This is a genomic window from Pseudoduganella sp. jia 9 (genome assembly GCF_055502615.1).
In genome coordinates, this window is record NZ_JBUPWE010000017.1 from 1 (window position 1) to 57,671 (window position 57,671).

39 protein-coding genes, 1 rRNA gene and 1 pseudogene (1 of these 41 running past the window's edge) are annotated in these 57,671 nt (G+C 64.1%); 17 read left to right on the forward strand and 24 right to left on the reverse strand.

Annotated features, from left to right (window positions below):
• Positions 1–115 (reverse strand): 16S ribosomal RNA (locus ACY34H_RS22255); the annotation flags it as partial.
• Between the two features lie 533 nt (positions 116–648).
• Between ACY34H_RS22255 and ACY34H_RS22260 the strand changes: the two genes are divergently transcribed.
• Together ACY34H_RS22260 and ACY34H_RS22265 are read left to right on the forward strand one after the other, a co-directional pair.
• Positions 649–1,362 carry a 4Fe-4S dicluster domain-containing protein gene (locus ACY34H_RS22260; protein WP_464979653.1) on the forward strand — a complete coding sequence of 238 codons (714 nt, stop codon included), beginning with the start codon at positions 649–651 and terminating at the stop codon, positions 1,360–1,362.
• Positions 1,359–4,016 carry a molybdopterin-containing oxidoreductase family protein gene (locus ACY34H_RS22265; RefSeq protein WP_464979654.1) on the forward strand — a complete coding sequence of 886 codons (2,658 nt, stop codon included), beginning with the start codon at positions 1,359–1,361 and terminating at the stop codon, positions 4,014–4,016. The genes ACY34H_RS22260 and ACY34H_RS22265 overlap by 4 nt, the downstream gene beginning before the upstream one ends.
• 71 nt (positions 4,017–4,087) lie before the next feature.
• On the opposite strand, the gene ACY34H_RS22270 is transcribed toward ACY34H_RS22265, so the two are convergent.
• Positions 4,088–4,459, reverse strand: coding sequence for a DsrE family protein (locus ACY34H_RS22270; protein ID WP_464979655.1), 372 nt, complete (start codon positions 4,457–4,459; stop codon positions 4,088–4,090).
• A gap of 122 nt (positions 4,460–4,581) precedes the next feature.
• A complete protein-coding gene (locus tag ACY34H_RS22275) occupies positions 4,582–5,481 on the reverse strand; it encodes a LysR family transcriptional regulator (protein ID WP_464979656.1) in 900 nt (299 codons plus the stop codon).
• A gap of 152 nt (positions 5,482–5,633) precedes the next feature.
• Here ACY34H_RS22275 and ACY34H_RS22280 point away from each other — a divergent pair, with 152 nt between their 5' ends.
• The 4 genes from ACY34H_RS22280 to ACY34H_RS22295 all read left to right on the forward strand — a co-directional run bounded on the left by ACY34H_RS22280 (position 5,634) and on the right by ACY34H_RS22295 (position 11,488).
• Complete coding sequence (locus ACY34H_RS22280) at positions 5,634–6,557, forward strand: pyridoxamine 5'-phosphate oxidase family protein (protein WP_464979657.1); 924 nt, start codon at positions 5,634–5,636, stop codon at positions 6,555–6,557.
• Positions 6,558–6,567: 10 nt separating this feature from the next.
• Positions 6,568–7,515, forward strand: a complete 948-nt coding sequence (locus tag ACY34H_RS22285) for a PDR/VanB family oxidoreductase (protein ID WP_464979658.1) — start codon at positions 6,568–6,570, stop codon at positions 7,513–7,515.
• A 32-nt stretch (positions 7,516–7,547) separates the two neighbouring features.
• Positions 7,548–8,027, forward strand: a complete 480-nt coding sequence (locus ACY34H_RS22290) for a nuclear transport factor 2 family protein (protein WP_464979659.1) — start codon at positions 7,548–7,550, stop codon at positions 8,025–8,027.
• A 503-nt stretch (positions 8,028–8,530) separates the two neighbouring features.
• Positions 8,531–11,488, forward strand: coding sequence for a PAS domain-containing protein (locus ACY34H_RS22295; RefSeq protein ID WP_464979660.1), 2,958 nt, complete (start codon positions 8,531–8,533; stop codon positions 11,486–11,488).
• A gap of 235 nt (positions 11,489–11,723) precedes the next feature.
• On the opposite strand, the gene ACY34H_RS22300 is transcribed toward ACY34H_RS22295, so the two are convergent.
• The gene (locus ACY34H_RS22300) at positions 11,724–12,554 is read right to left on the reverse strand and encodes an alpha/beta fold hydrolase (RefSeq protein ID WP_464979770.1); all 831 of its coding nucleotides are present in this window, start codon (positions 12,552–12,554) and stop codon (positions 11,724–11,726) included.
• 519 nt (positions 12,555–13,073) lie between these two features.
• Between ACY34H_RS22300 and ACY34H_RS22305 the strand changes: the two genes are divergently transcribed.
• Positions 13,074–15,368 (forward strand): TonB-dependent receptor, encoded by a 2,295-nt coding sequence (locus ACY34H_RS22305; RefSeq protein ID WP_464979661.1) that lies wholly within the window; start codon positions 13,074–13,076, stop codon positions 15,366–15,368.
• A 41-nt stretch (positions 15,369–15,409) separates the two neighbouring features.
• Here the strand turns inward: ACY34H_RS22305 and ACY34H_RS22310 are convergent, their stop codons facing one another.
• The 5 genes from ACY34H_RS22310 to tssF all read right to left on the reverse strand — a co-directional run bounded on the left by ACY34H_RS22310 (position 15,410) and on the right by tssF (position 23,993).
• Positions 15,410–15,676: a PAAR domain-containing protein gene (locus ACY34H_RS22310; protein WP_464979662.1), complete on the reverse strand. Its 267-nt coding sequence runs from the start codon at positions 15,674–15,676 to the stop codon at positions 15,410–15,412.
• Positions 15,677–15,683: 7 nt separating this feature from the next.
• On the reverse strand, positions 15,684–17,171 hold the full coding sequence (locus ACY34H_RS22315) for a type VI lipase adapter Tla3 domain-containing protein (RefSeq protein ID WP_464979663.1): 1,488 nt from the start codon (positions 17,169–17,171) through the stop codon (positions 15,684–15,686).
• Between the two features lie 124 nt (positions 17,172–17,295).
• The gene (locus ACY34H_RS22320; protein ID WP_464979664.1) at positions 17,296–19,434 is read right to left on the reverse strand and encodes a T6SS effector phospholipase Tle3 domain-containing protein; all 2,139 of its coding nucleotides are present in this window, start codon (positions 19,432–19,434) and stop codon (positions 17,296–17,298) included.
• Positions 19,431–22,199 carry a type VI secretion system Vgr family protein gene (locus ACY34H_RS22325; protein WP_464979665.1) on the reverse strand — a complete coding sequence of 923 codons (2,769 nt, stop codon included), beginning with the start codon at positions 22,197–22,199 and terminating at the stop codon, positions 19,431–19,433. The genes ACY34H_RS22320 and ACY34H_RS22325 overlap by 4 nt, the downstream gene beginning before the upstream one ends.
• 9 nt (positions 22,200–22,208) lie before the next feature.
• Entirely contained in the window at positions 22,209–23,993 is a 1,785-nt protein-coding gene (gene tssF, locus ACY34H_RS22330) for a type VI secretion system baseplate subunit TssF (protein ID WP_464979666.1), read from the reverse strand.
• Positions 23,994–24,308: 315 nt separating this feature from the next.
• Between tssF and ACY34H_RS22335 the strand changes: the two genes are divergently transcribed.
• Entirely contained in the window at positions 24,309–24,884 is a 576-nt protein-coding gene (locus tag ACY34H_RS22335; RefSeq protein ID WP_464979667.1) for a cupin domain-containing protein, read from the forward strand.
• Here ACY34H_RS22335 and ACY34H_RS22340 read toward each other — a convergent pair.
• Positions 24,826–27,714 (reverse strand): ATP-binding protein, encoded by a 2,889-nt coding sequence (locus ACY34H_RS22340; protein ID WP_464979668.1) that lies wholly within the window; start codon positions 27,712–27,714, stop codon positions 24,826–24,828. The genes ACY34H_RS22335 and ACY34H_RS22340 overlap by 59 nt on opposite strands.
• Before the next feature lie 247 nt (positions 27,715–27,961).
• Here ACY34H_RS22340 and ACY34H_RS22345 point away from each other — a divergent pair, with 247 nt between their 5' ends.
• On the forward strand, positions 27,962–28,918 hold the full coding sequence (locus ACY34H_RS22345) for an alpha/beta fold hydrolase (protein WP_464979669.1): 957 nt from the start codon (positions 27,962–27,964) through the stop codon (positions 28,916–28,918).
• Positions 28,919–28,968: 50 nt separating this feature from the next.
• On the opposite strand, the gene ACY34H_RS22350 is transcribed toward ACY34H_RS22345, so the two are convergent.
• The 5 genes from ACY34H_RS22350 to ACY34H_RS22370 form a co-directional block, all read right to left on the reverse strand.
• Positions 28,969–29,289 (reverse strand): iron transporter, encoded by a 321-nt coding sequence (locus ACY34H_RS22350; protein WP_464979670.1) that lies wholly within the window; start codon positions 29,287–29,289, stop codon positions 28,969–28,971.
• Positions 29,286–30,857 (reverse strand): PepSY-associated TM helix domain-containing protein, encoded by a 1,572-nt coding sequence (locus ACY34H_RS22355; protein ID WP_464979671.1) that lies wholly within the window; start codon positions 30,855–30,857, stop codon positions 29,286–29,288. Before ACY34H_RS22355 ends, ACY34H_RS22350 begins: the two co-directional genes overlap by 4 nt.
• Positions 30,858–30,888: 31 nt before the next feature.
• Positions 30,889–33,408 carry a TonB-dependent siderophore receptor gene (locus ACY34H_RS22360; protein ID WP_464979672.1) on the reverse strand — a complete coding sequence of 840 codons (2,520 nt, stop codon included), beginning with the start codon at positions 33,406–33,408 and terminating at the stop codon, positions 30,889–30,891.
• 67 nt (positions 33,409–33,475) lie between these two features.
• On the reverse strand, positions 33,476–34,483 hold the full coding sequence (locus ACY34H_RS22365) for a FecR domain-containing protein (protein WP_464979673.1): 1,008 nt from the start codon (positions 34,481–34,483) through the stop codon (positions 33,476–33,478).
• Between the two features lies 1 nt (position 34,484).
• Entirely contained in the window at positions 34,485–34,979 is a 495-nt protein-coding gene (locus ACY34H_RS22370; RefSeq protein WP_464979674.1) for a sigma-70 family RNA polymerase sigma factor, read from the reverse strand.
• A gap of 342 nt (positions 34,980–35,321) precedes the next feature.
• Here ACY34H_RS22370 and ACY34H_RS22375 point away from each other — a divergent pair, with 342 nt between their 5' ends.
• Together ACY34H_RS22375 and ACY34H_RS22380 are read left to right on the forward strand one after the other, a co-directional pair.
• A complete protein-coding gene (locus ACY34H_RS22375; protein WP_464979675.1) occupies positions 35,322–37,400 on the forward strand; it encodes a RecQ family ATP-dependent DNA helicase in 2,079 nt (692 codons plus the stop codon).
• A complete protein-coding gene (locus tag ACY34H_RS22380; protein ID WP_464979676.1) occupies positions 37,397–38,815 on the forward strand; it encodes a DNA-processing protein DprA in 1,419 nt (472 codons plus the stop codon). The genes ACY34H_RS22375 and ACY34H_RS22380 overlap by 4 nt, the downstream gene beginning before the upstream one ends.
• A gap of 212 nt (positions 38,816–39,027) precedes the next feature.
• Here the strand turns inward: ACY34H_RS22380 and ACY34H_RS22385 are convergent, their stop codons facing one another.
• Genes ACY34H_RS22385 through ACY34H_RS22395 form a run of 3 tightly spaced genes read right to left on the reverse strand, consistent with a single transcriptional unit; the run spans position 39,028 to position 40,383 of the window.
• Complete coding sequence (locus ACY34H_RS22385) at positions 39,028–39,399, reverse strand: hypothetical protein (protein WP_464979677.1); 372 nt, start codon at positions 39,397–39,399, stop codon at positions 39,028–39,030.
• Complete coding sequence (locus tag ACY34H_RS22390; RefSeq protein ID WP_464979678.1) at positions 39,400–39,882, reverse strand: hypothetical protein; 483 nt, start codon at positions 39,880–39,882, stop codon at positions 39,400–39,402. It lies immediately after the preceding gene.
• 9 nt (positions 39,883–39,891) lie between these two features.
• Positions 39,892–40,383 (reverse strand): Hcp family type VI secretion system effector, encoded by a 492-nt coding sequence (locus tag ACY34H_RS22395; protein ID WP_464979679.1) that lies wholly within the window; start codon positions 40,381–40,383, stop codon positions 39,892–39,894.
• Between the two features lie 118 nt (positions 40,384–40,501).
• Between ACY34H_RS22395 and ACY34H_RS22400 the strand changes: the two genes are divergently transcribed.
• On the forward strand, positions 40,502–40,798 hold the full coding sequence (locus ACY34H_RS22400) for a hypothetical protein (RefSeq protein WP_464979680.1): 297 nt from the start codon (positions 40,502–40,504) through the stop codon (positions 40,796–40,798).
• A gap of 121 nt (positions 40,799–40,919) precedes the next feature.
• Positions 40,920–42,002 (forward strand): zinc-binding metallopeptidase family protein, encoded by a 1,083-nt coding sequence (locus tag ACY34H_RS22405; RefSeq protein ID WP_464979681.1) that lies wholly within the window; start codon positions 40,920–40,922, stop codon positions 42,000–42,002.
• Here ACY34H_RS22405 and ACY34H_RS22410 read toward each other — a convergent pair.
• From ACY34H_RS22410 to ACY34H_RS22420, 3 genes are all read right to left on the reverse strand, one after another.
• Entirely contained in the window at positions 41,985–42,779 is a 795-nt protein-coding gene (locus ACY34H_RS22410) for a transglutaminase domain-containing protein (RefSeq protein ID WP_464979682.1), read from the reverse strand. The genes ACY34H_RS22405 and ACY34H_RS22410 overlap by 18 nt on opposite strands.
• A 129-nt stretch (positions 42,780–42,908) precedes the next feature.
• Positions 42,909–43,868, reverse strand: a complete 960-nt coding sequence (locus ACY34H_RS22415) for an alpha-E domain-containing protein (RefSeq protein WP_464979683.1) — start codon at positions 43,866–43,868, stop codon at positions 42,909–42,911.
• A gap of 1 nt (position 43,869) precedes the next feature.
• The gene (locus ACY34H_RS22420) at positions 43,870–45,282 is read right to left on the reverse strand and encodes a circularly permuted type 2 ATP-grasp protein (RefSeq protein WP_464979684.1); all 1,413 of its coding nucleotides are present in this window, start codon (positions 45,280–45,282) and stop codon (positions 43,870–43,872) included.
• Between the two features lie 383 nt (positions 45,283–45,665).
• On the opposite strand from ACY34H_RS22420, the gene ACY34H_RS22425 reads away from it, so the two are divergent.
• The 3 genes from ACY34H_RS22425 to ACY34H_RS22435 are packed head-to-tail and all read left to right on the forward strand — an operon-like array spanning position 45,666 to position 52,608.
• Complete coding sequence (locus ACY34H_RS22425; RefSeq protein WP_464979685.1) at positions 45,666–49,052, forward strand: transglutaminase family protein; 3,387 nt, start codon at positions 45,666–45,668, stop codon at positions 49,050–49,052.
• Between the two features lie 44 nt (positions 49,053–49,096).
• A complete protein-coding gene (locus ACY34H_RS22430; RefSeq protein WP_464979686.1) occupies positions 49,097–51,685 on the forward strand; it encodes a circularly permuted type 2 ATP-grasp protein in 2,589 nt (862 codons plus the stop codon).
• Positions 51,682–52,608 carry a transglutaminase family protein gene (locus tag ACY34H_RS22435; protein ID WP_464979687.1) on the forward strand — a complete coding sequence of 309 codons (927 nt, stop codon included), beginning with the start codon at positions 51,682–51,684 and terminating at the stop codon, positions 52,606–52,608. Before ACY34H_RS22430 ends, ACY34H_RS22435 begins: the two co-directional genes overlap by 4 nt.
• Positions 52,609–52,774: 166 nt before the next feature.
• Here the strand turns inward: ACY34H_RS22435 and ACY34H_RS22440 are convergent, their stop codons facing one another.
• Together ACY34H_RS22440 and tnpC are read right to left on the reverse strand one after the other, a co-directional pair.
• Positions 52,775–52,975, reverse strand: a complete 201-nt coding sequence (locus ACY34H_RS22440; protein WP_464979688.1) for a hypothetical protein — start codon at positions 52,973–52,975, stop codon at positions 52,775–52,777.
• A 585-nt stretch (positions 52,976–53,560) separates the two neighbouring features.
• Positions 53,561–54,406, reverse strand: a pseudogene (gene tnpC, locus ACY34H_RS22445) (IS66 family transposase); the annotation flags it as partial.
• Positions 54,407–55,388: 982 nt separating this feature from the next.
• Here tnpC and ACY34H_RS22450 point away from each other — a divergent pair.
• Positions 55,389–57,086 carry a DNA cytosine methyltransferase gene (locus tag ACY34H_RS22450; RefSeq protein WP_464979689.1) on the forward strand — a complete coding sequence of 566 codons (1,698 nt, stop codon included), beginning with the start codon at positions 55,389–55,391 and terminating at the stop codon, positions 57,084–57,086.
• Between the two features lie 49 nt (positions 57,087–57,135).
• Here ACY34H_RS22450 and ACY34H_RS22455 read toward each other — a convergent pair whose 3' ends face one another.
• On the reverse strand, positions 57,136–57,671 hold the 3' portion of the coding sequence (locus ACY34H_RS22455; RefSeq protein WP_464979690.1) for a RecB family exonuclease. 616 nt of this gene lie beyond the right edge of the window; the window shows 536 of its 1,152 coding nt (coding positions 617–1,152); its start codon lies beyond the right edge, outside the window — the gene reads right to left on this strand; the stop codon is at positions 57,136–57,138.

Sequence of the window (57,671 nt, forward strand, 5' to 3'; positions counted from 1 at the left end):
ATTACTCACCCGTTCGCCACTCGTCAGCGGAGCAAGCTCCCTGTTACCGTTCGACTTGCATGTGTAAAGCATGCCGCCAGCGTTCAATCTGAGCCAGGATCAAACTCTTCAGTTCAATCTCTGTTGTTCCGATACTGCTATCGGAGGTCACTCACTCAAATAACTGACGAATCATCCGAAGATGATTACGTTTATTACTTGTGTAAGCGTTTGATGCTATATATTTTGAGCTTCCGGACCGAAGTCCGGGGCACATCACATCAAACGCCCACACTTATCGACTGTTGATTGTTAAAGAATTCTGCCCTTGAAGGCTTGCTGCGGATCTTTCAGACCCGGCGACAAATCGTTGTGTTTGTCAGCAGCAGAGAAGCGAGATTATCAGGTGTTTCGTGCATCTCGTCAACCCCTCAGTTTCCAGCGTCGGCTTGCATTACTCCGGGCTTTCAACAGCTCGCTGCGTCGTTGTTCGCTGCGAGGGACAGAACTATAGCAAAGGCGGATCGACTCTGCAATACCCCCGTTTCAATTCCGCCTCCTTGCAATAAATGCATGCCTGATAAGCAAGGCCAGATGGATTCCAGTGCAAGCCGGCGGTGTATCCTCCCGCCTTGTTTTTCCAACTGATATACAGGAGTGTTTCCCCGCATGAGCAGCCAATCCCCTACACCACCCGCCAATACCCGCTGGGGCCTGGCGATCGATACCGAACGCTGTATTGGCTGCCATGCCTGCTCAGTTGCCTGCAAGGTCGAGAACTCCGTTTATCTCGGCGCATTTCGCACCAAGGTGTATTACCACGACTTCCGCGGCAAGGACGCGGCAGGCAAGAGCACGATGAAACGGGCATTTCTTCCCACGCTGTGCATGCAATGCGAAGACGCGCCCTGCCTGACAGCCTGCCCGACCGAATCGATCCGCCGCGATGCCGATGGCGTGGTGCGCATCGATACGTCGACCTGCGACCGCTCGCGCGACTGCATCAGCGCCTGCCCTTATGGCGCGATCCACATCGACCCGGTTTCACAAGTGGCGGACAAATGCGATTTCTGCAGCCACCGACTGGAAGAAGGCATGCAGCCGGCTTGCGTGGAGGCCTGCCCCACCGAAGTGCTGGTCTTCGGCGACGAAAACGATCCGGCCAGCGCCATCAGTCGCTTCCGTTCGCGCCACCAGGCCGGGCTCACGGTGCTCAAGGCCGAGGAAAAGACCCGCCCGGCGGTGCACTACCGCGGCATCGGCAGCGTGGTGCCGCGCGCGATGGAACGCAAGCTGCCGAAGGGCCGCAACCACGATCCGTTCACCTACGAGATCGACACCTGGGCGGAGCTGCGCGCCGATTACAGCAAGGGAGGCAAATGATGGAACGCCGCCAGTTCATCAAGTCCGGCCTGGGCTCGCTCGCCACGCTCGCTGTCGGCGAGACCATCCTGCTCAGTGCCTCGGAGGCATCCGCCGCGGTTTCCGAACCGCTGAACTACGCTCCCGCCGCGGATGGCACGCTGCACAAGGTGCGTCCGGACTACAGCAAGGCAAAATCCGTCAAGAGCGTGTGCCTGAACTGCTCCACGGTATGCGGCATCGAAGGCTTCGTGCAGGATGGCCGCGTGGTCAAGATCCGCGGCAACCCGCTCGACCCGAACCTGGGCAGCTTCATGACGTGTGCCAAGGGCCAGAGCGGCCCCACGATCAACAGCTATCCGGAACGCCTGCTGTATCCGATGAAACGGGTGGGCAAGCGCGGCGAGGGACTGTGGCAGCGCATCACCTGGGACGAGGCGTACGCGGAGATGGCATCGCGCATCCAGCGCTGCATCGACGACGGCCATCCGGAACGGGTGGCTATCCACCAGGGCCGCTCGCGCTATGCGGCGGAAACCTCGCACTTCCTGAACGCGGTCGGCTCGCCCGTGCTGCTGAACCACCGCGCGCTATGTTCATCGAACAAGCGCGCCGCGAACTACGTCAGCCTGGGCGAGACCGACTGGGAATCGATCGACGCGGAACGCTGCCGCTACTTCCTCAACTTCGGCGCCAATTTCTTCGAGGCGCACCAGGGCGGCCTGCATCTCGTGAAGCGGGTCACCAAGGCGCGCTTCGACCATGGCGCCAAGCTGGTCACGTTCGACGTGCGCATGTCCAACACGGCCGGCCGCAGCGACGAGTGGTTCCAGCCCTTCCCCGGCACCGAAGGCGCGATCGCGCTGGCGATGGCGCACGTGATCCTGCGCGACAAGCTGCACGACCGCGAGTTCGTCGCCGATTTCGTGCAGCCCGGCGAACAGCAGCTGCGCGCCTGGCTGGCGGACTACACTCCGGCCTGGGCGCAAAAGCTGTCCGGCGTGCCGGCCAGGGATATCGAACGGCTGGCCACCGAGTTCGCGTCCGCTAAACCGGCGGTGGCCGCGTTCACGAACCGCGGCACCGGTGCCCACTACAACGGCTTCAATGCCGAGCGCGCAGTCGTCATGCTGAACGCGCTGGTCGGCGCCATCGGCGTACCGGGCGGATACTGCTACGGCCTCGATGAAAAGCTGGCGCCGGCGCGCTATCCGGCGCCGCAACCGGCGCCGCCCAAGGTCACCATCCGCACCGACCTGGAAGACCCGCCCGAGTGGCCGCTGGCGAACCGCTGGCAGAAGATGAAAGTGGGCCAGGTGGTCTACGACTTCCTCAAGCAGGGCCGCGCGCGCGTCGACGTCTACATCAGCTACACGATCGTCTCGCCGATGACGTGGCCCGAAGGCCGCGCCACCGCCACCGAAGTGCTGTGCGACGAAAAACTGATTCCCTTCCACGCCTGCTCGGACATCATCTATTCCGAGATGGCGCACTACGCCGACCTGATCCTGCCCGATGCGACGTACCTGGAACGCTGGGGCATGGACATCCGCAACAACCTGGAACTGCAGCACTATGTGATGCTGCGCCAGCCGATGGTGCCGCCGCCGGGTGAGACGGTGTCGTTCCCCGACGTGCTGTTCAACATCGGCAAGCGCCTCGGCCCGGCGCAGGCGAAGTATTTCGCCTTCGGCACGCACGAGGACTACGTGCGCGAGCAGTGTTCGAAACTGCCGACCAGGGGTCCGGACGGCAGGCAGTTCGCCAGCGGCTTCGAGTACATGAAGCACTACGGCGTGCACGTGGACACCAGCCAGCCGAAGACCTACCACGTCTACCGCCGCCAGCTCGATACCGCGCAACTGGCCGGCACGCGCGTGGACGATGCGACCGGCTGCATCATGAAGGCCGACAAGCCCGGCGCGAAGGAAAAAGCGATCGGACTGATGGTGCGCGGCCAGCCGCTGCGCGGTTTCGCCACGCCGTCGCGGCGCTTCGAGATCCACGCGCCGGAAGTGGCGCAGGTGGCCGCCGCCGCCGGCATGAAGGACGACGGCATGCCCAGCTTCCGCCCCGTGCCGGGCCTCGAACAGCTGGCGCGCGACCGCTTCGTGCTCACGTCGTTCAAGTGGAACGTGCACACGCAGGGCCGTACCGCATCGCAGAAGTACCTGGCCGAGATCGTGCATGACAACCCGATGTGGATCCACCCTTCCGCCGCCGCGCGCATCGGCGTGAAGTCCGGCGACCTGGTGGAGCTGACGACCTACCGGCCGCGTTCCGGCAATGCCGGCGACCAGGCATTCAAGGCTGCGGCCGCGGGCAAGGAGGAAATCGTCGGCCGCGCGCGCATCCGCGTGTTCGTGACCGAAGGCATTCACCCGAAGGTGCTGGCGGTATCGAATTCGCTGGGCTGGAAGTTCGGCGGGCGCGCGACGCAAGGGCGCGGCGGCGAACGCGACGAGGTACTGGGGCGATCGGGCCAGGGCGGCGTGCGCCCCGCCCTCGGCGCCGCGCCGGCGACGGACGACCTGCGCAACGGCGTGTGGTGGGACGAGAGCCGCGGCGGGCGGGGCAACGGCGTCAACATCAACGCCATCCTGCCGGTGAACCCGGCGCCGCTGGTGGGGATGCAGGCCTGGTTCGATACGGTGTGCAGCGTGAAGAAGGCGTAACGGCCTGGAACGCTGCCGGCGGCGATGCATGCGCCGGCGGCGCGTTGGACCGGACAGCCCGCCGCCATGCTTCAGAACATGAACACCGTGTACCCATCCGCCGTGATCTGCGCAATGCTCGGCAGCCCCGAGGTGCCCGGCACGCTGTTATCGGTGATCAGGTCGAACCCGGCCTTCTCCGCCTCCTCGCGGGCGCCGAACACGTCGGCGCAGCCGCATGAAATACCCACCACCCGGTCTTCCACTTCCTTGTACAGCGCATGGATCGGGTGCGCCGGATTGGCCAGCACGCCCGGCCAGCGCGTGCCCGTCCCCTGGAAGTAGATGCCGACTTCGGTGTCCCTGTGCTTGAAGTCATAGGCGGCGGCCAGGCCGTTGAACATGCGGCCTAGCGCTTCTTCGCCCGCTTTCGGATCGGACAGGATGATGATGGCGGCTTTCATGTGGTTTCCCTTTGCAGTTTGGCCCGCCGCGGCGTGCAGCGGATGAGGCCATTCTAGGCAGTGGAAAACCGCAAGAAAACGCCGTGAGGATCAATACATTATTGCGCCCAGCGAAATACCGCCTACTGCAAGTGCTGGTGGGCGCGCAGGTACTCGGCCAGCAGGTCGATGAAATTGCGCACCTTCGACGAGCCGAACTTGCTTTCCCGGTGTACCACGTGCACGGGCCATGGCGCCTCCTCGTAGTCGTCGAGGATGATGCGCAGCCGTCCCGCATTCACTTCCTCGGCCACCTGGTAGGACAGCAGCCGGCAAATGCCCAGGCCGGACGTGGCGGCCTCGATCGCCGCATCGTTGCTCGACACCGTGAGGCGGGGACGCAGGCGCACCAGGGTGGGGTCGTCGACGGCGCCGAACTTCCATTCCACGCGCGGCGAAATGCCGGTGGCGGCGATGATCGTGTGGCGCAGCAGATCGGCCGGGTGTTGCGGCATGCCGTGGCGCGCCAGGTAGTCCGGCGCGGCGCACAGCACGCGGCGCACCTGCCCCACGCGCAGCGCCTTCAGGCTGGAATCGGGCAGGTGGCCGATGCGGATCGCCACGTCGATGCCTTCGTCCACCAGGTTCACGACGCGGTCCAGGAACAGCGCCGACACTTCCACCTCGGGGTATTCGTTCAGGTAGCGCAGGATGCAGGGCATCACGAACTTCTTCCCGAACAGGACGGACGCCGTCACCGACAGGTTGCCCTTCGGCGCCGAGTTCACGCCGGCCGCCGCCTCGTTGGCCTCCTCGATGCTCGCCAGGATGCTGCGCGTGTCGTCCAGGTAGCGCTGGCCGGCTTCGGTGAGGCGCACGTTGCGGGTGGTGCGCATCAGCAGGCGCACGCCCAGCTGCTCCTCCAGCCCGGCGATGGCGCGCGTCACCGCCGCCGGCGACAGGTCGAGCCGGCGCGCCGCGGCGGCGAACCCTTCTTCCTCGCCGACCGCCACGAACACGTTCATCAAATGGATCTGGTCCACGCGTTTCTCCTCGCGAAATAATGTCTTGCGCCGGATGGCCATTCCGGCAACTCCCATTATTTCGCAGAATAACGTCATCAGCAATTCAATCGCCGGATTCCAGACACAGCTCTTCATAATGAGAGAGCTCCGGCGCGACCAGGGAGAACACCATGATCGAGACCAACGCCTTCCACGACGGCGAACGCACGATGCAGGCGCTGGCCGGCGAAACCGCCATCGCCGACCGCAATATCGCGGTGCTGTCGGACACCGTGATCGCCGGCGCCCGCCCCTTCATCGCCAGGCAGTCCATGGCGGTGCTGGCCAGCACCGATGCCATGGGCGCCGTGTGGGCGTCGGTGATCTTCGGCAGGCCCGGCTTCCTGCATACGGACGACGGCCATGCGATCGCGATCGACGTGCCGTACAAGGATCGCGACCTGGCCGACCCGCTATGGAACAATCTGGCGGCCGTTGCCGATGTCGGCATGCTGTTCATCGAGCTGGGCTCGCGGCGGCGCTACCGCGTGAACGGCACCGTGCAGCGGCTGGACGGGCGCGGCGCCGAGGTGGCGATCCGCGAGGCGTATCCGAACTGCCCGAAATACATCCAGCGCCGGCACCTGCGCCAGCTGGGCGAACCGCGCCTGCCGGTCCAGGCGGCGCATGGAACCGTGCTGCGCGGCGCCGTGGCGAACATCGTGGCGGCGGCCGATACGATCTTCGTGGCCAGCCGCCATGACGGCAGCGGCGCCGACGCCTCGCACCGCGGCGGCCAGCCCGGCTTCGTCAAGCTGGTGGACGACACCACGCTGCGCATTCCGGATTACCACGGCAACAGCCTGTTCAACACGCTCGGCAATTTCGAGGCGGATGGCCGCGCCGGCATCTGCATCCTGGACTTCGCGCACGGCCAGGTGCTGCAACTGACCGGCACTGCCGCCGTGCTGTGGAACCAGGACGACCCGGCCGGCGAAACGGGCGGCACGCGGCGCTACTGGGAATTCAGGGTGCGGCACTGGATCCTGCGCGACCTGCCCCATGCGCTGGAATGGGAATACCTCGATGCTTCGCCGTTCAATCCCGTTGCGTGAGGACGCCGCCATGAGCCACGTGATCACCGGCGTGGTGCGGCGCGCTGCGCGCATCAGGGAATTCCAGCTACGCCGCGCCGACGGCCAGCCGCTGCCGGCCTGGCAGGCCGGCGACCACGTAATGCTGTGTTTCGCCTCGGCCGCAGGCCGCCGGTTCGAGAGGCATTATTCGCTGGTCGGCGCGCCGGGCGACACGGATGTCTACCGGATCGCCGTGCAGCGCGACGAACATGGCCGCGGCGGATCGGTGTGCCTGCACGACGAATTCGGCGCCGGCAGCGCGATCGGCATGAGCGGGCCATTCAACGACTTCCCGCTGGTTGCCGCCCCGGATTCGCGTGTGGTGCTTGTCGCGGGCGGCATCGGCATCACGCCGCTGGTATCGATGGCGCATGCGCTGGGTGCGGCGGGCAATGCCTTCACGCTGCACTACCTGGCGCGCAGCCGCGAGGATCTCGCCTTCCTCGGCGAGTTGAACGCCATTCCGGGAGCGCGCGTGATCCCGCACCTGTCGCGGGAATCCGGCCGGGCCGACCTGCAAGCCCTGCTCGGCGCCTTCGCCCCCGGCGACAGTGCCTACGCCTGCGGACCCGTTGCGCTGCTCCAGGCGCTTGCCGACGCGGCCCGCCGCGCTGGCTGGCCATCCGGCACGCTGCATGCCGAGAGCTTCGGTGCGCGCGCAAATGCGGCCGATGGCCCGCTCACCGTGGAGCTGGCGCTGTCGGGCATGACGGTCGACGTCGCGCCGGGCACGCCGATCCTCGATGCGCTGATTGCCGCCGACGTCTTCGTCTCGTACGATTGCAGGCGCGGCGAATGCGGAAACTGCTATGCACCGGTGCTGGAAGGAACGCCGCAGCACCGCGATATCTGCCTGACGCCAGCCATGCGCGCCACGGGCATATGCACCTGCGTATCGTGGGCTGCCGCGCCGGGCCGGCTGGTGCTGGAACTTTGACAGCTGTGACACTTCAACCCTGGAGATCCTGGATGAATGCCGAAATCGACACCCGTTTGCCCGTCCCGCCGTTTACCCGCGAAAGCGCGATCCAGAAAGTGCGGCTCGCCGAGGATGGCTGGAATTCGCGCGATGCCGCGAAAGTCAGCCTGGCGTATACGCCGGACAGCCGATGGCGCAACCGCGCGGAATTCGTCAATGGCCGCGAAGAGATCGTGCAGATGCTGTCCCGTAAATGGGCCAGGGAACTGGAATACCGGCTGATCAAGGAGCTCTGGGCCTTCGAAGGAAACCGCATCGCCGTGCGCTATGCCTACGAGTGGCGCGACGATTCGGGCAACTGGTTCCGCTCGTATGGCAATGAAAACTGGGAGTTCGACGAGCGCGGCCTGATGGCGCGGCGCTTCGCCTGCATCAACGATTTGCCGATCAGGGAAGACCAGCGGCTGTTCCGCTGGCCGCAGGGGCGGCGGCCGGACGATCATCCGGGCCTGAGCGAGCTGGGACTGTAGGCAGGAAAAAAACCAGGAAAAAAAAATGGCCGGTGCATCGCACCGGCCAAAATCCAATTCTGTGAAGAGTTGGAGGAGACAGGAGCATCTTCCCATTTCCCGCCGCCCCAGGCCAATTCTTTGTTTGGATAGCGATCATCACTATCGTGAATACATGAATGCGGCTCATCCGCGCTGCCGGCCGCGCCTGGTCATTCTTCGCGCAGTCTGGAACACCTGTCAGACATCCCGGCCACCGCCGGCGCGCGCGCGGCAAAAAAAAGCCGGCGTATCGGCCGGCTTGAATCCAATTCGTAGTAGAGAGTTGGAGGAGACGGAAGCATCATCCCATGTCCGCGCGCCGGGCGCCAATTGATTGTCGGGATACTGATCATCACTGCGGTGAATGATGAAAGCCGCTCGCCTGCCGCCGGGGCGCGCACCCGTCCAGGCAGCGGTTTTCCCCGCATTTTCAATATCCCTTACCATGTTCCGTCGCCAACGTTGTCCCGGACATGTCCGTCATGCACCCCGAAGTTCACGCCACTGCCAACCAGCAGAATCACGCCGCCCCGGTGGCGATAGCTCCCACGGTCAACGAGGAGCTGCGGCGGCTCGTCGATGCGATGCCGATGGTGGTATGGGTAACCGACGGCGCGGGCCGCGTGGAGTTCTTCAACCAGCTATGGCGCGACTACACCGGGCTTGCGGTCGACCATGAGAACGCGGCGGCTGTCGCTGCGGCCGTCATCCACCCGGAGGACCGGGCAATCACCATGGAACGCTTCGAGGAAGCGCTGCGGAGCGGCGGCACCTTCCTTGTCGAACACCGCATCCGCGGCCGCAACGGCGCGTATCGCTGGTTCCTGGTGAAGGCGACGCCCTACCGGGACCCTGCCACCGGCACCATCGTCCGCTGGCTCGGCGTGTCGACGGACATCCACGACCGCAAGCAGGAAGAGGTAAGCCGCCGGCAGTTCGCGGCGCGGCAGAGCTTCCAGCTGGCGCTGGCGGACCGCATCCGGCCGCTGCTCGACCCGGTGGAAGTGATGACCTCCGCATGCGAGCTGCTGGGCCGGCTGCTCGGCGCCCGGCGGGTCACTTACGGCGAGCTCGAAAACGCCGGCGCGGTCATCGCGATGAACGGCAACTGGACGGACGGTTCCGTGCCCTCCCTTGCCGGCCTGCGCCTGACCATCGACGATTTCGGCCCCTCGGTCGGCGCCGCGCTGCGCGCCGGCGAGATCGTGGTCGTGGACGACGTGGCCACCGACCCGCGCCTCGCCCCCTTCCGCGAACAGTACGCCGCCAACGGCATCGGCGCGTACATGGGCATCCCGCTGACGAAGCGCGGCGAGCTGCAAGCCATCCTGAGCGTGCACGACACCGCGGCCCACGCCTGGACCGGCAACGATGTCGACATGGCGCGCGACATGGTCGACCGCACCTGGGCCGCCGTGGACAGCGCGCGGGCGCAACTGGCCGCGCGCGAGAACGCCAGCCGCGTGCAGCTGGCACTGGCGGCCGGCGCCATCATCGGCACCTGGTTCTGGGATGTGCCGAACGACCGGTTCACGGTGGACGAAGCGTTCGCGCAGGCATTCGGCCTGGAGCCGGCACTGGGCCGCGCCGGCCTGCGCCTGGCGCAAGTGATCGCAACCGTGCATCCCGACGACCTGGCCGGGCTGGCCGCCGCGATCCGCCACGCCATCGAACAGGGCGGCCAGTTCGCGCACCAGTACCGGGTGCGGCGCGCCGACGGCCACTATTACTGGCTGGAGGCCAACGGCCGTGTCGAACGCGATGCCGCCGGCAGGGCCATGAATTTCCCCGGCGTGCTGATCGACGTGGAAGGCCGCCGCGCGGTGGAAGCGGAGCGCGACCGCGCGCTGCAGACGCTGCGCGTGCTGAACGCCGACCTGGAACGCAAGGTGACGGAACAGCTGCTGGCGCGCGGCCGCACCTGGCAGGTCAGCCCCGACATCCTCGCCGTGCTGAATGCGGACGGGTATATCGAGGCCTCGAATCCGGCCTGGATGGCGACGCTCGGCTGGACGGCCGAAAAGCTGGCAAGCACGCCGCTGCTGGATTTCGTCCACCCGGACGACCGGGCATCCGCGCACGAGGACTGGGGCAAGGTCGCATCCGGCAACGCGCCGGCGCTGCGCTTCGAGCACCGCTACCGGTGCAAGGCCGGCGGCTGGCGCTGGCTGTCGTGGGTGGCCGTGCCCGACGAAGGCAAGCTGTATTGCTCGGCGCGCGACGTGACGCAGGAAAAGGAAGCGCAGGCCGAACTGATTGCCCGCACGGCCGCGCTGGAACAGGCCCAGGACCAGTTGCGCCAGTCGCAGAAAATGGAGGCGGTGGGCCAGCTGACGGGTGGCCTGGCGCACGACTTCAACAACCTGCTGGCCAGCATCATGGGCGGACTGGAACTCTCCGCGATCCGCATCCGCCAGAACCGGCCGGACGACGTGGAGCGCTACATGGGCATGGCCATGGGCGCCACCCGGCGCGCCGCCGCGCTCACGCACCGGCTGCTCGCCTTCTCGCGCAGGCAAACGCTCGAGCCGGTCGCCACCGACGTGAACGTGCTGGTGAACGGCATGCTGGACATCGTCCGCCGCACCGTCGGGCCCGCGGTGCAGGTCGATGTCGACTGCACGAAGCCGTTGTGGACCGTGCTGGTCGATCCATCCCAGCTCGAGAACTCGCTGCTGAACCTGTGCCTGAACGCGCGCGATGCCATGCCGGACGGCGGCCGCATCGTCATCAGGACCAGCAACCGCCATATCGATCGCGCCGGGGCGGCGGCGCATGGCATCGAGGCCGGCGACTACCTCGCGCTGTGCGTTGCCGACACCGGCACCGGCATGGCGCCGGACGTGATGGCCAAGGCCTTCGAGCCGTTCTTCACCACCAAGCCGCTCGGCCAGGGCACCGGGCTGGGGCTGTCGATGATCTACGGCTTCGCGCGCCAGTCCGGCGGGCATGCCAGCATCGCCTCCGAAGTGGGCAAGGGGAGCGAGGTGTGCATGCTGCTGCCCCGCCACCATGGCGACGCCGTACCGGCCGCCGGCGCCCGCGAAGCCAGCCTGGAACAGGCCGGCCGCAGCGGCCGGACGGTACTGGTGGTGGACGACGAGCCGGACGTGCGCCAGCTGGTCATGGACGTGCTGCGCGAACTGGGGCACATCGCGATCGAAGCGGCGGACGGGCCGGCCGGGCTGCAGGTGCTGCAATCGAACGCCCGCATCGACCTGCTGATCTCGGACGTGGGGCTGCCGGGGCCGATGAACGGTCGGCAGATGGCCGATGCCGGGCGCACCAGCCGGCCGGCATTGAAAGTGCTGTTCATTACCGGCTATGCGGAGGCGGCGCTGCTCAATAACGGGCAGCTGGAGGCGGGGATGGCGGTGCTGTCGAAGCCGTTTCCACTCGAGGTGCTGGCGGGACGGATCAGGGAGATGCTGGGTAGATGATGAGGTAGATGCGGACAAAAAAAAAGCCGGCATACCGGCCGGCTTGAATCCAATTCCCAGTAGAGAGTTGGAGGAGACACAAGCATCATCTCATTCGCACGCATGGCATGCCAATTGATTGTGGGGATAGTGCTTATCAACGCCGTGAATGAAGGATCGCCGTTCACGTACCGGCGCCCGCTCGTGGCGGACGCCGATAGTGTGTCACATGCCTGGTTTTTGCCTGCGCGCCGCTTCAGCCCTTGATGAAGGCGAGAATGTCGGCGTTGATCACGTCAGCATGCGTGGTGGGCATACCGTGCGGGAAGCCCTTGTAGGTCTTCAGGGTGCCGTTCTTCAGCAGCTTGGCGGACAGCGGGCCCGAATCGGCATAGGGCACGATCTGGTCGTCGTCGCCGTGCTGCACCAGCACCGGCAGCGCGATCTTCTTGAGGTCTTCGGTGAAGTCGGTCTGCGAGAACGCCACCACGCCATCGTAATGCGCCTTGGCGCCGCCCATCATGCCCTGGCGCCACCAGTTCTGGATAATGCCTTCCTGCGGCTTGGCGCCCGGGCGGTTGAAGCCGTAGAACGGGCCGGACGGCAGGTCGCGGTAGAACTGCGCGCGGTTGGTGGCCACCTGCTGCTGGATGCCGTCGAACACGTCCTTCGGCAGGCCGCCGGGGTTCGAGGCCGACTTGACCATCAGCGGCGGCACCGCGGCGATCAGCACGGCCTTCGCGGCACGCTTCTCGCCGTGGCGCGCCAGGTAGCGCACCACCTCGCCGCCGCCGGTGGAGTGGCCGACGTGGATGGCACCCTTCAGGTCAAGATGATTCACCACGGCCGCCAGGTCGTCGGCATAGTGGTCCATGTCGTGGCCGGTGGCCACCTGCGACGAGCGGCCGTGGCCGCGGCGGTCGTGGGCGATGACGCGGAAGCCCTGCTGCAGGAAGAACATCATCTGCGCATCCCAGTCGTCGGAACTGAGCGGCCAGCCGTGCGAGAACACGATGGGCGTGCCGCTGCCCCAGTCCTTGAAGAAGATCTCGACGCCATCCTTGGTGGTGACAGTGCTCGTTGCCATACGCGGTTTCCCTTTCGTGGTGTGTGGCGCGCCCGCCGCCTGGGCGGGTGCGAGGGTGCTCATCCAGCCCAGCGGCAATGCCGCCACGCCGCCGCTGGCGAGGAGGACTTGCCGCCGTTTCCGGTTGATGCCTTCGTTCTGGTTGGTCATGTTGTTGTGCTCCTGTTTTTGTTCGCGGCCCGGAGCTGTACGTTCCGGACCGCGAATGACGCTGGTTGGATTGGCGTGTACGGCGATGGCCAATGCGGCTATTGTCGGCGCGAAGGCGCTGGCGGGGTAGTCACCAAAGGTATAGGTGGCGACGCACCGAACGGGTGGCGCCGACTGTCGCGCCGATCCGACAATGTTTCAATAATTAACTTATTGCAAACCTCATTGCTACAATGAGCCGATCGTCGATGTGACCCTCTCCCTCCTCTCCTGCCGGTCCAGATGCCCATGAAAATTCGCCCGCCTGTAGTGTTGCGCCGCTCTCTCGTTGCCGTCTGTATCCAGGCGGCGTTATACCCCCAGGCTGCATTGGCACAAGAGGCGGCGCAGCAGACAGCGCAGAACGCGACCCAGGACAGCCAGATCGAAGTCGTCACGGTGACGGCGCAGAAGCGCAAGGAAGATCCGGCCAAGGTGGCCATGAGCATTTCCGCGGTCAGCGGCACCCAGCTGCAGTCGCAGCACGTCAACGACATCACCGACCTGACGCGCATCGTGCCCAATATTTCGTTCACCGCCGCCACCGGCAATGGCGGGGCCGGCCCGGGCACGTCGAACATCGAGGTGCGCGGCATCAGTTCCGGCGCGGGCGCGGCGACGGTCGGCATCTACCTGGGCGACGTGTCGCTCACGGTCGGCAACGTGTACACGATGGGCGCGGTGGAACCGAAGTTCTTCGATATCGACCGGGTGGAAGTGCTGCGCGGCCCGCAGGCGACGTTGTACGGCGCGAGCTCGATGGGGGGCACCATCAAGTTCGTGCCGAACGAGCCGGACCTGCAGGAGCGCACGTTCGACACCTATGCCGAAACTTCCTCGCTGCGCGGCGGCGGCATCAACTACTCGGCATCGGCCGTGGCCAACCTGCCGCTGGTGACCGACGAGCTGGCGCTGCGCATCGGCGTGCAGTCCCAGCGCGCCGGCGGCTTCATCGACCAGGTCGACGGCGACGGCGCCGTCATGGCGAAGGACATCAACCGGGTCGACGACCAGGAGGTGCGCGTGGCGCTGAAATGGAAGCCATCCGCCGCGTTGACGGTGTCGCCATCGCTGTACTACCAGCAGGTGGACGCCAAGGATATCTCGGCGTTCAATCTCGAACTGCCCGGCTACCAGGCGCAGAAACAGGTGCGCGAGCCGTCCAAGGACACGCTGCAGACGGCCACGGTGCTGGTCAATTGGGATCTGGGCTGGGCCGATCTCACCTCGAGCACGAGTTATTTCAAGCGCAAGTTCGACCGCACCCAGAACGGTTCGGCCTACAACAGCTACTCGCTGTCGACGTTCCTCACGTCGACGGAAGACGGCGGCACGGCACCGCCGGAACTGATCGAGGCCATCGCCGCCCTGCCCTCGGCCGTCTACCTGAACAACCGGGTGCGCCAGGTATCGCAGGAGCTGCGCCTGGCATCGCGCCCTTATGACCGTTCCGTGTCGCCATGGACCTGGCTGGCGGGCCTGTACTTCTCCAACCAGCACACCAACATCGATGAGAACGACCCGATCTTCGGCGTCAACGACACCTTTGCCCGGTTCGGCTTCAGCAGCGCCGACCCGGATCTGCTGCCGGACGCGCGGCCGAACGCCTTCCCGAACGATAACGCCTTCATGGGCATCTTCCACTACCACGAGAAGCAAAGCTCGGTGTTCGGCGAGGCAAACTACTATTTCACACCCGCCTTGCACCTCACGGTGGGCGCCCGCTACCTGAAGGGCACGTCCACGCTGGACCAGCAGAACGGCCTGTACCTGGCGGGCGCCGGCAACACCGGCAGCGCGCGGCTGTCGTCCCACGCCTTCATGCCGAAATATGCGCTGACCTGGGAGGTCGATCCCGCCCATACCGTCTACGGCACCGTGGCCAAGGGCTTCCGGCTGGGCGGCTCGAACGTGTTCGTACCGCCCACCACCTGCGGCCCCGACCTCGAAGCGAACGGTCTCGACGAGGGTCCGGCCACCTATGTCCCGGACAGCCTGTGGAACTACGAGGTGGGCAGCAAGTCGCGCTTCCTGAACAACCGCCTGTCGTTCAATGCCGCCCTGTTCTATGCCAAGTGGAAGAACATCCAGCAGGGCGTCTATCTGCCGACCTGCGCGTACACGTATAACGCCAACGCCGGCAATGCGGTCAGCAAGGGCATCGAGATCGACATCAAGGCCAAGCCCCTGCCCGGCCTGACCCTGAGCGCGGCCGGCGGCTATGTGAATGCCGAACTGTCGAATGACGAAGGGGTGCGCAATGGCGTGATCGGCGCGGTGCGCGGAGCCAAGGTGCAGGGCGTGCCGAAATTTAATGCCGCGGTCAGCGCCCAGTACAACTTCGCGGTCGGCGGCAACATGAGCGGCTTCGTGGCAGGCGGAATGCAGTGGGTGGGTTCCAGCAACGGCTCACTGAATCCGGAACTGCTCGATTACCAGCGGCCGTCGTATCACACCGCCGATGTGAGCGGAGGCCTGGCGTTCGCGCGCTACAAGCTGAGCGTGTTCGTAAAAAATGCGTTCGATGACGATACCGTGATCCAGCATCCGCAGGTGGCGTCGATCGTGCAGGGCTATCGAGTGGCGCCCCGCAGCGTGGGGGTGAGCCTGGCGGCGAAGTTCTGAGCCAGCATTGTGGGCCCCACGGCTGCCCTGGCTACGCCACCCTAACCCATTGCCAGCCTGGCGTCCGACGCGAGCAGCATGGCGCCACAGCTGGTCTTGTGCCCTTCGTAGGCGACCGGGCGGCCGTCGATCGTATGCCGCGCATCGCCCTCGATGATCGTGCACACGCCGTGCCCGGGTATCGGGCACAGGCACTTGTCGCCCACGCAGGCCGCGGGCCGGCCGTTCACAGTGAAGTGTTCGGCCTTGCACGACACGACGTTGCCGCCGTGCGTGGTGCGGTCTCCCAGGCGGATTATCTTGCGCATGCCGGTCTCACTCGTAATTCGCCGGATCGTAGGCCGGCGTGACCTTGTGGCGGAAGACGTCCCCGCCTTTCGGATGCTGCTGCGTCCTGCGCAGCTCGTCGGACGGCGGCGTGATCAGCACGATGTTGGCTTCCGACGAATCCCGCAGGTTGATCGCCGCGCTGACGCCGCCATCCTTGTAGCTGGCCATCACACCGATCGCCGCCTGCATGAAGAAGGTGGCCGCACCGGTATTGCCGAGGCGGCGGTCGGTGTCGATGAAGCGCTTGCCGTCGGTGATCTCGTAGGTGGGGCCGCCCGCTTCTTCATAAGCATGCAGCATCGCGTGCAGCGATAGTGCCTGGTTGGTGTCGCCGCCGGTCGCCGTGATAATGCGTTGCGGCGCTGGCGTGTTGGTTTGATCGCCAGCCGCCGCCAGGGCGGATTTCCAGCCTAGCTGCAAAGCTTCGTTGCGTTGCTTGCCAGGCGGCAGGGGCTGGCCTTTGTCGTCGGTAGTTTTTACGAAAACCGGGCGATGAATGAAACCCAGCGTTGGCAGCCGGTCAAAAGCGGCAAGCTGCGCATGGCTCCATGGGACGGGGAACCAGGGACTGGGCTTCCATTTATCCGCCAGGCGCTGGTTCCAACCGTAGCGGATGTCGCTGCGCTGGGCGAGGCGGGCTGATTCTGCAAGCCATTCGTCGGTGGTGGGGAGCCGGCGTTTTGGCAGCGCTTCCTTGATGGCGTAGTAGGCCATCCGGATTTTATGTTGGCCGAAGTCGTTGTCCTTGTCGCTCCAGGCGAAGGCGCGGAGTCGTTCGACACGTTCGCGACAGACAAAAACGAAGACGACTGCAGAGTCAGGCCGCTCTGGAAGGTACCTGCCATTCCTTAGCAACGGTGGAGTGTCGGGCGAGCGCACGCGATCCCGCAAGGCCGGATTATCAACTGCAGCGACAAACAAAAGTGGTGCGTCTGGATGCTCATCAAAGAAACGGAAGGCGGTCTCCAGCACTTGATCCGGCTGCTCTGAGAGCACCCATTCTCCTGAGACAAAGAGGTGCCACGCCATGCCGTTTGTCTCTGCGCCAGCAACAAGCCCAGCTATGGGACGGTTTTTGAATCGATCGTTGTTATTCGCAGGTCCTGCGTAGAGTGAAGGAACTCCCCAATACTCAGGCGTATTCATGCCTCCGTTTTCAAGTGCATCCAGGGCGCGCCCTCCTGATTGACCACTTTTATCCTCTTCACTCCAAGGGAACTTGCTTACATCTGTTTCCCTAATAGATGAGAAAGGATTACCTTGAGTAAGGGCATCAATAAATTTCCCTTGTCGAAATTTTTCGTAGGTCACACCCAAGCTGGCAAGTTCAAGTTTTTCGAATCTCTTTGAAACCTGAATCACCTCTCCAGACTTCGGATTGGAGTCAACCTCTTTCGCAAAAATTTTCCACATTGTCATGGTAAGTATCACAAATATCAGAAATTGAAATAAACGATTTATCCTGTTTTCCATATTACCTCGGCGTCAGGCCACTTACGGCCTCGCAGATTATCTGTGGTGGCCGCTTTACTATTGATGGAAGGAATGTCGGCAGGACACCGCCTGTGTAGTACTCCATATTTCCTTTAATAATTTCCTAGCACCAATCCATCTCCTTCAGCCAAAATTTATTAAAATTTGCCAGGAATTTTTCCCAGCCGAGAATGCCGACTCGCTCATCATTTATATCGCTCTCTCCTTTCAGGCGCCAGTCTGCTACAGCGCACAGGTAACGACTGAAATCATCGCTGCTCACACACTTTCCGCCACCAATACCGACATCAAATGTAGTTACATCTCGATGATTCGCTGCCACCCCGATAATCGCCCCATGAAACGACTTCGGCGCAAACGATTTCCGCCACCGCTTTCTCGCCTGATCAAAGAACTCGACGTGCTCTACCAGGTAGCCTTTGGCGACGAGTAAATTTGGTTCAAAACATCGGTACACGGCCCGCACTTTGTAGTGTTCTTCGTCGCCCCGTTTCCCTTGATTGAGTCGTGCCTGGATTGGCATTATTTGGCTGCAAGCCTCCTGCATCAAACCGTTGAATCCTTCCGGCGCGGGGCCGCTGTCCAGATTGGGATCCCATCGACCAGCCTTGTCGTCCTTGAGATAAAGCCACGTCCATCCCAGGCCGCCATCGCTGGCGACGGCAATATCCGCATCGATTGGATCCACCTGTTCGAGCGGACCGTCGGCATTCTTCTCATCGATTTGGACGCCTTTGGCTTGCGGGCTGTTCGCATAGATTTCCGTCGACGTCCCCAGGTCAGCCGATACCGGCTTGCGTAAAGGCTCCGCATTGATGGTCCGGAGGCCTTGCCGGCTTGTGCTGTCGTCCGGCTTTGCATTCTGCTGGGGCGGCCATACGGCGGTAGGGAGATGGGCACGGCTCGACCTGCCGCTCGTCGACACATGCGCATGGTCGTCTTCGCCGTCAAGATGAAGCGCGAAGTCGTGACACGGCAAGCCGACCATTACAGGCTTGCCTTTCACAGGATCGGGCCTGCATTTTTTCGTGAACACGCGCTGGTAGAACCGCTCGCCAAGCTCGCTCAGGGGCCGGCGCTCCACGGTTTCAAGCTCGCCTTCCAGGTCCCAGCTGGTTTTGCGCGGCTTCACGCGCCTGCCGCGCATGAAGTCGGGCACTCCCTGCCAACCGATTCCCTTCACGCCGCCAAGGGCAACCGTCATGTCTTCGGGACAGAAGTACAGGTACACCTTGCCGCGGTTGTCCCGATCGGCAGCCGCGCTCCACTTCGGGCCGACCATCCCGTTCTTGTCGGGATCGCTCAAGCTGGTGAATGCCAGCTTGCCGGACTGCGCGATGCCAGCCTCACCCACGCCCCTGACTATATTGATGAGCGTATCGAGACGGGCGCGCAAGGTCTGATGCTCGCGGATGAACTTGTAATGCGGTTCCATTACAGCATCCTTGTTCTGTTTACCCTCGAGCCCCCGCGCAATGTCCCAGACCATGTCGGAACCGTCTTCCAGGCTGTAGGGCGGATGCGTGAGGACCAGCGTGTCCGCAGGTCTCAGGCCCTTATCGAGCAGGAACGCCTGGGCCAGCAAGGTAAGCAGGCAGCCCTGGCTGTGTGCGACTATCGTGACCACGTCATTCGGTTCACGGTCCCGGATAATGCCGATCAGCGCGGCCAGGCGCATGGCGGCAAGGATCATGTACATGCGGCCAGGGGTGTACCTGACGGGCCGGAGAGGATCGCCGCCAATTTCCTTGAACCACAAGGGCAAGCCGATCCCAAGGTTCCACATGTCGGGGATGGAATTGGTGGCATTGGCAAACGGTCCACCGCCCTTCGACAGATCCTTGTCCAGGCGGTTCCCATGACGGTCGACATGTTGGCCATTTCGCTTGCCGGCCAGCCCCGGCTGCTCCCGGAATCCCCAGTAAAATGGAATCACTGGGCTGTAGGTATCTTCCTCGATGCGCCGCTTGAAGTAGATCGCATCGGGATCGTCTTCCACCTTGTCCTTGTCGGCATCGGTCGGCATGCGGTAGTTGGCCGGTGTGCAGCCCCGTTCCAGCCGTTCGGTGAGCCCTTCGCACAAGCCCTGCTCCACTGCTTCATAGGCGGTGCCGACGTCGTTCACGCCATGGACCAGGATGATGTTCCCGGCCAGTTCATGCTTGACGTTGAGGTTCACCTGATGGCCCTCACCGAGGCCGTAGATGCCCTGCCTGGCTTCACGTTCCTTGTTCTCGCTCATGACTTGCCTCCTTCATCCGACCTGTCGAAATGGGTGATCGATACCCGGTGCATCGCATCGCTTATGAAACTTTCCGTCAGCCCCTGGTCATCCGCCTTGGCCTGGACAACCTGGCCGTCGTCCCGTTCGATGCGAACGTCGCGGTTGCCGGCTGGCGTCTCGCGCGATGTTCCGGCTTCATACTTCAAGGCCACGCGCAGTTGGGTCCCGCGGTCCTCGAACTTCGGCAATGCGGCGTTGGCGGTCTTTGGATCGAGGAAGGGAAAGTCGCTGCCGTGATGCGTGATTTTGCCGTTCGTTCCCAGCGTGATGCCATTGCCGATCTTGATGAACGAACCATCTTCCGCGACCAGCAGGATCTCTTTTGCCATGCACGACACCCTGCCCTCGCTGGATGTCAGCGTGAGATCCCTGGCCGTATTGATGTCGGCCTTGCCATGCTGGCTTTGCAGCAGCAGATTGCCCTGCTGCGCAATCGCGGCGATGCCGCCGGAATGCGCATACAGCGAAACGCCCTTTCCCGTGTTTGCAACCAGGCGCTGGCCGGCACTCAACTGCACGTTCAGCTGTGCAGCGATGTCGGCATTGGTACCCGTGTACAGGCATGCATTCTGCGGCGTGGCCAAGCTGATGCCGCCCGGCGACGTCACTGCAATCACGGGCTCGCCGCCCTGTAGCTTCGGTTGGGTATTCGTGCCGCCTTCCCAATGGATCACCGATCTGCACAGGTCCTGAAGCGGTTTCGTGTCCGTGGCAAGGCCGTTCTGTGCGGCAGCGGCATCGCCCAGTGTGGCGGTCAGTTCCTGGCAATCCTTCATCAGGTTGAGCAGCTCCGTGCGCGCAAGTTGCCTGTCATCGCCGTTGAGGGCGCGCCAGGCGGTAAGCAGCAGTCCTTTCGCGGCACGCAGTGCAATCTGATCCTCTGTGCGGAGTTCGATACCTTCGCCGCGCGGCTTCGCCCACCCATCCTTCCTTGGCTGCGCCAGGAATCCAAGGTTCAGCTGGGACTCGCCATGATCGCTACCCAGCTGCGCACTGATCTGTCCAGCCGTATCGTCGAACTGCAGCTGGTTCGCCCGCCTGCCGCCCTTCAATTCCTTGCTGCGAATCCCCGACAGATTCCGGTTCCCCGGCAAGCCATTCCCTTTGCTCAGTTCTGGCGGCGTCGCCACCTGGTTGAACATCTGCCCAACGATCACCGGCTTGTCCGGATCGCCGCCCATGAAGGCCACCAGCACTTCGCTGCCGACACGAGGAAGGAACAGTGCGCCACACTGGTCATAGCCAGGGCCATTGCCGGCCCAGCTGCTCGCCACCCTCACCCACGAGGAATCGCGGTCGGTATTGGTGGCGCCGTTGCCCGAGGCATGCGCATGGTCCTGTTCGCGCGTGGCGGGAAAGCGGATCTTCACGCGGCCCATTTCGTCGCAATGCACTTCCTCCTTTTCCGGACCGACCACCAGCGCGCTTTGCATGTGCACGGGCGGCAGGTCGGTCCGCGGATCATAGGCGGGCACGATGGGTACGCCGCGGCGCACGGCCGTGAAGCGCATCCTGACCGGCCGCGTGCCCAGGTCGTCACCACCCCAGCCGCTGCGGGCGAACAGCCTGGCGACACGGTCGGCAAGATCACGCGGCAGGTTGTTCTGCACCGCGAGATGCAGTTCGGTGATGACGAATTCCCGGTCGATTGCCTCATGGCGGTCGATCTCGGGATGGCCTGTCAGCGTGAAATGCTCTCCGGCGCGGAAATCGCGCACGGCACCTTCTCCCATGAAGCACTTCGTCTCAAAGTCATGCCGGTCCATCGCCAGCTCGCCGAGCGCCGTCAGATCCTTGCGGTCGTCACCCGCATGGGGCGGCCAGATCTGATAATCGTCCAGCGTGGCAGCAGGAGTACGTTCGACGGGTCCCTGCTCCAGTTGGCCCAGCATCCCGACCCGCATGGCGTCCAGCGACAACGGCGTCTTGTAGTTCCAGCTGTGGCGCGTGGCGGACATCGGCTGCAGCGTGCGCACGGCGGTCCAGGCAGTGATGCTGTCGCGTTCCTCGGTGGGTGCGTCGCGGTGATAGCGCACAGTGCCGGCGGCGTTTGCACGCACGCTTTCGAAGCGGTTCAGCAGGCGCATGCGGTGGGATGGGTAGTGCTTTTCCAAGTCCGGTTCGAATATCCACGAGATGCCGCGCCGCCGCAGTATCCGGCGGATGAACGCGGCATCCGATTCGTTGTGCTGCATCGTGAACTCGCGCTTGGGGTACTTCATGTCGTCGAAGATGTTGTCCGTGATGACATCGAAGCACGGCCCCACGACAGGATTACTGTGATGCCATTCATCACGCAGCCGATACAGGATCTCCACTTCGTCCAGGTTGCGGAACACGCGCGTGTTGGTTCGCTTTTCCATCACCGCCAGCATGTCGCGAATCACCAGCTGGTAGCTGGCCAGGCCGCCGTCGCTATCGCCGGCGCGCGCTTCGGTGACCACGCCGCATACGGTACGCAGCTTGCCGCGATCGTTGACGATGTCGAGCGCGGCCGGCAGCGCGATGAATTCCTTCAGCGGCAGGCGGGCGTCCAGCGCCACGCACAGCACGCGGTATTCGAAGCCGCCGCATAGCGACTCATGGCCGTCCACGCGCTGCGGCAGCAGCACATCTTCCATCATCACCTTCGGGTGATCGAGGCGCAGCCGCACCGGGCGATTTGCGGTGACGAGGTCGCGATGGGCGACCAGGAAATTGACGAATGCATTCAAGAGTTCCATGCTGGCCTCCTACGCCGGGGATTGCGGGCCATGCCGCAGTGCGCCGCGAACTAACTCCCGACCATCCGTGTCCTTGATGTTGAGGCAAAGGAAAGCCGGATACACCAGGTAGTAGCCCAGCACGCGTTCCATCACCTGGGCAAATACATGGATGCTGCGGCCGGCGAACGCCGCCACGTCGATAGTCAGGGTGACTTCGTAGCCCTTTTCCAGCTTGGCGCCGCGCCGGAACTTGATCCAAGCCTGCACGATGCGGCGCTCCACCTTGACGATGCCGGATAACTGCCGTGCCGTGACCACGCAGCCAGACCGGGCGTGCATGCGCAGCAGGTCCAGCAGGGGCCGCGCATCCTGTTGCGCATCGTCGCGGTTGCTCGCGTGGGCGATGGCGATCAGCTTCCAGTGCCCTTCTGCTTCGTCCGCGATGAGGAGCGGCGCCGACGGTCTGCGCAGCATGCGGATCGGCATGCCGCCGCAACCAGGTTCGCCAGCCAGGTCGCCGTCCGCCTGGCCGATCGGCATCGAGCATGGCGCGTCGCCATTGGTGCAGGTGACCTGCGCGGTCACGGTGCCTTCGCCCAGACTCAGCGGCTCGTACAGCCGGTTGACGAACGAAACGGTGTCGCCGGTCCCCATGGTGGGATCGGCCAGTTCGAACGTCCAGCAATGCTGCGTTTCGTACTGCTTGTTGTAGAACCAGTTCATGTCGACGGCCGTGCTGCCGTCGTCCGCGCCCTGCATCAGCTTCATCGCGTCGATGCTGTACACAGTGGCTTTCGCGCCGCTGGTCCGTTGCATCGCCACCGGATAGGCACTGCGCCCCTTGCGAAGCCGGATCGGCATCGTCGCGCGCGAGAACATGTTGACCACGGGCGCACAGCCCAGCCGCAGCGCCGCTGGCGGCAAGGTGCGCAGCAGTTGCGGCGTGGTCGTGGCGTGCATGTCCGGCAGGAGCAGGTGCAGCGCCAGCCGCCGTGCGCCGACGGGGCATGCTGCGAGCACCGCCTTCAGGTCCATATCGATGAAGTCGAATTTTTCAGGGAATGCAAAGTATTCCGTCAGCAGGCGCAAGCTCTCTTCCTGTCGCCACGGCGTGGGCAGGAACGCTTCTTCCTTGGCAAAGCCGACCGGCGCAAACGGCAGCGCCGGCAGCTTGCGCCATTGCTGTTCCGACTCCACGCACGTGCATACCGTGTGCATGAACATCGCATCCTGCAGCGCCGCGCGTGCGGGGCCATCGGCATCGATGAACAAGCGGACACGCGAACCCGCCGCCTCGTCGAGTGCGATCGCGGGATCCGCTGTTTCGATGGCGATCGCGATCGCGCAGCCGATGCCCGCCGGAAGACCAAGCGTCGCTGGCGCTTCGGAGCGCGCCATGAACCGTACGGTGACCGTGATGGGGGCGACCGCGGCATCGTAGACGGTGCGGAAACCGCAGCCCGGCACTGCCTTTGCGTTCAGCTCGGTGCCGCGCGGTACGGTGGCGATGGCACGGCCGCCAGCGCCGTCCACCTGCACCACCGAACAGGAAGGGATGGGGCGCAGGTAGAACGGTGCCTGGACGCCGAGCAGGTCGTTCGTGAAGCGTTCGTGCGAGCGCTCCATCTTGCGGACAATCCGCGCGTACAGCAGGGCGGCAACCTGCAGCAGGCGCTCGACGCCGGCGTCCGGGCTGCGCTCGCCCTGAAGGCCGAACAGCTCGCCCAGCTTCGGAAAGCGTTCGGCGAATTCGCGCATCCTGCCGCGCAGCAGGGCAAGTTCGCGTTCGTAGTAAGGCAGAAGTTTTTCCATGCGGCACTCTTTGGAGAAGAGAGCCGATGATTGCACACAGGAAATTGTGCTTTTTGACGACGATCAAATGGTGAACCGGTGACGGTCGGGAGTCGCGCATCTCGCAACACGGAGATCGACGGTCCGCAGTTTCCCGTATCCGCAAGCCCGTCAATCCCGCAGAGGTAGCTGGCGGTGCCAGGGCATATTGGATAGCCTGACAGGAATGCCACACCCAAGCAGGCAATCAAGGCGGCATCAGGCTGAAGGCTTCGCCGGTCAGGCCGCGTAGGCCGCCAAGGTCAATCGTTCAACGCTGCCTCAAGGAGCCCAGCCGTGTCCCTACCCGCCATTCACCGCGTCGTCACCGGCCACGATGCCGACGGCAAGGCCATCGTCTCGATCGATGGGCCGCTGCCGGCAATCGTCGAATTGCAGGCCATCCCCGGGCTGATCTTCCACGAGGTCTGGGAAACCCATGGCATGCCGGCTCCTGTCGACAATGGCGCCGATCCGTCCACCGGCCCGACGATGCACGGGCCGCCGAAGAACGGCACGCGCATCCGCTTCGTCGACCTGCCGCCCGATGCCGACTTCCTCGGCGAAACGGACCGGCAGATGAAAGCGCTGTTCGAGGAGGTCAACAACGTCGTGGGCCTGACCACAAGGGCCGACTCGCCGCATCCGATGATGCACCGCACCGAGGCGGTGGACTACGGCATCGTCATCGAAGGCGAACTGACGCTGGTGCTCGACGATTCGGAGGTGCCGCTCAAACCTGGCAGCGTGGTGATACAGCGCGGCACCAATCACGCATGGGCAAACCGCTCCGGGAAGACCTGCCGCATGCTGTTCATCCAGATCGATGGCCAGTACGAACCGGCGATAGCGGCGGCACTCGCTCGCCGATGAGTGCCGCGGCAACGATCAGGTCGCGCGTTGCAAACCCTTCGGTGAAGGCATGAAACACGGCCGACAGCATCTCGCGCGCTTCGTCGGCCTTTGCCCTGGCCCGCCACAGCGTGGCAAGATCGATCGCCGCACGCAGCCGCCATGACAGCGCGCCGGTTCCTTCGGCGTGCGCCATCGCCCTGGCGAGCAGGTCTTCCGCCTCCTCCCCCCTGCCCTGGATCACCGCGATGCCGGCCTGGACGCGCAACACCTCCGGAATGCACCAGTGCTCGTTCCGCGCATGGGCGATGTCCAGCGCCGTGCGGATCGTCGCGCCGGCTTCGTCCGCGCGCCCGCCATGGGCCAGCGCCTCGGCCAGCACGCTCAGGTACCAGGGCATGCGGGCCAGGTGGTTGATGTTGCGGAACTCGCCGATGGCGCGTTGCAGCGCGCTGACGGCTTCGGGCGAGGAGCCGCCGCGTGCATAGGCCAGTGCCGCGCCGTAGAAGGTGGCGACCGGCCGACGGGCCATGAGGCCGTGCCGCGCGACGCTCTCCTCGAGCATGGCGACATAACGCTCGCACTCGTCGTAGTCCCCGCTCCAGTAGAAGATCGGGCAGGCGTACGAGAGAATATTGTTCAGCGAGAGGTGATGCCTCGTCTGCCGCGCGTTGTCGACCGCGATGGCTGCCGTGCGCATTGCCGTGTCGGGGGAGCCGGTCAGCCATTGCACCTGTGTCAGCACGCTTCGCACGAGCACGATGGGATCGGACAGGTACCGCACCGCATACGAGCCGAAATAGCGCAGGTCGCGCTGCTCCAGGCGCTCCAGGCGCCGCCGTGAACCGTGCAGGCGGCCGAGGAACAGTTCCGCGATGCCCATGTGTACGTCGCCCTCCGGCAGGGCGGAGGGATCTTCCGCGGCGGCGACAGTGGCGAAATTTTCCAGCGTGCGCACGCCGGCATCGTGCTCGCCGGTGAAAAGCTCGTAGATCCCGATCATCATCAGGCAGCGCAGGCGATGGTCGGTGTCGCCGGTGCGGATGGCGATTTCCAGTGCCCGTTGCAGCGCCGCCATGGCCTGCTGCCGGAGCCCCCGCGTGAACATGGTGGAGCAGCCGAGCCACAGCGCGAGCTTCATCTCGAACGCGGTTCCCGACAGCTCCGCGGCATCGAGCTGGTCGACCGCATGCGATACATGCAGGTGGCATTCTTCCGTCAGCGAGAAATGGTTCCACAGCAGAAGCCCCGCCACCGTCAGGCGGACGGCGAGCGGCGCATCCGGGGCGTCCCTGCCGGTCCAGGCCAGCGCTGCGCGCAGGTCGCCAAGCACGCGCCGGTAGGCGGTTTCCCATTCGTCAGCGGGACGCTGCGCCCACTCGCGGGCGGCCCGTTCGAGCGTCGCATACACATGCCCGGCGTGGCGCTGCCGGACGGCGTGCTCGTTGCCGCCGGCGCGCAGCTTGTCCTGGCAGTAGGTATGGGTGGTTTCCTGCAGCCGATAGGCGATGCCGTCGGAATCGAGATCGGCCACGAGCAGCGACTTCGCGGCGAGCTGCGCCAGCCTGTCGGCCGCCTCGGCGGGCCCGATGCCGGCAACGACGGCAGCGCCATCGATATCGAAAACACCGGCGAACACGGAAACGGCGCACAGCAGGGCTGCCTCGTCTTCGGTGAGCAGGCTGTAGCTCCAGGCAAGCGTGGCCGCCAGCGTGCGATGGCGTTCCGGACCGGAGCGACGGCCGACCAGCAGGCGGAACCGGTCGTCGAGCTGTTTCAGGAGCCCGCCGGTACCGAATGCATCGATGCGCGTCGCGGCCAGCTCGATGGCGAGCGCGATGCCGTCGAGCCGGCGGCAGATTTCCGCCACGGCCGGCGCTTCGGCGTCGCGCAGGGTGAACGAGTCCAGGCGGTCCGTGGCGCGGTCGACGAAGAGCTGGATCGCGGGGAACATCAGGGCTTCGTCGGCGCTCAGGTGCTCCGACGAAGGCGGCGTGCCCAGCCCCGGCAGCCGCCGCACCCGCTCCCCGCTCAGCTGGAGCGGTTCGCGACTGGTGACGAGGATCTTGACCTTGGCGGCCTCCGCCAGTATCCGGCCCGCGCAGGCAGCGGCCACCTCGATGACGTGCTCGCAGCTGTCGAGCACGAGCAGCATCTCGCGCTCGCGCAGGGACTTGCACAGCATGTCCAGCATGCCGGCCGCATTTCCGGCAATGCCTAGCGCGGCCGCGATGGCGCCGGGGATCAGGTTCGGATCCTTTGTCAGCGCCAGGTCGACCAGCCAGACGCCGTCGCGGAAGGCGCCGATGGCGTGTTCGGCCACCGCCAGCGCGACGGTCGTCTTGCCGATGCCGCCGGAACCGACGACGGTGACCAGGCGCGCTATCTCGAAATCGCGGCGGATCGCATCGATGGCATCGGCCCGCCCGATCACGCGCGTGGTCCCGGTGGGCAGGTTATGCCGGCGCGTGGTCGCCGCCGCGGGTGCCCAGGCGATATCGGACGAAACAGACAAAACGCCAGAGGTCACGGGCGCGATCAGCTTGTAGCCGCGACCGGTCACCGTGGCGATATACCGGGCGTCATCCGGGCCGCCGTCGCCCAACGCGCGCCGCAGGGCGGCGATGTTGACCTTCAGGTTGCCCTCGTCGACGACCGTGGAGGGCCAGACGCGCGCCATCAGCTCGCGTTTGCTCATGAGTTCGCCCGGACGTTCGGCCAGCGCGGTGAGGATGTCCAGCGCCCGGCCGCCGATGCGCACGGGAACATCGCCACGCAACAGCAGCTGGCGCCGGGGAATCAGCACGAACGATCCGAAAGCAAAGGACCGCGCCCCCGCTTCGTCCGTCATGCGCGCTCCATCGAAAGGTTCATTTTTCCCTGATACATACGGTCAAAAAAACAGTATATCCAAGGAAAAACCGGCCGCCATATCTTATTAATTTCATAATGAAACAATATCGGGCATCTGGCGTGAATGGCGCTTAACCGCATTTAACGCGGATTGACTGAAGGCTGAAGTTATCCCGCGATACATTGGTAAAGAAGCGTCAGCCGCGGTTTTCACGCTGGCGCCAACTATTCGCCTGGAGGCCGTAATGAAACCGCTTTACCACTTCTCCCATGACGATTGCGCGGAACTGGACGAGGGCCCCGTCGTCCAGCCGGTGCCGGTCACGCGCCACAGGACGCTGATCATCGACGGCGTCGAGGTGTTCTTTCGCGAAGCCGGCCCCGCCGGCGCGCCCGCACTGCTGCTGCTGCACGGGTTTCCGACGTCGTCGCACATGTTCCGCAATCTCATTCCCCTGCTGGCCGACAGTTACCACGTCATCGCGCCGGATTATCCCGGCTTCGGCCATAGCGGCGCACCCGACCGGTCCCGGTTCGACTACACGTTCGAACACCTTGCCGATATCATCGACAGGCTCACCGTGTCGCTGGGAGTCGCGAAATACAGCATGTACGTCATGGATTACGGCGCCCCGATCGGTTACCGGCTCGCACTCAGGCATCCCGAACGTATCCAGGCGCTGATCGTCCAGAACGGCAATGCCTACGACGAGGGACTGGAGACCCCGCTCTGGGACCCGCTCAAGGCCTACTGGGCGGACGGCTCGCCGGCGAACCGGGAGGCGCTGGCGGGACTCGTTTCCCGCGAAATGACGGAATTCCAGTACACCAACGGCATGAGTGACATGGCACGCGTCAGCCCCGACACCTGGCTGATCGACCAGGCATTGCTCGACCGGCCCGGCAATCGCGAGATCCAGCTCGACCTGTTCTTCGACTACCGCAGCAACGTGGCGCTATACCCTGATTTCCAGGCGTTCTTCCGGCGCCGCAAGCCGCCCACCTTGATCCTATGGGGCAAGCACGATATCGTGTTCCCGGAAGCGGGCGCCCGCCCTTACCTGCGCGACCTTCCCAGGGCCGAAATGCACATCCTCGACACCGGGCACTATGCGCTGGAAGACAAGTTTGCCGTGATGGTGCCGCTGATCCGCGATTTCCTGGACCGCAAGCTGGCGGATCGGCAGCGGCCGGCGGCTTGAGGCGGCATTGGCTGCCTTGTCTTGCCTGGCGACGAACTGCGTTCCCTGCATCACCAGGCGATCGAACCACCCGCGCCCCGGAGCAGCACGCCCAGCACGCATGCCATCGCCGCCAGCAGCGTCCATACCCTGCCTGCCCGCATCGGCGAGAAAGCCAGCACGAACAACACCGCATGCACGGCGAAACCCAGCATGGTGCCGATCACCACGCCGTCGGCCAGCGTGAGAGCGAACCAGCGCGGCAGCGCGAAGGCGAGCCAGGCGCCCAGCAGCGATGCCACGGCATAGCCGCCCAGCGTGCCCGCCACCAGCCGTGACACCACCATCCTGCGATACCGCGCATCCACCACCAGCTTCGATCTGCCGCTCATGCCTTGCGCCCTTTCCTGCCCGCCGCCTTACGGGCGGCAAACGCCAGCAGCGCGCCAAAGCCAAGCGATGTCAGCTCCACGCTGGCGCTTTGCCAGTCGGCGCGGGCCAGGTAGGCCAGCAGGTGCTGGCCGGTGGTGAAATAGTTCAGCACCGGCAGTGCGGCGCACAGCAGCGCGCCGAGTGCCCACTGCTCCACCCATGCCGCCGTGCGCGGCCGCAGTGACGCGTGCACCAGGGTGGCCAGCCACACCAGCAGGAAGACGCGGATCTCCCAGGCTGGACGCGCGGCCAGCTCCGCCGGCAGCAGGCGATTGCCGTAGAAATACGCGATGCAGGCCACCGCGCAGCCGCTGATGGCGGCGATGTTGATGGCCTCGATGCAGCGATAGACCAGCGGCGTCGCGCGGCCGAATTCGGCAAGGCTTTTCTGGCGCCGCTTGACCAGGTAGAGCACGGTGCCGGTCGCCATCAGCGCGGTGCCCATCAGGCCGCTGACGAAGTACAGCCAGCGCATGGTCCAGCCGCCAAAGCGCGCGTAGTGCAGGTGTTCCACCACGCGATGCGTGGCGCTACCGGCCGACTCCTCGACCGGATCGGCCTTGCGCAGCGCGAGGACGGTTCCGTTCACGCCATCGAGCACGACGAAGCCCGGCTGGTTGAGTATCCGCGGGCTGTCGCCGTCATCCGGCGCCCGGCCCACCACCCGCACCGCCATGCTGCTGTCGCCGGGGCGCTCGATCAGCAGCATGGCCGCGTCGCCGCCGATCAGGCGGCTGGCCCGTTCCAGGAGTGGCGCCATGCGCGGCAATGGCGCCGGCTCGCCGGCAAGCTTGCGGCGCGGTGCCTCCGGTTCGCTCGCCAGTGCGGCGGCCAGGCGCTCGTAGGCCGCGTCGCCGGTGCCGAACGCCGCCTGCATCGGCACCGGCATGTAGCTGGTATAGAAGATCCACAAGCCGGTCAGCGTGATCATGAACAGGAACGGCAGCGCCAGCACGCCGGCGGCGTTGTGCGCATCGAGCCAGGAACGCTGGCCCTTGTTGGGCCGGAACGTGAAGAAGTCGCTGAAGATGCGCTTGTGGACGATGACGCCGGAAATCAGCGCCACGAGCATGCCCATCGCGGCGACGCCGACGATCCAGAAGCCGGTGATGCCGGCCTGCAGCGAATAATGGAAGGACATGAAATGCCGCCCGCCTTCCGTGTCGCGCACCCATTCTGGCGGCAGTACTGCGCCGCTGGCCGGATCGAACGCGCGCTGCTGCGCGCCATCCTTGCCGCGCCACGCCAGCCGCAATGCTTCGCCGGGACGCGCCGGCAGCTCGATGCGCCAGAAACGCGCGCCCGGCGCGGCGCCGGCCAGGTAGTCGAGCGCCGCCTGCGCGGACGCGCCGTCGGCCACGGGATGCGAGGCCGCCGGCAATGGCTGCGGCGCCTGCATCCAGCGCGTGATCGGTTCGCGGAACACGCTCAGCGTACCGGTCAGGAAGATCGCGCACAGCAGCCAACCGGTGACCAGGCCGCACCAGGTATGCAGCCACCCCATTGCCGGGCGCCATCCCTGCCTCATGCGCACCGCCCGTGCCGCACCGGCGGCGCGCTCACAGCGACGTGCGCAACATCAGGCTGACGCTGCGTGGTTCGCCGTAATAATTGCCGCGCGAGAGGGTGCCGAGCATCGAATAGTAGCTGCGGTCGAACACGTTGTTGACGTTAAGCTGGGCGCTCCATTTGCCGTTGATGCGGTACGAGGCATTGAGGTCGCAGATCGCGCGCCCGCCTTCGCCCATCGTCACGGCCGGATTGTCCTCGGCCGGGAAGGCGTAGCCGCTCTGTGCCGACACGCCGGCGCCGACCTGCCATGCTGCGAGCCGGCCGGGCAGGCGATAAGACGTCGACGCCTTGAACAGGTGGTGCGGCGTCTCGGAACTGATGCTCTTGCCCGCGTCGTCGCGGCTGCTCACATAAGTGTAGCCGGCCATCAGCTGCCAGCCCGGCGCTACCTCGCCGCTGGCTTCGAACTCCACGCCCTTGCTGCGCAAGGTGCTGCCGTTGCGGTAGCAGTCGATGGTGCCGATGGCGCCCGGGCACATGCCCAGGTTGGCCGTATCGAGCACGGCGAGGTTGTCCTTGCGGATCCTGAACACGGCTGCCGACAGGTTGAGCCGGCCGCCGTACAGTTCGCCCTTCACGCCGGCCTCGTAGTTGGCGCCGACCGCGGGTTTCAATGGTGCGCCATTGGCGCTCAGGTAGGCGCTTTGCACCTGGAATGTGTCGGCGTAGCTGGCGTACGCCGACCATTGCCCGCTCAGGTCGTACACCAGGCCCGCGTACGGCGTGAATTCATGATCCTGGCTGTAATCGGCAAGCCTTGCCCCGGTCAGCCGGTTGTCCTGCCGATAGTCCTGCCAGCTCACGCGGCCGCCCAGCAGTACGTGCAGGGGCTCGGCCAGCTCCAGCCGCGCGCTGGCATAGGCGCCGTAGCGATCGTCGGTGGTCTTGGAATTGGTGCTCCATGCCGGCCGTGCAGGCTCGGGCAGGGCCTGGTGGTTGACGTTGAAGATATCGACCGCCGCGCTGCCGGCGACATTGGCTTCGTAGCCGTATTGCCGCAGATTGCTCCAGTTCGCGCCCACCATCGCCTGGTGCGTGCCGCCCCATGCCTGGAAGCTGCCCGCCAGGCTGGCATCGATGCCGCTGGTCTCCACATCGAGCTGCTTGAAGAACCGGGTGTAGAGACTGGCGCCGCGCAGCGTGACGGGATCGACGGCCCCGCGGGTGATGCCGATTTTCTGCTCGTAGCCACCGTTGTTGTAGTTGGCCGCGATCCTGGCCTTCCAGTCGCCGCCGAAGCGGTGTTCGAGTTCGGCGAACACGTTGTTGGCCATGGCTTCATGCCGGTTCCAGTCCTGCGCCATCGACGTGGAGCGCGGCACGTCGAGCGCGCGGCCATCGCTGTAGCGCGGCAGGCCGAACACGGTATAGCCGTCGATGGTGTTCTCCTGCCGGCGCGCGCCCACCATCAGGGTGGTATCGCGCCCCAGGTCCGCTTCCAGCACGGCATACAGCAGCGGCATGCGCACATGGGTAACGTCCTGGAACGCATGCCGGTCCTGGTAGGCGGCCACCACCCTGCCGCGCAGCGTGCCCTGCTCGTTGAGCGCACCGCCGGCATCGACCTCCGCGCGATAGTTGTCCCATGAGCCGGCGCTCAGGTTGATGTCGGCATGCGATTCCCTGCGGGGCCGCTTGCGCACCAGGTTCACCGCGCCGCTGGGATCGCCGGCGCCGACGATCAGCCCCGCCGCGCCGCGCAGCACTTCGACCCGGTCGTAGATCGCCATGTCCATCGGCATGGCCCCCGTGGCGTCCACCACGGTGCCGGCCACACCGTCGACCAGGTAAGTACTCATGGCAAACCCCCTCACCACGAAGGTATGCGAGCCGAAGTTGCGCTGCGACCTGGTGGTGCCGGTGGCCTGGGCGATCACGTCGTCGAGCGAGACCAGATTCTTGTCGTCCATGAACTGGCGCGTGATCACGGAAACCGATTGGGGCGTCTCGCGCAGGCTTTGTTCCATCTTGCCGATGGTGGTCCTGCGGCCGCCATAGGAACCGGTGCCTTCGGTGCTTGCTTCCTGGCCCTGCGCCACCACGTGGACCATCGGCATGGCGGCGGCGCTATCTTCTTCCACGGACGGCGAGGCGGACGATGTGGCAGACGGCCCGCCCGCCGCGATCACATAGCCGCCATTGCCCTGGCGCGACGCCACCAGGCCGCTGCCCTTGAGCAGGACCGCCAGACCCGATGCCGGCGTGTGCACGCCGCTGACGCCGGGACTGTGCAGATTGCCGGTGGCCTGGCTCGCGAACGACAGCATGACGCCCGCCTCGCGGCCGAAGCGGTTCAGCGTGGCGGCCATGGGGCCGGCCGGGATCGAAAAATTGCGCACGGTATCGGTGGCATTGCCGGCGACATTCCTGGCTTCCTGCGCCGCGGCCGGCGCAGCCAGCGTGACAAGAGGCGCGGCTGCCGCGAGCCCGAGAAAGGCCCGGCCGATGGCGCAGGCGAGCACGCCGTACCGGGCGCGCTGGAACGATGGCTGTGGTGGGTGATGCATGGTGATGGGGTTCCTGATGGAGAAAGTGGCTCTTGTCTCCATTGCCCCGTGAGTGCCCCGGAACAGCTCAACTGCCCGGATTTTTTTTCAGCTCGACCGTCACCCAGTAGCGCGTCGTGCGGCGGATCGCGACCGGCAGCGTGGCCTCCAGCATGTCGAGCACCTTGTCGGTATCGGCCAGCGGGTAGGTGCCGCTGACGGTGATGCGGGCGGCGGACGGCGCACAGCGCAGCCGCCCGGGGCGATACGGCGCCAGCGCCGCCAGGAAATCCGCCAATGGCATGTCGTGCGCCACGAGCATGCCGTCGATCCACGCGGTAGCATCGTCGCCGACCGGCCGCGCCGCGCCGATCGCCTGCCGGGTAAAGCCGGCCTGTTTGCCGGCATCGAGCCGCAGCACGGCGCCGCCTTGCGCGGGGCGCAGTTCCACCGCCCCGCCGAACACCGCCACCTCGCTGCGGCCATCGCGCTGCGTCACCTGGTACCACGTGCCGAGCGCGCGTGCGTTGCCCTCGGCGGTATCGACCGAGAACGGCCGGCTGCCGGCGCCACCGGCGGCGAGCGGATCGGGGGCGGTGCGCACCAGGATCTCGCCGCGCACCAGCCGTATCCGGCGCTCGCCGGGGCCGTAGCGGATATCGACGGCACTGTCGGCATTCATCTGCACGGTGCTGCCGTCGGCCAGCGCCAGCACCTTGCGCTCGCCCACGCCGGTGCGGTGATCGGCCGACCACTCGCGCCATGGGGTCTGTTCGCGCGCCAGCCATGCGGCACCGCCCACCCCGGCCAGCGCGCCCAGCGCCTTGAGCGCCTTGCGGCGGGCCGGCACCGGGGTTTGCCTCCGCTCGCCGTTCAGCGTTGCATGGGCGATGGCCGAAGGCAGCCCTTGCAGCTTGCCGGCGAACGCTTCGATGCGGGCCCAGGCCTGCGCATGGTCGGGGTGCGCGTCGTGCCAGTGCCGCCAGCGGGTGCGCGTGCCGTCGTCCGCGTCGTCGGCCTGCAGCGCCACGAGCCACTCCACCGCCTGTGCGCGCACCTCGGGCGGAATCGGCCCGGACGGGGGCGGCGCCGCCATCTCAGTCGGCAAAACAGCAGTGCAGCATAGCCTTGGCGATGTAGCGCTTGACCGTGGCCAGCGACACGCCGAGCCGCTCCGCGATATCGCCCTGCGCCATGCCATCGAGCTGCGACAGCAGGAACGCCGCGCGCACCGGCGCCGGCAGGCTGTCAAGCAGGGTATCGATCTCCACCAGCGTTTCCAGCATGATGGCGCGCGATTCGGGCGATATCGCATGCTGTTCCGGCCACGCCGCCAATGCCTGTTCATACGCCCGCTCGACATCGCGCCGGCGGTACAGGTTGGCCACCATGCCCTGGGCGATGGTGGTCAGCATGGCGCGCGGCTCGCGCATCACGAGTTCGCGCGCCAGCACGCGCACGAAGGCATCGTGCGCGATGTCGCTGGCATCCGCCGCGTTGCCCAGCTTCTTGCGCAGCCAGGATTCCAGCCAGCCGTGGTGATCGTGGTAGATGGCGGCAAGCTGTTGGGAGAAAGGATGGACAGCCAGCATGCTAGATGAAAGTAAATGAGCGCGAATGCGAGTTAATGAGAACCATTCTCAATGGTAGCGTAACTTGCAGGCTGGGGGCAAGGAAGGCGCGAAATAGACAGATCGCACCGCACGCCGTACACTTTCCCCCTTGCCATCGCAGCCAAGCCGTTCCAGCGCGAACGCGCCCTCCGGCTGCCACGCGAACATCTGGCAAGCCTGTCTCGACCACAACTATTCGCCTGCCTCCGGCCCGCGCGGCCGCAAGTCCAGGCCCTGGCTGGAAGACCATCCTGGTGCCGCGCGGCGCGACGAACGCCGCCTGGCTACCGCTGTCCCAACGAAAAGAAGGGAGATGAGACCATGGCTTATGATCCAGAACGCGCGCTGAAGCTTCTCCGAACCGGCTCCGGTAACGCCGATGCGGTTTTCCGCGATGGCCAGGAAGATGCCATCCGATACATCGTCGAGGGCAAGGGCCGCTTGCTGGTCGTGCAGAAGACCGGCTGGGGCAAGAGCTTCGTCTACTTCATCGCCACTAAATTGCTGCGCGAAGCGGGCCTCGGCCCTGCGCTCCTGATCTCGCCGCTGCTGGCACTGATGCGCAACCAGATCGCCGCGGCGGAGAGGATGGGCGTGCGCGCCGCCACGATCAACTCCGACAACACCGAAGAGTGGACCAACGTCGAGGACAGGCTCGCCAAGGGCGAAACCGACATCCTGCTGATCTCGCCCGAGCGGCTGGCAAACGAGCGCTTCCGCACACAGGTGCTGGCCGGCATGGCCGAACAGATCTCCCTGCTGGTCATCGACGAAGCACATTGCATTTCCGATTGGGGCCATGACTTCCGCCCGCACTACCGGCTGCTCGAACGCATCGTCAAGACGCTGCCACGCAACCTGAGGCTCCTTGCCACCACGGCGACGGCGAACAACCGGGTGATGGATGACCTGGTTGCGGTACTGGGGCCAGGGCTGGAGGTGTCGCGCGGCGATCTCAATCGCACCTCGCTTTCCTTGCAGGCCATCCGGCTTCCCACCCAGGCGGAACGGCTTGCCTGGCTGGCGGAACGACTGGCCGCGCTGCAGGGCCACGGCATCATCTACACCTTGACGGTGCGCGATGCCAATCGCGTGGCCGACTGGTTGAAGTCCCGGCGCTTCAACGTGCAAGCCTATACCGGCGAAACGGGCGACCAGCGGGAACGGCTGGAACAGGCGCTGCTCGATAACCAGGTGAAGGCCCTGGTGGCCACGACGGCCCTGGGCATGGGCTATGACAAGCCCGACATGGCATTTGTCATCCACTACCAGATGCCCGGTTCAGTGGTCGCGTATTACCAGCAGGTGGGCCGCGCCGGCCGCGCGCTGGATTCCGCCTATGGCGTGCTGCTCAGCGGCCTGGAAGAAGCCGACATCACCGACTGGTTCATCCGCAGCGCGTTCCCCACCCGGCAGGAAGTCGCGGAAGTGCTGGGCGCACTCGAAGCGGAAGCCAATGGCTTGTCCGTCCCGGAACTGCTGACCCGTGTGAACCTGAGCAAAGGGCGCGTCGACAAGACGATTGCCCTGCTTTCCCTGGAAGCCCCGGCTCCCATCGCGAAACTGGGCACCAAGTGGCAACTCACCGCGGCAAATCTGGGCGAGGGTTTCTGGGAACGGGCGGAACGGCTCACGGCGCTGCGGCAGGACGAACACCGGCAGATGCAGCACTACGCCAGCCTTCCGTTCGGCGAGCACATGGGCTTCCTGATCGAAGCGCTCGACGGCGATCCGCGCGCCGCCACGGCCCCTGCCCTGCCGCCCCTGCCGGTGACGGTTGATGCAGGGCTGGTCAATGCCGCCATCGCGTTCCTTCGCCGCACCAGCTTGCCGATTGCGCCCCGCAGGAAATGGCCCGATGGCGGAATGCCGCAGTACGGCACGAAGGGCGTGATCGCCGCCGCCCATCAGGCCGAGCCCGGAAAAGCCCTCTGTATCTGGGGCGATGCCGGCTGGGGTGGCATGGTACGGCAGGGAAAATACCGCGACAGTCATTTTTCGGACGAACTTGTCGCCGCTTGCGTCACAATGCTACAAGAATGGAAGCCGCATCCGGCTCCGGCCTGGGTGACCTGCGTTCCTTCGCTGCGGCATCCGGACCTGGTACCTGACTTCGCGCGCCGCCTGGCTGCCGCGGCAGGCCTGCCATTCCACATGACGATTGAAAAAACCGACTCACGACCCGAACAAAAGACCATGGCCAACAACGCCCAGCAAGCGCGCAATATCGATGGTTCGCTCGAATTGAACGGCCAGCCTATTCCTGACGGCCCTGTGCTGTTAGTCGACGACATGGTCGATTCACGCTGGACGCTGGCGGTGTCCGCATGGCTGCTTCGCCAAGGCGGCAGCGGTCCTGTCTGGCCACTGGCCCTCTCTCAAACAGGCCACGAAGAATGACCCCAGTGCTTTCCCCGAATACCCAGGCAATCCTGCTGCTGACGGCGCCGTTGCTTGCCGGGCGTGGTGCCGCGCCGTCCGGACTGCTGACACCCGGCGAATACAAACGGCTGGCGCGCCATCTACGCGAGATCCAGTGCCAACCTGCCGATCTGATTTCTGAAAACCCGGCCGAAGTGCTGCAGGCGTGCCGTTCGGTCATCGAAGAAAACCGCTTGCAACAACTTCTGGGGCGGGGCTTCCTGCTGAGCCAGGTCATCGAGCGATGGCAGGCGCGCGCCATCTGGGTGGTCAGCCGGGCCGACGCCGAGTATCCCCGCCGTCTGAAGGCGCGCCTGCGCGAGGATGCGCCCCCGGTCCTGTATGGCTGCGGCGACATGAGCCTGCTGGACAACGGCGGGCTTGCCGTCGTGGGCTCGCGCAATGTCGATGACAGCCTCATCGACTACACCACGGCGGTCGGCCAGCTCACCGCCCTGGCTGGGAGAATGCTGATCTCCGGCGGCGCGAAGGGTATCGACCAGGCCGCCATGCATGGCGCGCTGGCGGGCGGCGGCCAGGTCTGCGGCGTGCTGGCGGATAGCCTGGAGAAGACGGCCATGAACCGCGAGCACCGCAATCTGCTGCTCGATGGCCACCTGGTCCTGCTCTCGCCCTACGACCCGAATGCCGGCTTCCATGTTGGCCATGCGATGCAGCGCAACAAGCTGATCTACGCATTGGGCGATGCCGCGCTGGTCGTGAATACCGATCTCGATAAAGGCGGAACCTGGGCGGGCGCTGTCGAGCAGATCGACAAACTCCAGTTCGTTCCAGTGTACGTTCGCTCCACGGGCGAACCCTCCACCGGCCTGGATGCGCTGCAGGCCAAAGGCGCCCTCCCCTGGCCGAACCCGCAGGACACGGCATCGTTCGAGGAAATCCTGAACCTGGCGTGGACGCCGGTAGCTGTGGCCCAGCCTGGCCTCCCCCTGTCGCCGAACGCGCAGCCGCCGGATGATTCGCTGCTGCCTCCCGAAGCCGATCCGGCTGCATCGGCACCAGGGGAGAGCGTTCCACCTCGCCCCGAAAGCAGTCCGCTGGCGCCCGCGGCCACTGCCCGCGTGGATGACGCATCCCCGGCGGACCTGGAAGACCTGCCCGCGGGCACACGAAACGCCACGGTGGCGGCAAGCGAGGCCGAGGATTCCCTGCAGCCAGGCCTGACACCGGCCGAGGTGATTTTCGCGGCCGTGCGCAAGGCGGTCCGCCAGCAACTGCATACGCCGATGAAAGATGCTGAAGTCGCCGAGGCGCTCGACGTTTCGCCCACGCAGGCCAAGGCATGGCTGCAACGCCTTGTCGACGAGGGCGTGATCGAAAAACGGAAGAAGCCAGCGGGGTATGTCGTCAGGCAGTCGACGCTGTTCGAGTGAGCAATGGGTATGAAAACCGGTACGGATTGATTGGCGAAGGCTTGATGACGCCGTCATTGTGGCCCCTGCCGTGTTTGGTTGCGATGCACGGCGCTGGGCTTTTTACGTTGCTGCTGCGCCGCGTATTACCAGTAGCCGGACGGCGCAATCTGCATCACCTTTCAGATTGCGCCGTCATCATGCCGATCTTAAAAGCCCCTGGCGGGCTTCATTCAACAGCTCCCACCTGGATGTGGTTGACCCGTCCTTAAATCAAACCCGAGGAAGCACATGTACCCGTCACTTGGCATGTAGGAGCACCATATCTCGCCCTTGCTTCTCATCCGCTCGCCATTCTCGGCACTGCAACTTACGCCTTTCACATCTGGACCAATCGTTTCAAAGATTTGCCTGGCAGCTTGTCCGCGGATGGCAATCGCCAGCTTTTTATCAGAATTTGTCGGCGGCCTTCTGTCTCCCACCTCGCCCGAGTAAATAAGATAGCTTGCAGACGTCAAAGGCCGGTTGGCACCAGTCCACTTGCTCGTTTCTTCCGCATTTACAGAAGCCGACAAAAATAAAGCCATGACAAGCAATGTCTTCATTCAAGCTCCTGATGTGATGGCGACGTGGAAATGATCGTCATGTTTGACCCAGGATTTCACGCCAGGAATTCTGGTATCGTTGAAGAGAATTTTCTTGACGAATGGGTGGGAGAAAAATATCCCGATGAGCCTCGCGGTTGCCTCTGCATCGTACTCGGAGAGCTTCCATGTAACAGGAAGGTGAAGACCATCTTTCCTCACCGGCCTGATATCGACCTGTAGCCCGTTCACATGAGAACGATGCTCCTCCGCTCTTTTCTCGCCGTTATAAAGACTAATGTTTCCGATCCCGAACTTTCGCCTTTCCGCAGCGGCCCATTCCCGTTCAACCCAATAAAGAACAGTCATCATGGAAGGGTGGGCATACTGATAGGCTCCTTGGGCAGGCGTACCATAAATATAGTAGCCTGCCTCCTCGGGAGCTTGGGGCAGCATGAAGTAGTCCCGCGGGTCTTTTGGCTGTACAGGCACTCCTTTAGTCATGACGGCACCTCATGCACACTTGTTACAAGCTAAATCCCAACCGCCAGACGTATTGCCTGAAGCGGCTCCAGCAATTTTTTGCTGGGTGTATTTCCACTTCACTTTGGAAAATCGAAGCCCGATGGACTCAAGCAGGATACTGCCTTCATGTATGACTTGGTCAATATTCGCAATAAGGACATTTTCCAGCTCGACTTCGTAGTATTTGATGGGTTTTCCGTCTCCATCGGCACGCATGAATTCGAGCTTCGCTCTTGGGATCGTCTTACCCATTGAGCAGTGCTGCATGAGGATAGGAGAAGCCAGGTCAGCAAGCTTGGTTAGAGCAATGGTCTTGTGCTCGCATCGTTCGGCAGTATGTCCTCCACCTGTCGAAGCCGTTGCGCTCTTGGGTTGTTTGACGCCCATTGAAGCTGAACTAACTTCAATCCAGCCTTGATGTCCCGAGTCTTGCGACTCGCCTTTGATACCATCAATTTGCAGGTAAACATCGATCGCCATGTCAGTGCTCCTGTTGTGAGAAGTGTCACAGTTTCACATGGAGATCGATTGTGGCCGTTGGTATATATCAACTGGTTAAATCAGAGCGTCCTTGAATGACTGCACAGGCAATGAACAGATGGGCGCTGCTCAACGAAGAGTTGAATCAGTTTTAGATCGCTGGCAAGCGGAAACCTGTATTAACTTTCAATTGCCATTCGCACCGCGACCTGCCAATGCGATATTCGCGGCCGTGCGCAAGGCGGTCCGGAAGGAATTGCATTTGCCGATGAAGGATGCCGAACTCGCCGAGGCGCTCGACGTTTCGCCCACGCAGGCCAAGGCATGGCTGCAACGTCTCGTCGACGAGGGCGTGATCGAAAACCGCAAGAAGCCGGCGGGGTATGTTGTCAGGCAGTCGACGCTGTTCGAGTGAGGGGGCATCCCCTGCCCCGCGCACGATATGAGGCGTAGTCCGACACGACCATATCGACACTAAAATTACTGATAGATTGTACATATCCGTCGTTCAACCCCTCCTCTACCGGTGCCTTTCCATGAAAACGTTTCATTGCGACAAATGCTCGCAGCAGGTCTTTTTCGAAAACACCTTGTGCTTCAACTGCGACAGCACGCTCGGCTACCAGCCCGCGACCCGCAGCATCAACAGCTTCGAGGAAACCGAAGACGGCCACTGGCGCAGCCTGAACCGTGTCGACGAAGGCAAGCTGTATAAAAAATGCGGCAACTATGTCGAGCACAACGTCTGCAACTGGATGCTGCCGGCGGACGATCCCCACGAGCTGTGCGCATCTTGCCAGCTGACCGTCGTGATTCCGGCGCTGTCGTCGGAAAAAAACCACGTGTTGTGGGCCCGCCTCGAAACGGCCAAGCGCCGCCTGCTGTTTTCGCTGGCCACGCTGAACCTGACGCCCGCCTCGAAGGAAGAGGAACCGGAAACCGGCCTGGCCTTCCAGTTCCTGGAAGACGGCGTCACCGACCAGTGCGTGATGACCGGCCACGCCAACGGCCTGATCACGCTGAACATCGCCGAAGCCGATCCGGCCGAACGCGAACGCACGCGCGAGCAGATGCACGAACGCTACCGCACGCTGCTCGGGCATTTCCGCCACGAGAGCGGCCATTATTACTTTGACCGTCTGGTCGTCGACAGCGAGTTCATCGACGGCTTCCGCGCCCTGTTCGGCGACGAGCGCCAGGATTACGGCGAGAGCCTGAAACGCCACTATGCCGAAGGGCCGGTGGAGGACTGGGAATCGCGTTTCGTCAGCAGCTACGCCAGTTCGCACCCGTGGGAAGACTGGGCGGAAACCTGGGCCCACTACCTGCACATGATGGACACGCTGGAAACCGCGCACGCGTGCGGCCTGTCGCTGACGCCATCGAAACCGCTCGAACCGTCGCTGGACATCACCGCGCCACCCACCAAGGTCGCCTCGTTCGGCGACACGCTGAACGACTGGTTCGCGCTGACCTACGTGCTCAACAGTCTGAACCGCAGCATCGGCATGCCGGACTCGTATCCGTTCAAGCTCAGCACGCCGGTGCTGGAAAAGCTGGAATTCGTGCACAAGGTAGTGCGCGCCCAGCGTCCGCGCACTTCACGGCGAGCCATGTAGCAGTTCGACGGAAACTTCCATTTCATTGCGCACCAGCGGCGGCCCGAACCGGCTGAAGATCGCCACGTTGGCGGCGTCGTGGCCGCGGGCGATCGTCACACGGCCGCCGCGCGGGCCATCCTGCGTCGGATCGAAGGTATACCAGCGCCCGCCCACGTAAGCCTCGAACCACGCATGCAGGTCCATCGGTTCCAGCCCGTGCAGGTAGCCGGCGACGATGCGCGCCGGAATGCACAGGCTGCGGCACAGGGCGATGCCCAGGTGCGCCAAGTCGCGGCAGACTCCCTCGCGCCGCTCGTTGACGTCGGTCGCCGCCATGTGGCTGTACGACGATGCCGGATTGAAGCGCACCTCGCTGCGGATCCATTCGGTGATGCGGGCCACTTGGTCGTACCCCGGCGCGACGCCGGCAACGATTTCGGTGGCCATCTCGGCAAACAGCTCGGATTCGCAATAGCGGCTGGGCAGCAGGTACGTCAGCACCTCGTCGGGCAGGTGCTGCACTTCGTCGAACGGCGCGCCCGGCGCGACATCGATCGTGGCGGCCGTCATCACGTCGGCCGAGGTGTAGATCGAGAAGGCGCCGGGCGGCGCCACCAGGCGCTGGCACAGGTTGCCATAGGCATCGGTAAATTCCATCGCCGGCACGCCGGGCGCCAGGTTATAGCTTTGATGCGTCACCCATTGCAGCGCGTCGCTGCGCGGGCGCAGCATCAGGATGAACGGTGTCGGCTCGGCGACGATGAAACTCAGGTTGCAACGGGTGCGCAACAACATGGCAGGCTCGCTTTCAGCTATCGACATAAGCGCACCAATATAGCGCGAGAGTTGTAATTATTGCCACTCTGGTGCGGCGTGTCATTTGCTGGTGCATAAGTGTGACACCGGCAGGGCAAGCGCGACACCTTACGCATGGTCTTCCGTCTCCGCCGGCACCAGGAAATCGCTGCCGATACCGTTGCCGATCTGTTCGATCGCAGCCAGGAACGCCGTCAGGAAATCATGCAGGCCTTCTTCCAGGATGTCGTCGATCACGGCAAGACGTACCTTGGCGTGCAGCTTGCCGGCCAGGCGCTCGGTCTCCTGCGACACGTCGTTGCTGATTTCCTGCAGGTTGGCCACCACGGCGGCCAGGCAGGCCACCAGCGAGCGCGGCATCTTCTCTTCGAGGATCAGCAGCGCGGCCACGCGCGACGGCGTGATGGCATCGCGGTAGACCTTGCGGTACGTCTCGAACGCCGACACGGAGCGCAGCAGCGCCGCCAGGTAATAGAACTCGCCCTGCGGCCCCGCCTTGATCGCATCGGAATCGAGGAAGCGGAATTTCACGTCGAGGATGCGCGCCGTGTTGTCGGCCCGCTCCAGGAAGGTGCCGAGGCGGATGAAGTTGAATGCACCGTCCTGGAACATGGTGCCCAGCGTGACACCGCGCGACAGGTGCGAGCGGTGCTTCACCCACTCCAGGAACTGGCCGGGCTGGTGCTCGAACATCCGGCTCCGCAGGTGCTGCTGCAGCTCGATCCAGGTGGTGTTCTCGGTCTCCCACACTTCAGTGGTGAGGGTGCCGCGCACGGCCCGGGCATTCTCGCGCGCCGCCGTCAGGCAGCTGGCGATCGACGAAGGATTGTCCGGATCGCGCACCATGAAGTCGATGACTTCCTTCTGCGTCAGCGCGCCGTACTTGGCGTCGAACTGGCTTTCCAGTTCCGACACGCCCAGCATGGTGCGCCAGCCCTGCTGCACGGCCAGCGGCGATTGCGGCATCAGCGAGTACTGCACGCGCACGTCGAGCATGCGGGCGGTGTTCTCGGCCCGTTCGGTGTAGCGGGCCATCCAGAACAAATGATCTGCGGTGCGGCTCAGCATGTCAGTTCTCCAGTATCCAGGTGTCCTTGGTGCCGCCGCCCTGCGACGAATTCACCACCAGCGAGCCTTCCTGCAGCGCCACGCGGGTGAGCCCGCCCGGCACCATCGTCACCGTCTTGCCCGACAGGACAAACGGCCGCAGGTCGATATGGCGCGGCGCGACGCCCGACTCCACGTACGTCGGGCAGGCCGACAGCGCCAGCGTGGGCTGGGCGATGTAGCCCGCCGGGTTGGCCAGCAGCCGCTCGCGGAACGCCTCGACCTGGGCGCCCGTCGACGCCGGGCCGACCAGCATGCCGTAGCCGCCGGCGCCGTGCACTTCCTTCACCACCAGCTCGGGCAGGTGCGCCAGCGTGTAGGCCAGGTCTTCCTTCTTCCTGCACTGGTAAGTAGGAACGTTATTGAGGATCGGTTTTTCGCCCAGATAAAACTCGATCATGTCGGGCACGTAGGGGTAGATCGACTTGTCGTCGGCCACTCCGGTGCCGATCGCGTTGGCCAGGCCCACCCGGCCGGCGCGCACCGCTTCCATCAGGCCGGGCACGCCCAGCGTGGACTCTTCCCGGAACGCGCGCGGATCGAGATAGTCGTCGTCGATGCGGCGGTAGATGACGTCGACCCGCCGCGCGCCGCGCGTGGTGCGCATCCACACGGTTTCGTCCTTGACGAACAGGTCCTGCCCCTGCACCAGCGACACGCCCATCTGCTGGGCCAGGAACGCATGCTCGAAATAGGCCGAGTTGTGCATGCCGGGCGTCAGCACGACCACGGTCGGATCGGCGCTGCCCAGCGGCGCCACGGTGCGCAGGTTATCGAGCAGCAGGTCGGGATAATGGTCGACCGGCGCCACCCGGTTGCTGGCGAACAGCGCCGGGAACAGCCGCATCATCATCTTGCGGTTTTCCAGCATGTAGGAGACGCCGGACGGCACCCTCAAATTGTCTTCCAGCACATAGAACTCGCCCTCCCCGGCCCGCACGATATCGACGCCGGCAATGTGCGCATAGATATCGGCAGGCACGTCGACGCCCTGCATGGCCGGGCGGTACTGTGCATTGTTAAGGATCTGCTCGCGCGGGATGATGCCCGCCTGGAGGATTTCCTGGCCATGATAGATGTCGTGCAGGAAGCGGTTCAGCGCGGTGACCCGCTGCACCAGGCCGGCCTGCAGCTTGGCCCACTCGGCGGCGTGGATCACGCGCGGGATGATATCGAACGGAATCAGGCGCTCCTTGCCGGCGGTGTCGCCATACACGGCAAACGTGATGCCCACGCGCTGGAAGATCAACTCGGCTTCGGTGCGCTTCTGGTCGATCTGGCCGGGTGGCTGCAACGCCAGCCAGTCCGCGAACGCCTGGTAGTGCGGGCGCACGGTTGCCTCGGTGGAATACATTTCATCGTAAAAGTTCGGCATCGATTCCTCCTCGTAGCAAGAGTGCTAACAAGAAACGTGCCAGGGGTAAGACGTCCATGTAATGACAGCGGTCGAGCCGCAGGGGTCTGTCCCCGGTAAGTGTTGGCCTGCGTGCTTGCCAGCGGCTTTTTGAGGGAACTGACCCCGGTGTTGTTCGCATGTCGAGTGCGCTGGCAAAAACTGGGGTCAGTCCCCTCAAAACGCCAACTACCGGGCTGGCGGCCAACACTTACCGGGGACAGACCCCTGAGACTCCACCGCTAACGCGCGCATCCAACACCCCTGCCCCCACCCCACCCCGCTCCAAATAGATTGCCTTTATTGCAGGTACGAATCATGCTTGATGCATCTCATACCGCGCCCCTTTCGAAAGGCACTCCCGCATGGCTATCCGTATCGCGCTGCACCACAAGACCAGTTACCGCTATGACCGCCTGGTCAGCCTGTCCCCCCATGAAGTGCGCCTGCGTCCGGCGCCGCACGCGCGCACGCCGATCCTGTCGTATTCGCTGTCGGTCACGCCGCAGGAACACTTCATCAACTGGCAGCAGGACCCGTACGGCAACTACATCGGCCGCTTTGTCTTCCCCGAAAAATCGGACACGCTCGACTTCACGGTCGACCTGGTGGCCGACATGACCGTCATCAATCCGTTCGACTTCTTTGTCGAGAAGTATGCGGAGACTTTCCCGTTCGCCTACCCGCCGCAGCTGACGGCCGAACTGAGCGCCTACCTGCAGACGGAACCTTCCAGCCCGCTGGTAATGGAATGGGTGACCGCGGCACGCCGCGACCTGCTGGCCAAGCCGATGGGCACCAACGACTTCCTGGTCGCCGTCAACCAGCGCCTGCAGCGCGACATCGCCTACCTGCTGCGCATGGAGCCCGGCGTGCAGGCGCCGGATGAAACGCTGCAGAAGCGTTCCGGCTCGTGCCGCGACACCGGCTGGCTGCTGGTGCAGATCCTGCGCGAGATGGGCCTGGCGGCACGCTTCGTGTCCGGCTACCTGATCCAGCTGCGCGCCGACCAGGAAGCACTCGACGGCCCAAGCGGCACCGACGTCGATTTCACGGACCTGCACGCGTGGACCGAGGTGTACATCCCCGGCGCCGGCTGGATCGGGCTCGACCCCACCTCCGGCATGCTGGCCAGCGAAGGCCACATTCCGCTGGCCTGTACCGCCCTGCCCTCGTCGGCGGCGCCGGTTTCCGGCTTCACGGACAAGGCCGAAGTCACGTTCTTCCACGAGATGACGGTCACGCGCATCCACGAAGACCCGCGCGTGACAAAACCGTACACGGAAGCGGACTGGCAGAAGATCGACCGCCTCGGCCAGCAGGTCGATGCGGACCTGAAGGCCCAGGACGTGCGCCTGACCCAGGGCGGCGAGCCGACCTTCGTGTCGATCGACGACATGGACGGCCCCGAATGGAACACCCAGGCCCACGGCGACAAGAAGCGCGAGCTGGCGGGCAATCTGATGCACCGGTTGAAAAACCACTTTGCGCCGGGCGGCATGCTGCACTACGGCCAGGGCAAGTGGTACCCGGGCGAACCGCTGCCGCGCTGGGCCCTGAATATCTACTGGCGCATCGACGGCCAGCCGATGTGGCTCGACGCCTCGCTGTTCTCGGATGAACACATCGACGACGGCTATGGCCCCGACGATGCCGGCCGTTTCACGACAGAGCTGGTGAAATCGCTCGCCCTGCCCTCCAACAGCGCCATCCCGGCCTACGAGGACGTGCTGCTGCAGGCACAGCGCGAGCAGGCGCTGCCGCGCAATCTCGATCCGCTGGACGCCGACCTCACCGCGCCGGAAGAACGCCGCCGCCTGGCCCGCCTGCTCGAACGCGGCCTGGGCGAGGTGGCCGGCTACGTGCTGCCGCTGAAGGCCAAGGACTACGATCCGGCCATGATCGGCACCGTCTGGCAAACGTCGCCGTGGCCGATCCGGCGCGAGAACCTGTACCTGATCGAAGGCGATTCGCCGATCGGCCTGCGGCTGCCGCTGGCCACGCTGCCATGGGTGCTGCCGGAAGAACGCGAGGACGAATACGACGTCGACCCGTTCGCGCCACGCGCCGCGCTGCCGGTCGAGGAACGCAAGAAGGAAAAGGAGAAGCGTCCGATCCTGGGCCTGGCCGCGGGCAAGGCTCCTACTGACAAAGCGGCGGACAAGGCGCGCAGGCCGGTCGTCGAACCGATCCGGCCACCCCGGCCGGCCGAACCGGCATCGCGCGACGTGATCCACACCGCGCTGTGCGTCGAAGTGCGTGCCGGCCGGCTGTACGTGTTCATGCCGCCGCTGAAACGCATCGAGGATTACCTGGCGCTGGTGAGCGCCGTCGAACGCACCGCGGCCAAGCTGGCGATGAAGCTGCGCATCGAAGGCTACGCGCCGCCGCGCGACCCGCGCATAAAACTACTCAGCGTGACGCCCGATCCCGGCGTGATCGAGGTGAACATCCATCCGGCGGCCAGCTGGAACGAGCTGGTTTATAACGTGTCGACGCTGTACCAGGAAGCCCGCCTGACCCGGCTGGGCACCGAGAAATTCATGCTCGACGGCCGGCACACCGGCACCGGCGGCGGCAACCACGCGACGCTGGGCGGCGCCACCGCCGAAGACAGCCCGATGCTGCGCCGCCCGGACCTGCTGAAAAGCCTGATCACCTACTGGCAGAACCACCCGGCCCTGTCGTACCTGTTCTCGGGCACGTTCATCGGGCCGACCAGCCAGGCGCCGCGCGTGGACGAAGCGCGCGACGACAACCTGTACGAACTGGCGATCGCCTTCCAGCAGATGGACCAGGTGCTGCCGACGCTGCACGAAGGCGACAAGCCGTGGATCGTCGACCGCCTGCTGCGCAACCTGCTGGTGGACCTGACGGGCAACACGCACCGCTCGGAATTCTCGATCGACAAACTGTATTCGCCGGACGGCCCCACCGGCCGCCTGGGCCTGGTGGAATTCCGCGCCTTCGAGATGCCGCCGCACGAGCGCATGAGCCTCCTGCAGATGCTGCTGCTGCGCGCCCTGGTCGCGCGCTTCTGGCGCCAGCCCTACCAGGCCAAGCTGGTGAACTGGGGCGTGGCCCTGCACGACCGCTGGATGCTGCCGCATTTCGTCGCCCAGGACATCCGCGACGTGGCCCGCGACCTGCGCGCGCACGGCTACGAATTCGAGGACCACTGGTTCGAGCCGTTCATCGAGTTCCGCTTCCCCCGCTTCGGCACTGTTGTTTATGAGGGCGTGGAAATGGAACTGCGCCAGGCGATCGAGCCGTGGAACGTGCTGGGCGAGGAAGTCAGCGCCGGTGGCACCGCGCGCTATGTCGATTCGTCGGTGGAGCGGATGCAGCTGCTGGTGCGCGGGCTGACCAACGGCCGCCACGTCATCGCCTGCAACGGCCGCATGCTGCCGCTGCACCCTACCGGCATTCCGGGCGAATACGTGGCCGGCGTGCGCTTCCGCGCGTGGAGCCCGTGGTCGGCGCTGCACCCGACCATCCGTGTGCAGGCGCCGCTCACCTTCGACCTGGTCGACACCTGGAGCGGGCGCGCCATCGGCGGCTGCACGTACCACGTGGTGCATCCGGGCGGGCGCAACGAAGTGGGCTCGCCGGTCAACGCCAACGCCGCCGAGGCACGCCGTTTCGCGCGCTTCTGGCCGCACGGGCACACGCCGGGCCCGATGACTGTGCGAAAAGAGGAACGGAATCCGAGCTTCCCGATGACATTGGATTTGCGCTGGCAGGCAGATTGATCTACTGTTTAAGTTCCTGATGGAAAGAATAGCTGCCGTGCGACATGTCCAATAATCTACTTGAGTCTTACCTTTCCGCGCCCGATGGTTTCGATGAAATGCTCGACGCGGCCAAGGTGCCGCGCGCGCACTGGCGCGCCATGCTCGACAGCCTGGAGCACGAACCGCCAGACATGATGCGCCAGCGCCACGAGATGGTGCAGCGCCAGGTGCGTGAAAACGGCGTGACGTACAACGTGCGCGCCGACGCCGACGGCATGCAGCGTCCATGGGACCTGAACGTGCTGCCCCTGATCCTGCCGCACGAGGAATGGAGCGGCATCGAGGCGGCGGTGATCCAGCGCGCCCGGCTGCTCAATAAAATCCTCGGCGACGTCTACGGCCCGCAGGAGATGCTGCGTGAAGGCCTGCTGCCGCCGGCACTGGTGCACGGCCACGCCGGCTTCCTGCGCCCCTGCCACGGCATGGGCCACCACGACGACATCGCCCTGCACTTCTACGCGGTGGACCTGGCGCGCGCGCCGGATGGCCGCTGGTGGGTGCTGGCCGACCGCACGCAGGCGCCATCGGGCGCCGGCTATGCGCTGGAAAACCGCGCCATCATCTCGCCCACCTTCCCCGACCTGCTGCGCGAACTGAAAGTGCAGCCGCTGGCCGGCTTCTTCCGCACCATGCGCGACAGCCTGGTGCACTGGGGCCGCCTGTGCGCGGCCAACGGCGATTCCCCGGCACCGCTGCGCGATGGCGAAATGCCGCTGATCGTGCTGCTGACGCCGGGCCCGCGCACCGAGAGCTACTACGAGCAGGCCTACCTGGCTCGCCATCTCGGCCTGCCGCTGGTGGAAGGCAGCGACCTCACCGTGCGCGACGGCGTGGTCTTTTTAAAAACCCTGGCAGGCCTGCACCGGGTGCACGTGATCATCCGCCGCGTCGACGACGAATCGTGCGACCCGCTGGAACTGTGCAGCTCGATGCTGGGTGTGGCGGGACTGACACAGGCGGCCCGGCGCGGCAATGTGCTGGTGTCGAACAGCCTGGGCTCCAGCCTGCTCGAATCGGGCGCCCTGCTCGGCTTCCTGCCGGCGCTGTCGCGGCGGCTGCTTGGAGAACCGCTGAAGATGCCATCCGTCGCCACCTGGTGGTGCGGCGAACCGGCCGCGCTGGAAGCGGTGATCGGCAAGCTGGATCGGCTGATCATCAAACCGAGCTTTTCGCAGCTGCCGCCGACCACTGTGTTTGGCCAGGACCTCACCGGCGATGCACGCGCGGCGCTGATCGCCAGGCTGCGCGCCAACCCGAACAACTACATCGCCCAGGAACTGGTGCAGCTGTCGCGGGCACCGGTATGGAAACCCGGCGCGGAACCCGGCCTGCAGGCGCGCGCCATCGGCCTGCGCGTGTTTGCCTGCGCCACGCCGAACGGTTATGTCGTCATGCCGGGCGGCCTGACCCGCGTGGCCACCGGCCCGGATGCGCGCGTGCTGACGATGAAGATGGGCGGCGCCAGCAAGGACACCTGGGTGCAGGCGCGCGCCCGGGTGGCAGTACCGCGCCTGCAGAAGCGCAGCATCACCGCCAAGGACCTGGTGCGCGAAGACAGCAACCTTTCGAGCCGTGTGGCGGAAAACCTGCTGTGGTTCGGCCGCTATGCGGAACGCTGCGACAACATCGCCCGCCTGCTGCGGGTGGCGCTCAACTTCCTGTTCAACGTGCGCTTCGACCAGCGCGGCGCGGAATGGCCGACCGTCGAGGCGCTGTGCATCTATTTTCAGCTGATCGATGGCGAAAAGCGGCCGGTTGCCGGACAGGCGGTTCAAATGCAGAGCCAGACTTCCGGCCAGGGTGGCCAATCGCAAAGCCAGAGCCAGGCGGGTGCCATCTTCACCGATGCCGAACTCGAATCGGCCCTGCTGCTGGCGGTGGTATCGCCCAACGTACCCGGGCTGGCCCGCCAGCAGCAGCACCTGGTGCGCATCGCCGGCCAGCTGCACGAGCGCTTCTCGGTCGACAACTGGCGCGCGCTGAACCGCATGGTGCAGCCCACCGCCCCGCCGGGCGAGCGGCCGTCGCAGTCGGAAGCGATGACGATCCTCGACGACGCCGCCTCCTCGCTGATGACGCTGGCCGGCTTCGCGCTCGACGGCATGACGCGCGACCTCGGCTGGCGCTTCATGTCGATCGGCCGCCGCCTGGAGCGGCTGCAGTTCCAGAGCGTGGTGCTGCAGCGCGCGCTGGCGATGGACGAGAACGGCAACCTGGAATGGCTGCTCGAGCTGTCCGACAGCATCATCACTTATCGGGCCCGCTACCGCGCCCAGCCCGAGTGGCTGCCGGTGCTCGACCTGCTGCTGCGCGACGGCACGAATCCGCGCTCGATCCTGTTCCAGATGGACGGCATCCTGGGCGCTCTTCGGAAAATCGCGCTGACCCATGGGCCTTGCGGCGTGGAGTTGCTGGCGCCGTTGCGGGAGGAAGTGCTGGCACTGGAGCCGGATGCCGATCTCAATTACAGCAATGCGCATCTGAGCGACCTGCTGAATCGGATACAGGTGGCCAGTGCGGCGTTGTCGGAGCAGATCAGTGTGCAGTTCTTCAGTTATACGGATGGGCAGCAGAGGAGCCGGAGATCATGAGTTCTCTTTTTTCTTCGGCTGAGGTGTGCGCCCGTTACCGGGTGGTGCATGAGACGCGGTATCGGTATCAGAGCACGGTGACGTTATCGCAGCAGTATCTGCATTTGACACCGCGCTCTTTTCCGTTCCAGCAGACCGAGTCGCATCAGATCTGGCTGGACCGGGCCGTCGACGATGCGCGCGATGGGACCGATTATTTTGGCAACTGTACGCGGCATGTTTCGCTGACGGTGCCGCATGACAGTTTGCTGGTGCATGCCGAGTCGACTGTTGCGCTGTTTGCGCGGCCTACCCTGGCGGATATTGGTGGCACGCTGCCGTGGGAAGGGACGCGGGACATGATGGCCAAGGAGAAGAGTGCCGCGACCCTGGAGGCATGCCGGTATCTGTATGCGTCGCCGCATGTTTATTCGTTTCCGGAGCTGGAGGCGTATGCGCGGGAGAGCTATACGCCTTGCCGGCCGCAGCTGGATGCGGCGCTGGAATTGACGCATCGGATTTTCGAGGATTTCGATTTCGATGCGCGGGCGACGGAGATTTCAACGCCTTTGGAGCAGGTGCTAAGGGGGCGGCGTGGGGTTTGCCAGGATTTTGCTCAGCTGATGATTGGCTGCTTGCGCAGCCTTGGGCTGCCGGCTCGGTATATCAGTGGGTATATCTTGACGCATCCGCCGGAGGGGAAGCCACGGTTGGTGGGGGCGGATGCTTCGCATGCCTGGGTGTCGGTGTTTTGCCCTTCCATCGGCTGGGTGGATTTTGATCCGACCAACCGCTGCCTTGTGGGGCATGAGCACATCACCCTCGGCTGGGGGCGGGATTTTAGTGATGTGACGCCGATGCGGGGGATTGTGTTGGGGGGTGGGGGGCAGGTGTTGGATGTGGAGGTGACGGTGACGCCGTTGGAGAAAATAAGAGAGGGTTGAAAAAGACTGCGTATGGAAGTGTCGGTCACAATCCGCAAAAGCGGGTCACGCTCGGCTACCGGCGCGGCCCTGAGCCGATAGAGGATTCGCCGAGAGTATCGAATCCTCGGACGCTATCGGGGTTACAGAACAAGCCAGGATGAAGCCGCCAAAAAACCGAGGCGATTCAGTGCAAGCAAACGCGCATGTCCTGCCCTGAGCCTTGGAGATACGTAACGCTACAGATCGATGATTTTGCCCAGCAGCGCTGGGAAACGCGCCATTGCTCGCCTTCGCACACGATCGAACAGGTCTTGACATTATTGCGGGTGATCATGCCGATGCGCTGGCGCAGGTATTTTTCGGTGAAGCCAACCGTGTCGCTCACCTGGAAATCATTGGGGCGAAACACGGGGCGGCGGCGCGGCCGGCGCCTGCTCAGGACTCTGGGCAGGATCGGGCACGATGGCCGGATTAGGCAGCTCCCAGCGCGCGCCCTTGGCAAGTCCTGCAGTGTTACGGTTGTGTCCAGCTGCTGAATGCGGCCGGGCACGAGAATGCCCAAGCGGTACTCGAATACCATCACCTGCGCGCCGAGTTGCAGGCGGCAGCAAATGTCGAGGATCCAGCGCGAGTCGTCCAGTAACCGGCTAGAGCCACGCTCAGTTCATACACGTCGATACTGGGAGCGTTGCGGAGAGTGTCGAAAAGTCGGGAGTCTGTCGCAGCAGTGTAACTTTGCGCGAAATGGCTTCGTCGGAAAATGTCAGCTGGCCATCAGCTTGGGGACCTATTGAAGGAATCCAACCCATTCACCATTCGCGAAAGCTGGGCCGCTCGGCCACGAGCGCGGCACATGCACGGCGGACTGGATAAGTCCAGGGAGAACAAAAAGTAAGCGTCGGCTCAGCACCGTCTTGATGCATCAGATGGGAAGCGAGATGATGCGTGCCACACCGCTGGGAAGCGGAGTTCAGCCGGCCAGCTTGGCGGCACAGTTCCAGGGCAGGAAATCGTCGACGCGGTTCACAGGATGATCGGCGATATGTGTCAGCACGTGGCGCAACCAGGCTTCGGGGTCGCTTCCGTTCAGCTTGGCCGTTCCGGTTAGCCCGTACATGGCGGCAGCGCGTTCGCCACCGCTGTCGGCTCCGGCAAACAGATAGTTTCGCCGTCCTAGTGTGATGCCGCGTAGCGCACGTTCGGCGGCCGAGTTGTCGATCTCGATGCGGCCGTTGTCGGCATAGCGGGTCAGCGCCGGCCATAGCTTGAGGGCGTACAGGATTGCCGCCGCTGTATCGGATTTGCGTGACAGCGTGGCGAGCGTCGCATGCAGCCAGCGCTTCAGGTCATCTATCAGCGGTTTCGCTTGCTGCTGACGTGCAGCACGACGTTCATCTGGCGGCTTACCGCGGATGGATTCTTCGATGCCATACAGTTTACCGATTCGGCGCAGTGCCTCGGTGGTCAGCGGTGTCGGGCGGGCCTCATGCAGATCATAAAATTTGCGCCGGGCGTGCGCCCAGCAGGCTGCTTCGACTACGCGGCCGGTTTCGTAGACGGCATTGAAGCCGGCGTAGGCATCAGCCTGCAGCACGCCATTGAAGCTGGTTAAATGCGCTTGTGGATGTTCGCCCTTGCGGTCCGGCGAGTACGCAAACCATACCGCTGGTGGCGTTGCGTCACCGCTGGCACGGTCATCGCGCACGTAAGTCCACAGGCGTGCCGTGCGCGTTTTGCCCTTACCTGGTGCCAGCACTGGCAGCGGTGTATCGTCGGCATGCAGCTTCGTGCTAGCAAAAACATGGCGTTCGAGCGCGTCAGTGTCTAGACGGTGCTGGCTCTACGCTTACAACAAAAAGCCCCTTGCGGCGCGTCGTTCAACATCTTCCATTTAGTTGGGGTTGGCCCGTCTTTAAATCAAACCTGAGAGAGCATAAATACCCTCCAGCATGTAGCCTCGTGCCAGTAAAAAATGCCATGCCGAAGGCCTAACTTCCAATCGCACGTCCCCACTTGTGGGTAGATTTGTAGGTTGACCTCTAAAAAAGAAGGAAAAAACAAAAACCTTTGAAAATAGAAGGTTTTCTGCAAATACTTGGCGGAGAGGGTGTCCACACCACTCTCCTATGAGAACGCGCCGCGCCGCCAACCTGCCTTTTTATCTGCATGTCATACAGGACTATTTGAGCAGCCGTTGTTCTGCACTGGACAGTGCGCTTTCTAGCGGGGCAAGCGAGCAAAATCGATACTCCATGCTGCGACTATGAGAGACCGTGGCCGACTGGCTGGGCGTCACTGCTCGAGCGCCTGTACTCAGTGGCCCTCCCACGTTGCCTGACAGCTGGGCCAGCGCGTACCGAATTCGATGCTTGGATTTAGCAGCTACTGCGGCGCTGCGCTACGAACTAGCCCCCGTCAAGACCGTCAAAGCCTACGTAGCCTGCGAGGTCAAGATCGAGCGCAAACGCTTCAGCGTGCACCGATATACGCTCCTGTAGAACGGTCAGGATGAACTGGATTGTGGCAACACTGGAAGTTCACGTAATGCGCATATCGCCGATCATCCGGTGAATTGCGGTTCCCCATCCAGCTCGTCGGTAGCAAAAATTCATCAGCATTTGGGGCATTAGCTTGGTATTAAGGCAAACGTTCCCAGACTCTTGCGCAAGCAGCAGATGCGCTAGTTGTCAGCATTCGAGCGTGACGCTAGCTTTTTAGAAAGAAAAGGTACCAAGGCAATGTCGCTCCTTGCTAGAATGCAGCATCTGCTGTGCCGACATTGGCCAGTACCTAAATATATGAAATACATAGAATTATTTGCCGGATGCGGTGGCCTATCCCTTGGCCTCCGTGCATCTGGCGGCAAAATGCTTCTCGCAAACGAGTTGTCGCCAATGGCTGCCGAGACATTCGCGTACAACCTCCTTGGGGAAGACCTACGCAACTTGGCGGATAGGAAGATACAGGCTCCAGCGGGCCTGAAGACAAAGTGGTTGAGCACGGAATTCGGACCGGGCGATCTTGCCTCTCGCCTACGGGAGAACCCGCAAGGGTATCCGCCACTAGCAGAGCGTAGCTGCGACCTGCAAGGCGACGGAACAGGCCTTGAGGGCTCGCTTGTAGTCGGTAATGTAGCCCATCTCAACACCTGGCTTAGGAATCCCCTCAACCGAGGTGCACTCGCAAGGCTGAAGGACGGCTTCGGGCACGGGAACGTCGATCTCGTATCCGGTGGTCCGCCCTGCCAGAGCTTTAGCATGGCTGGCATGCGCGAGTATTCCAACTCGCGCAACGTGCTGCCTTGGGAATTTGCCAAGTTCGTGGAACTCGTCCAACCCAAGTTTGCACTGCTCGAAAACGTTACGGGCATCCTCAGGCCTTTCAAGGTGGACGGGAAGAAGGTCTTTGCGTGGCTCGAGGTGGCAAAGGCCTTCGCGCAGGTAGGGTTGGGAAGCGATGGCGATCCTGCCGATCCAGCCCATGGCTACGTGCCCCTCTGCCTCCATGTCAATGCGAAGCATGCAGGCGTAGCCCAGAATCGCACGAGGTTTGTGATGCTGTCGTTCCGGCGAGACGTATTCGATCGTCTCAAGGGTCTGTTACACGGAAAAGACCGGGAGCTCCTGCTTTCTTCCGAGTCCTTCTTCGACAAGGCAAGGGCTGGACTCGACGTGGAAGAGGATGACCTGCCTGTACACGATGCGACAAAGAACCAGCAACTTTTTCAAGGAACATTACTTGGGCGGCTCGTGGCCTGGGCCAAACCACCTTCAGCAGAGGAGGCCATCGGCGACCTGCGCATGTCCGGGACGGACCGGTCGGACTACGCTAAACGGCTAGACGACTTGCTCGGCCGCTGGGTAAGTAAGCACACAGAAATGCCGGCTGGGCGCCATGCAGTGAATAACCACGTCTCGCGCACGCATGGATTTGAGGTCCAATGCAGGTTCAGGATCTACCAAGTACTAAGCCAGGTATCCGCGGAAGCTGCAATCTCCGCGCGCAGGGTTCTCAAAGGGAAAGCAACCGGTATCGACAACAAGGCATGGGACGAGCTGCAGCACGGTACCTTCTACATGACCGAGGGTATGCCGTTCTACGCTTTCCAGCACAAATCCGCCCTTGAGCAATTCCTTATCCAACACCGTACGGGAAAGCGGTCCCAGCAAGCGTTGGTACGGAGCGAGCCTGCGCCTGCCGCGCTCTCGATACCCGACGACGTATGTCACTTCCACGACGAGCTGGATGGGTTACGTACGCTATCAGTTCGGGAAATGGCACGAATCCAATCCTTCCCGGACAACTTTGTTTTTCGCTCGAAGGCTACGACTGGTGGCGCCGCAAGGAAGTATCAGGTACCGCAGTACACACAGGTAGGCAATGCTGTCCCGCCCCTGCTAGGCCGGGCACTGGGGGAAATCGTACATGACCTGTTACGGCTGTACGAGCAAGGATCTCCGTCGGTCTCGGATACGCAGTTCCAAGATGCAGCATAGCAGGATGCACGAAACGTGACTGACTGGCACAGGGACTTTGCCGCTATGCCTACGATGCGTGCAGGACTGCCCTGTACGAGCTAGCAGGAAAGTCATCTGGCCTGATAACGAAGAAGTTCGCTGGCATCCTGGTACGCATGGCCATCTCCCGGCACCCGACGTCGAACGCCTTGATGTTCTTGCCGATTGCTACGTCGGGCCATGCTTGCTCGGGAATTCCGTCAACACGACATGCAGTTCCGGCGGCCCGTTGGATTATCACCGAAACCATCGCACCCGATGCTTCCCTTGCGACCACGGTTCCTGCGAGGTCATAGCCACGATATGCTGGCAGCGTTCCTCCAGCCTCCCACAACCTCGAAGCGTATGCCGTACAAGATACGCGGTACGCGCAGCCCGCGCAGTGGCTTCCAGTAATGGCCAGGGCCGCCGGTACGTGTTGCAGGCCTCGCGGCAACCGCTGCGTGACCGAGGCGACGGCAGACAGTGCCCTGTGACGAAGCCCATCATCGACTTCTACTTCCAGTACGCCGCTGGGCGTTGCCAATTCCAAGACGACCTGCGCAGCCGGCATTTTCTGCTCGA

Excerpts from the sequence above, each read along its gene's own strand:
- ACY34H_RS22310 (WP_464979662.1), bottom strand. The coding sequence starts at position 15,676 with ATGCGCAAGATAATCCGCCTGGGAGACCGCACCACGCACGGCGGCAAC.
- ACY34H_RS22340 (WP_464979668.1), bottom strand. The coding sequence starts at position 27,714 with ATGACGGACGAAGCGGGGGCGCGGTCCTTTGCTTTCGGATCGTTCGTG.
- ACY34H_RS22390 (WP_464979678.1), bottom strand. The coding sequence starts at position 39,882 with ATGACTAAAGGAGTGCCTGTACAGCCAAAAGACCCGCGGGACTACTTC.
- ACY34H_RS22290 (WP_464979659.1), top strand. The coding sequence starts at position 7,548 with ATGAATGCCGAAATCGACACCCGTTTGCCCGTCCCGCCGTTTACCCGC.
- tssF (WP_464979666.1), bottom strand. The coding sequence starts at position 23,993 with ATGGAAAAACTTCTGCCTTACTACGAACGCGAACTTGCCCTGCTGCGC.
- ACY34H_RS22395 (WP_464979679.1), bottom strand. The coding sequence starts at position 40,383 with ATGGCGATCGATGTTTACCTGCAAATTGATGGTATCAAAGGCGAGTCG.
- ACY34H_RS22405 (WP_464979681.1), top strand. The coding sequence starts at position 40,920 with ATGAAAACGTTTCATTGCGACAAATGCTCGCAGCAGGTCTTTTTCGAA.
- ACY34H_RS22265 (WP_464979654.1), top strand. The coding sequence starts at position 1,359 with ATGATGGAACGCCGCCAGTTCATCAAGTCCGGCCTGGGCTCGCTCGCC.
- ACY34H_RS22360 (WP_464979672.1), bottom strand. The coding sequence starts at position 33,408 with ATGCATCACCCACCACAGCCATCGTTCCAGCGCGCCCGGTACGGCGTG.
- ACY34H_RS22410 (WP_464979682.1), bottom strand. The coding sequence starts at position 42,779 with ATGTTGTTGCGCACCCGTTGCAACCTGAGTTTCATCGTCGCCGAGCCG.
- ACY34H_RS22380 (WP_464979676.1), top strand. The coding sequence starts at position 37,397 with ATGACCCCAGTGCTTTCCCCGAATACCCAGGCAATCCTGCTGCTGACG.
- ACY34H_RS22375 (WP_464979675.1), top strand. The coding sequence starts at position 35,322 with ATGGCTTATGATCCAGAACGCGCGCTGAAGCTTCTCCGAACCGGCTCC.
- ACY34H_RS22320 (WP_464979664.1), bottom strand. The coding sequence starts at position 19,434 with ATGAGCGAGAACAAGGAACGTGAAGCCAGGCAGGGCATCTACGGCCTC.
- ACY34H_RS22315 (WP_464979663.1), bottom strand. The coding sequence starts at position 17,171 with ATGGAAAACAGGATAAATCGTTTATTTCAATTTCTGATATTTGTGATA.
- ACY34H_RS22325 (WP_464979665.1), bottom strand. The coding sequence starts at position 22,199 with ATGGAACTCTTGAATGCATTCGTCAATTTCCTGGTCGCCCATCGCGAC.
- ACY34H_RS22355 (WP_464979671.1), bottom strand. The coding sequence starts at position 30,857 with ATGAGGCAGGGATGGCGCCCGGCAATGGGGTGGCTGCATACCTGGTGC.
- ACY34H_RS22350 (WP_464979670.1), bottom strand. The coding sequence starts at position 29,289 with ATGAGCGGCAGATCGAAGCTGGTGGTGGATGCGCGGTATCGCAGGATG.
- ACY34H_RS22450 (WP_464979689.1), top strand. The coding sequence starts at position 55,389 with ATGAAATACATAGAATTATTTGCCGGATGCGGTGGCCTATCCCTTGGC.
- ACY34H_RS22400 (WP_464979680.1), top strand. The coding sequence starts at position 40,502 with ATGGGCGCTGCTCAACGAAGAGTTGAATCAGTTTTAGATCGCTGGCAA.
- ACY34H_RS22420 (WP_464979684.1), bottom strand. The coding sequence starts at position 45,282 with ATGCCGAACTTTTACGATGAAATGTATTCCACCGAGGCAACCGTGCGC.
- ACY34H_RS22295 (WP_464979660.1), top strand. The coding sequence starts at position 8,531 with ATGCACCCCGAAGTTCACGCCACTGCCAACCAGCAGAATCACGCCGCC.
- ACY34H_RS22285 (WP_464979658.1), top strand. The coding sequence starts at position 6,568 with ATGAGCCACGTGATCACCGGCGTGGTGCGGCGCGCTGCGCGCATCAGG.
- ACY34H_RS22300 (WP_464979770.1), bottom strand. The coding sequence starts at position 12,554 with ATGGCAACGAGCACTGTCACCACCAAGGATGGCGTCGAGATCTTCTTC.
- ACY34H_RS22370 (WP_464979674.1), bottom strand. The coding sequence starts at position 34,979 with ATGCTGGCTGTCCATCCTTTCTCCCAACAGCTTGCCGCCATCTACCAC.
- ACY34H_RS22430 (WP_464979686.1), top strand. The coding sequence starts at position 49,097 with ATGTCCAATAATCTACTTGAGTCTTACCTTTCCGCGCCCGATGGTTTC.
- ACY34H_RS22260 (WP_464979653.1), top strand. The coding sequence starts at position 649 with ATGAGCAGCCAATCCCCTACACCACCCGCCAATACCCGCTGGGGCCTG.
- ACY34H_RS22365 (WP_464979673.1), bottom strand. The coding sequence starts at position 34,483 with ATGGCGGCGCCGCCCCCGTCCGGGCCGATTCCGCCCGAGGTGCGCGCA.
- ACY34H_RS22425 (WP_464979685.1), top strand. The coding sequence starts at position 45,666 with ATGGCTATCCGTATCGCGCTGCACCACAAGACCAGTTACCGCTATGAC.
- ACY34H_RS22345 (WP_464979669.1), top strand. The coding sequence starts at position 27,962 with ATGAAACCGCTTTACCACTTCTCCCATGACGATTGCGCGGAACTGGAC.
- ACY34H_RS22280 (WP_464979657.1), top strand. The coding sequence starts at position 5,634 with ATGATCGAGACCAACGCCTTCCACGACGGCGAACGCACGATGCAGGCG.
- ACY34H_RS22270 (WP_464979655.1), bottom strand. The coding sequence starts at position 4,459 with ATGAAAGCCGCCATCATCATCCTGTCCGATCCGAAAGCGGGCGAAGAA.
- ACY34H_RS22385 (WP_464979677.1), bottom strand. The coding sequence starts at position 39,399 with ATGAAGACATTGCTTGTCATGGCTTTATTTTTGTCGGCTTCTGTAAAT.
- ACY34H_RS22415 (WP_464979683.1), bottom strand. The coding sequence starts at position 43,868 with ATGCTGAGCCGCACCGCAGATCATTTGTTCTGGATGGCCCGCTACACC.
- ACY34H_RS22435 (WP_464979687.1), top strand. The coding sequence starts at position 51,682 with ATGAGTTCTCTTTTTTCTTCGGCTGAGGTGTGCGCCCGTTACCGGGTG.